The sequence below is a fragment of the Methylomonas sp. LW13 genome (genome assembly GCF_016865255.1).
GTDB lineage: Bacteria > Pseudomonadota > Gammaproteobacteria > Methylococcales > Methylomonadaceae > Methylomonas.
The window spans coordinates 3,228,850-3,286,520 of sequence record NZ_CP033381.1; the positions used below are offsets into that span (position 1 = coordinate 3,228,850).

Annotated in this window: 41 protein-coding genes, 1 tRNA gene and 1 pseudogene (2 of these 43 only partly in view); 19 read left to right on the forward strand and 24 right to left on the reverse strand. The window is 50.4% G+C overall.

The features are described from left to right. The 3 genes in view from JL719_RS14610 to JL719_RS14620 are tightly spaced (at most 4 nt apart) and all read right to left on the reverse strand, a layout consistent with a single transcriptional unit that may run on beyond the window. Positions 1-186, reverse strand: the beginning of a protein-coding gene (locus JL719_RS14610; RefSeq protein WP_033158112.1) for an ExeA family protein. Its footprint begins 786 nt before the window's first position; only the first 186 of its 972 coding nucleotides appear in the window; the start codon lies at positions 184-186; its stop codon lies off the left edge, out of view. After that, positions 176-1,822, reverse strand: coding sequence for an IS481 family transposase (locus JL719_RS14615; RefSeq protein ID WP_201799051.1), 1,647 nt, complete (start codon positions 1,820-1,822; stop codon positions 176-178). The genes JL719_RS14610 and JL719_RS14615 overlap by 11 nt, the downstream gene beginning before the upstream one ends. Positions 1,823-1,826: 4 nt before the next feature. Then, positions 1,827-2,402 carry a recombinase family protein gene (locus JL719_RS14620; protein ID WP_033158114.1) on the reverse strand — a complete coding sequence of 192 codons (576 nt, stop codon included), beginning with the start codon at positions 2,400-2,402 and terminating at the stop codon, positions 1,827-1,829. Positions 2,403-2,912: 510 nt separating this feature from the next. On the opposite strand from JL719_RS14620, the gene JL719_RS14625 reads away from it, so the two are divergent. Together JL719_RS14625 and JL719_RS14630 are read left to right on the forward strand one after the other, a co-directional pair. Continuing rightward, the gene (locus tag JL719_RS14625; RefSeq protein WP_084153374.1) at positions 2,913-7,442 is read left to right on the forward strand and encodes an RHS repeat-associated core domain-containing protein; all 4,530 of its coding nucleotides are present in this window, start codon (positions 2,913-2,915) and stop codon (positions 7,440-7,442) included. After that, on the forward strand, positions 7,439-7,807 hold the full coding sequence (locus JL719_RS14630) for a hypothetical protein (RefSeq protein ID WP_033158116.1): 369 nt from the start codon (positions 7,439-7,441) through the stop codon (positions 7,805-7,807). Before JL719_RS14625 ends, JL719_RS14630 begins: the two co-directional genes overlap by 4 nt. Before the next feature lie 584 nt (positions 7,808-8,391). Here the strand turns inward: JL719_RS14630 and JL719_RS14635 are convergent. Beyond that, positions 8,392-10,191 carry an ABC transporter transmembrane domain-containing protein gene (locus JL719_RS14635; protein WP_051670260.1) on the reverse strand — a complete coding sequence of 600 codons (1,800 nt, stop codon included), beginning with the start codon at positions 10,189-10,191 and terminating at the stop codon, positions 8,392-8,394. A gap of 60 nt (positions 10,192-10,251) precedes the next feature. Here JL719_RS14635 and JL719_RS14640 point away from each other — a divergent pair. Together JL719_RS14640 and JL719_RS14645 are read left to right on the forward strand one after the other, a co-directional pair. Then, positions 10,252-10,398, forward strand: a pseudogene (locus tag JL719_RS14640) (transposase domain-containing protein); the annotation flags it as partial. Between the two features lie 111 nt (positions 10,399-10,509). Beyond that, the gene (locus tag JL719_RS14645; RefSeq protein WP_051670249.1) at positions 10,510-12,126 is read left to right on the forward strand and encodes a methyl-accepting chemotaxis protein; all 1,617 of its coding nucleotides are present in this window, start codon (positions 10,510-10,512) and stop codon (positions 12,124-12,126) included. A gap of 99 nt (positions 12,127-12,225) precedes the next feature. Here the strand turns inward: JL719_RS14645 and JL719_RS14650 are convergent, their stop codons facing one another. Beyond that, on the reverse strand, positions 12,226-13,815 hold the full coding sequence (locus JL719_RS14650) for a GTPase (RefSeq protein ID WP_033158117.1): 1,590 nt from the start codon (positions 13,813-13,815) through the stop codon (positions 12,226-12,228). Beyond that, positions 13,796-15,535, reverse strand: coding sequence for a GTPase (locus JL719_RS14655; RefSeq protein WP_033158118.1), 1,740 nt, complete (start codon positions 15,533-15,535; stop codon positions 13,796-13,798). The genes JL719_RS14650 and JL719_RS14655 overlap by 20 nt, the downstream gene beginning before the upstream one ends. A 115-nt stretch (positions 15,536-15,650) precedes the next feature. On the opposite strand from JL719_RS14655, the gene JL719_RS14660 reads away from it, so the two are divergent. Beyond that, positions 15,651-16,085: a DUF6694 family lipoprotein gene (locus JL719_RS14660; RefSeq protein ID WP_033158119.1), complete on the forward strand. Its 435-nt coding sequence runs from the start codon at positions 15,651-15,653 to the stop codon at positions 16,083-16,085. Position 16,086: 1 nt separating this feature from the next. On the opposite strand, the gene JL719_RS14665 is transcribed toward JL719_RS14660, so the two are convergent. From JL719_RS14665 to JL719_RS14685, 5 genes are all read right to left on the reverse strand, one after another. After that, on the reverse strand, positions 16,087-16,746 hold the full coding sequence (locus tag JL719_RS14665) for a DUF2959 domain-containing protein (RefSeq protein WP_033158120.1): 660 nt from the start codon (positions 16,744-16,746) through the stop codon (positions 16,087-16,089). Beyond that, the gene (locus tag JL719_RS14670) at positions 16,739-17,305 is read right to left on the reverse strand and encodes an amino acid kinase family protein (RefSeq protein ID WP_033158121.1); all 567 of its coding nucleotides are present in this window, start codon (positions 17,303-17,305) and stop codon (positions 16,739-16,741) included. The genes JL719_RS14665 and JL719_RS14670 overlap by 8 nt, the downstream gene beginning before the upstream one ends. Then, on the reverse strand, positions 17,302-18,675 hold the full coding sequence (pabB, locus tag JL719_RS14675) for an aminodeoxychorismate synthase component I (RefSeq protein WP_033158122.1): 1,374 nt from the start codon (positions 18,673-18,675) through the stop codon (positions 17,302-17,304). The genes JL719_RS14670 and pabB overlap by 4 nt, the downstream gene beginning before the upstream one ends. A 79-nt stretch (positions 18,676-18,754) precedes the next feature. Continuing rightward, positions 18,755-19,801, reverse strand: coding sequence for a hydantoinase/oxoprolinase family protein (locus JL719_RS14680; protein ID WP_033158123.1), 1,047 nt, complete (start codon positions 19,799-19,801; stop codon positions 18,755-18,757). A 9-nt stretch (positions 19,802-19,810) separates the two neighbouring features. Next, positions 19,811-20,806, reverse strand: a complete 996-nt coding sequence (locus tag JL719_RS14685; protein WP_033158124.1) for an ATP-grasp domain-containing protein — start codon at positions 20,804-20,806, stop codon at positions 19,811-19,813. A gap of 20 nt (positions 20,807-20,826) precedes the next feature. Here JL719_RS14685 and JL719_RS14690 point away from each other — a divergent pair, with 20 nt between their 5' ends. Beyond that, entirely contained in the window at positions 20,827-21,510 is a 684-nt protein-coding gene (locus JL719_RS14690; protein WP_033158125.1) for a HisA/HisF-related TIM barrel protein, read from the forward strand. Between the two features lie 56 nt (positions 21,511-21,566). Here the strand turns inward: JL719_RS14690 and fae are convergent, their stop codons facing one another. The 5 genes from fae to JL719_RS14715 form a co-directional block, all read right to left on the reverse strand. Then, complete coding sequence (fae, locus tag JL719_RS14695) at positions 21,567-22,082, reverse strand: formaldehyde-activating enzyme (RefSeq protein ID WP_033158126.1); 516 nt, start codon at positions 22,080-22,082, stop codon at positions 21,567-21,569. 85 nt (positions 22,083-22,167) lie between these two features. Further along, complete coding sequence (locus tag JL719_RS14700; RefSeq protein WP_033158127.1) at positions 22,168-23,034, reverse strand: triphosphoribosyl-dephospho-CoA synthase; 867 nt, start codon at positions 23,032-23,034, stop codon at positions 22,168-22,170. Further along, the gene (locus JL719_RS14705; RefSeq protein ID WP_033158128.1) at positions 23,028-23,930 is read right to left on the reverse strand and encodes an ATP-grasp domain-containing protein; all 903 of its coding nucleotides are present in this window, start codon (positions 23,928-23,930) and stop codon (positions 23,028-23,030) included. The genes JL719_RS14700 and JL719_RS14705 overlap by 7 nt, the downstream gene beginning before the upstream one ends. 87 nt (positions 23,931-24,017) lie before the next feature. Then, positions 24,018-25,001, reverse strand: coding sequence for a methenyltetrahydromethanopterin cyclohydrolase (gene mch / locus JL719_RS14710; protein ID WP_033158129.1), 984 nt, complete (start codon positions 24,999-25,001; stop codon positions 24,018-24,020). Between the two features lie 5 nt (positions 25,002-25,006). Further along, complete coding sequence (locus JL719_RS14715; protein WP_084153376.1) at positions 25,007-26,107, reverse strand: ATP-grasp domain-containing protein; 1,101 nt, start codon at positions 26,105-26,107, stop codon at positions 25,007-25,009. A gap of 75 nt (positions 26,108-26,182) precedes the next feature. On the opposite strand from JL719_RS14715, the gene JL719_RS14720 reads away from it, so the two are divergent. After that, positions 26,183-26,272, forward strand: a tRNA-Ser gene (locus JL719_RS14720). Positions 26,273-26,558: 286 nt separating this feature from the next. Here JL719_RS14720 and JL719_RS14725 read toward each other — a convergent pair. The 7 genes from JL719_RS14725 to JL719_RS14750 all read right to left on the reverse strand — a co-directional run bounded on the left by JL719_RS14725 (position 26,559) and on the right by JL719_RS14750 (position 29,540). After that, positions 26,559-26,957 (reverse strand): hypothetical protein, encoded by a 399-nt coding sequence (locus tag JL719_RS14725; RefSeq protein WP_033158131.1) that lies wholly within the window; start codon positions 26,955-26,957, stop codon positions 26,559-26,561. A gap of 80 nt (positions 26,958-27,037) precedes the next feature. Continuing rightward, entirely contained in the window at positions 27,038-27,166 is a 129-nt protein-coding gene (locus JL719_RS24290; protein ID WP_256438875.1) for a hypothetical protein, read from the reverse strand. Beyond that, a complete protein-coding gene (locus JL719_RS14730; RefSeq protein ID WP_033158132.1) occupies positions 27,159-27,401 on the reverse strand; it encodes a helix-turn-helix transcriptional regulator in 243 nt (80 codons plus the stop codon). The genes JL719_RS24290 and JL719_RS14730 overlap by 8 nt, the downstream gene beginning before the upstream one ends. Positions 27,402-27,530: 129 nt before the next feature. After that, complete coding sequence (locus JL719_RS14735; RefSeq protein ID WP_051670251.1) at positions 27,531-28,028, reverse strand: FlhC family transcriptional regulator; 498 nt, start codon at positions 28,026-28,028, stop codon at positions 27,531-27,533. Continuing rightward, entirely contained in the window at positions 28,028-28,618 is a 591-nt protein-coding gene (locus JL719_RS14740) for a flagellar transcriptional regulator FlhD (protein ID WP_033158133.1), read from the reverse strand. The genes JL719_RS14735 and JL719_RS14740 overlap by 1 nt, the downstream gene beginning before the upstream one ends. An 18-nt stretch (positions 28,619-28,636) precedes the next feature. Beyond that, the gene (locus JL719_RS14745; RefSeq protein WP_033158134.1) at positions 28,637-29,263 is read right to left on the reverse strand and encodes a FlhC family transcriptional regulator; all 627 of its coding nucleotides are present in this window, start codon (positions 29,261-29,263) and stop codon (positions 28,637-28,639) included. Beyond that, on the reverse strand, positions 29,256-29,540 hold the full coding sequence (locus JL719_RS14750; RefSeq protein WP_033158135.1) for a flagellar transcriptional regulator FlhD: 285 nt from the start codon (positions 29,538-29,540) through the stop codon (positions 29,256-29,258). The genes JL719_RS14745 and JL719_RS14750 overlap by 8 nt, the downstream gene beginning before the upstream one ends. A gap of 310 nt (positions 29,541-29,850) precedes the next feature. Between JL719_RS14750 and JL719_RS14755 the strand changes: the two genes are divergently transcribed. The 12 genes from JL719_RS14755 (at position 29,851) to JL719_RS14810 (ending at position 54,812) form a co-directional block, all read left to right on the forward strand. Beyond that, positions 29,851-30,480 carry a transglycosylase SLT domain-containing protein gene (locus tag JL719_RS14755; RefSeq protein ID WP_084153378.1) on the forward strand — a complete coding sequence of 210 codons (630 nt, stop codon included), beginning with the start codon at positions 29,851-29,853 and terminating at the stop codon, positions 30,478-30,480. A 1-nt stretch (position 30,481) separates the two neighbouring features. Next, the gene (locus tag JL719_RS14760; RefSeq protein ID WP_033158136.1) at positions 30,482-30,796 is read left to right on the forward strand and encodes a flagellar transcriptional regulator FlhD; all 315 of its coding nucleotides are present in this window, start codon (positions 30,482-30,484) and stop codon (positions 30,794-30,796) included. After that, on the forward strand, positions 30,793-31,359 hold the full coding sequence (locus JL719_RS14765; RefSeq protein ID WP_033158137.1) for a FlhC family transcriptional regulator: 567 nt from the start codon (positions 30,793-30,795) through the stop codon (positions 31,357-31,359). Before JL719_RS14760 ends, JL719_RS14765 begins: the two co-directional genes overlap by 4 nt. Positions 31,360-32,329: 970 nt before the next feature. After that, positions 32,330-34,207 carry a peptidase domain-containing ABC transporter gene (locus JL719_RS14770; protein WP_225892862.1) on the forward strand — a complete coding sequence of 626 codons (1,878 nt, stop codon included), beginning with the start codon at positions 32,330-32,332 and terminating at the stop codon, positions 34,205-34,207. A 469-nt stretch (positions 34,208-34,676) separates the two neighbouring features. Then, a complete protein-coding gene (locus JL719_RS14775) occupies positions 34,677-35,507 on the forward strand; it encodes a hypothetical protein (RefSeq protein ID WP_033158138.1) in 831 nt (276 codons plus the stop codon). A 105-nt stretch (positions 35,508-35,612) separates the two neighbouring features. Then, positions 35,613-36,338 (forward strand): hypothetical protein, encoded by a 726-nt coding sequence (locus JL719_RS14780; protein WP_033158139.1) that lies wholly within the window; start codon positions 35,613-35,615, stop codon positions 36,336-36,338. 540 nt (positions 36,339-36,878) lie between these two features. Further along, positions 36,879-48,494, forward strand: a complete 11,616-nt coding sequence (locus tag JL719_RS14785; protein ID WP_165385969.1) for a calcium-binding protein — start codon at positions 36,879-36,881, stop codon at positions 48,492-48,494. A gap of 188 nt (positions 48,495-48,682) precedes the next feature. After that, a complete protein-coding gene (locus JL719_RS14790; RefSeq protein WP_033156983.1) occupies positions 48,683-49,648 on the forward strand; it encodes an IS110 family RNA-guided transposase in 966 nt (321 codons plus the stop codon). 1 nt (position 49,649) lies between these two features. After that, positions 49,650-50,759, forward strand: coding sequence for a calcium-binding protein (locus tag JL719_RS14795; RefSeq protein ID WP_051670572.1), 1,110 nt, complete (start codon positions 49,650-49,652; stop codon positions 50,757-50,759). A gap of 132 nt (positions 50,760-50,891) precedes the next feature. After that, the gene (locus JL719_RS14800; protein ID WP_051670570.1) at positions 50,892-52,163 is read left to right on the forward strand and encodes a glycosyltransferase; all 1,272 of its coding nucleotides are present in this window, start codon (positions 50,892-50,894) and stop codon (positions 52,161-52,163) included. Between the two features lie 20 nt (positions 52,164-52,183). Beyond that, complete coding sequence (locus JL719_RS14805) at positions 52,184-53,578, forward strand: HlyD family type I secretion periplasmic adaptor subunit (protein WP_033159622.1); 1,395 nt, start codon at positions 52,184-52,186, stop codon at positions 53,576-53,578. A 613-nt stretch (positions 53,579-54,191) separates the two neighbouring features. Next, on the forward strand, positions 54,192-54,812 hold the full coding sequence (locus JL719_RS14810; RefSeq protein WP_084153575.1) for a hypothetical protein: 621 nt from the start codon (positions 54,192-54,194) through the stop codon (positions 54,810-54,812). On the opposite strand, the gene JL719_RS14815 is transcribed toward JL719_RS14810, so the two are convergent. Next, a protein-coding gene (locus JL719_RS14815) for a conjugal transfer protein TraG N-terminal domain-containing protein (protein WP_033159621.1) crosses the window boundary here: on the reverse strand, positions 54,802-57,671 show its 3' portion. Its footprint extends 328 nt past the window's final position; 2,870 of the gene's 3,198 nt are visible here — the last part of the coding sequence; its start codon lies beyond the right edge, outside the window — the gene reads right to left on this strand; it ends in the stop codon at positions 54,802-54,804. The genes JL719_RS14810 and JL719_RS14815 overlap by 11 nt on opposite strands.

Here is a 57,671-nt window from a genome sequence, read left to right on the forward strand (position 1 = left end):
TTGCTGCAATCGGCGTAATGTGACGGTTTTGCCGCTACCGATGACGCCGTAGAGAACGATAATCCGGCCTTCATGGATAGCACCGCGAATATTCTTGAACAACTGGCTGTGATGTTCGGTTTCGTAGTAACCAGCTCGATTCAGGGGCTTGGTCAGTCCGTAATAATCCATCACTTCAACCCGCATGTTGCCCCCCTTGGATTTCTTGGCATCTAAAATATTCTCGAATACGTCCCAGCACAACGCTGCGTTCGAGAGTTTCAGCGAGCACGCTATCGATAAAATCGCGATCATTGGGCGTGAGCTTCGCTAACGGCTTCGCAATGTCATCAGCGATTGCCAGCTTAGCGGCAATCTTACTGGGATAATGATATTCCTGATGTTCGGCGCTGAAGGGATGCCGTGGCAAATCTTCCGGCGATGCTACCGGTTCTGTCAGCTGGAAATCGGTGTCACCGGTCAATGCGGCGATAGGCAGCCCAAGTTGATCGGCCAGTTGCCGGATGCGGTCGGCCTTTTCGTCGATTGCCGTTTTCTTGAACGCCCGATAGCGATTAAGGGGAATTGGGCCTGAAATAGGAGCATATGGCCCGGAGCGTTCGCCGTCGTATTCGACATAGAGTTCGGTGTCGAATAGCCCCCACAGCAGCAATACGGTTTCGCCGGCCAGTTCCGGCGCCACCTCATAGGCAGTGCCATCCACTGAAACTCGTGCATCGGGTCCGACCTTATGCCGCTCTGGTTCCCGAGCAAACCGGCAAAACTGTTCCCAGGAACACATTTCGCGAAAACCCTTTGCCGGCAAGTTGGCGAGCCAGTCTTCCAGCCGTGTGTGAGGTTCACTGCGGTGCGGCTTCCGGTTGTAGTCCAACAAATAGTTTTGCAACCACAAGTTGGCTTCGGCCTCATTCTGCGGCTGATGGAAATGATACAGGGTTTCATGTACCTCTTTCACGGTACGAAACGGCCGTTCAACTTTGCCGGTGGCACGCGCAGTGACGCGGCGGCCATCTTTGCCGGCTGGCATGTGCGTCTGCCAAACAATACCCAAGGCATCCATCACATTCTGGAATACCCGGCTCTTGGATACCGGGCCACAATCCATGTAGATCATGTCCGGAATGCCTTGAAACGGAAAATCCGGCATGTAGGGTTTGGGTGCCATGGCATTGAACAGAAACCGCAACGCAGATTCGGCATCTTCACCGTAGACACAACGATATTCCTCATACCCTACGCCACTGCGGTCATCGACGATGCTGTATAGCATCAGGGTTGGCGCACCTCGGCTGGGTTCTATCCACAATGGCGCTTTAACATGTTTAAGCTCGGAAGGCGACATATCAAATTGCCAGCAAGCGTTGCTTAATTCGGCCTGGAACCGCACCGCCGGCGGTTGTCGGGTCAATCGCGGTTGATCGAGTTTCCAGTAGCTCAGGTAATAATTTACTGTACTGGCACTTAATAAACCTTGGGGAACACGGATCAATCCTTGCGGGGTTTCTAAGCCATATTTTTCCATCAGTTCGATGGCCCGGCGAGTTGAAACATGGCGGCCCTTCTTGTTAGTCGTGCGCAGTTTTAATGCCGCGATGAGTTCGCAGTAGTGTTCCAGTTCTGCTTTCGGTAGCACCCGTGGTTTGCCGCGGTCGCCGCGTTGGGCAGCCTTGGGCTTGTGTAAATCGCGGAGTGCGCGATAAACCGTGTCGGTGGAAACGGCGTAGAGTTCGGCGATGGATTTGACCTGGGCAGCTCGTTCCGGACTTTTTGGGGGTAATCGATCCAGCCGTTGGCGCAATGCCAACAGCGAGTCAGTTGGAATCGGGCTATGCCGCGTCGCGGGCATTGACACCCTGCTCCGCAAGATAGTTATACAGGGTGCTTTTGGAAATCCCCATAATTTGGCAGATTTCCACGATGCTATGCTGGCGTTCCTTATAAAGGCGTAACGCTAGTTCACGTTTTTTCGGATCAAGTAGCTTTGGCCGTCCACCTTGCCGGCCTCGCGCTCGCGCTGCCGACAATCCCGCCTGGGTGCGTTCGCGAATGAGGTTGCGTTCGAACTCAGCCAAAGCGCCGAATAGATGAAACACCAGACGCCCACCGCTGGTGGTGGTATCAATATTCTCTTGCAGGCTCCGGAGTCCGATGCCTTGCTGTTCCAGTTTTTCAACTAAGTGGATCAGGTGTTTCAAGGAGCGCCCCAGTCGATCAAGACGCCACACCACCAGCGTGTCGCCTGAGCGGGCCATTTCCATGACTCCGGTCAAGCCGAGGCGGTCTGTGCTCGCACCGCTTTGCTGATCGGTGTAAATCTTTTCGCAACCCGCCTTTTCAAGTGCGTCCCGTTGCAAGTCCAGATTCTGGTCATCGGTGGATACCCTGGCATAACCAATCAACATTTTTTGTTTGTCCTCTAGTCCAATAAGTCTCAAGGTCAGAGTATATCTGGAATTTGTTTTGTGGAATAGATTTATGGACTCTGGAAGCCTTATAAAACGGCGTCAGGAAGTGGAAAATTGAAAATTCCAGAAAACGGACGTATTCTGGACTGGGAATGTTTCTAAGTCGGTGTCAGCTTCATCTTTTACATTAAGACGACGTAACCCGCTTAGCGCGATAGTCAATTAGCTATTTTGTTTTTCGGTAAATTTTTAGAATGTTTATCGATGTTTTTTTGTTGTTTGTTGGGCTAGCTGAAGCGCTGATCCAATTAGATGTAGATTCGGTCACAAAATAAACACTAGCATGCACCCTCTTTCTTTTAGGCGACTCCTTTACATCTATACTCAGCTGACAAAACAATCTGATCGTAGTTCACTTCGTTTTTTACAGTGGTTCGATAGGCCTGGATCCCTTCTTTTTAGAGTCTGACATGGCTATTTGTCTAATTTTGGTTTTAAAAACCTGTGATGCCACAATCTATTAAACAAATTAAATATGAGAACGCACGCATAGTTGATGCGTATGAATCTACTTTGATGTGGGAAAAGCCCAATAATATGCCTAGAATAAATTACCGAATCTTATTTATATATTGGTTTGCTTTTTCTGCATTTTATTCATTCTTTAATGATGCTCAAGCAGGCTGGATAGTTAATTCAAAACTCGGATGTTTTGAAACAAAACCGCTGGCACTAAATGTATATTTTTCCTATGAAAACCCAGATAGTATTAGTAGTCCAGGGACCATTTGTTATCGAGATTCATGCTCCAACAATGGCCAGAGTACCGGATACAATTGTTCAGGTCACTGCACCTATATCTCCACAGGCGGCTCTGTTTATTTTTCGTGGTCAGGGACATATGCCGCTTGCTCAAACCCCATAGACAAAGCGAAGAATGGCGGTGGTGATAATTGCTTGGTGATGACACCCAACCCTGTTAATTCAGCGACTGGAAACAAATATTGGAAAGAGGTCGACTATAAAAATGCATCTGGTGATTTGTCCTTCACCAGAACATATAACTCTGATGGGATTTCATTGTTATCGGTGAATGGCTATAACTGGATCAATGAATTCGACTCACAGATTCTGCTTTCAACTAACAATGGCGTATCGACAGCTGTTGTTTACCGTCCCGATGGGCGTTATTTTCGGTTTACCAAATCGGATACGCTTTGGATTTCAGATTCAGACGTTATACTGAAATTGGAACAACTTTATTCAGGTACAACTTTTAATGGATGGCAGATCAAAAACTCGAACGACGACTTGGAAATTTATGACGTCAAAGGTAAGTTAATTAAAATTCAAAAGTCCAATGGCCGTTTTAAAACCTTAACGTATAGTAATAGCTCAACATCCGTTACCGTTGCTCCTAAACCTGATTTGTTAATTAAAGTCACCGACAGCTTTGGTAACAGCATAAACTTCACTTATTATGCAACCGGCCAAATGGCAACGCTTAGCGATCCGGCCGGGAATGTCTACCAGTATAGTTATACTAGTTCCGATAACCTTAAAGAAGTGATTTATCCTGGTGTTTTACCTAACAATCCGAGAAAACTCTATATTTACGGCGGAGATACCGGCGAAAGCATCAACACTAGCGGTACTAGCCAGCCGCATGCTCTAACCGGTATTTTTGATGAAAAGGGAGTGCGCTATGCTACCTACAAATACGATGTAAATGGGAAGGTAATTAGAACTGAGCATGCAGGAGGAGTCGATCAATATAATCTGCAATATGCTTTAGATGAACGTAGCTCAAGTATTACAGATCCTTTAGGTACTGTCCGGTCCAGCCATTTCACCGCTAGTTTGGGGGTCTTAAAAAGCACGGGGTCTAACCAGCCAGCCGGGGCGGGTTGTCCTGCTTCGGGTAGTGCATTGAACTACGACATTAATGGCAACATTGCCAGCCGAGCCGACTTTAACGGCAACCTAAGTTGTCATGCCTATGACCTGAACCGCAACCTGGAAACCACTCTCATAGAGGGCGTGGCTTCGGCTGGAAACTGTCCGGCCAATGCATCGGCCTACGTCCCAACGGCAACATCCAACGAACGCAAAGTCAGCCGAGCGTGGCACCCCGACTGGCGGCTAGAAACTCAGCGTGCCGAACCCTATAAACTCACCACCTGGGTTTACAATGGTCAGCCCGATCCTAGTAACGGAAACGCTATCGCCAGTTGCGCGCCCACTTCGGCGACACTTTCAAACGGGAAGCCCCTTGCCGTATTGTGTAAGGCTATCGAGCAAGCCACTACCGATGCCAACGGTGCGCTGGGTTTGGCTGCAACGGCAACGGGCGACTCGCGTGTATGGCGCTACACCTACAACAATCTCGGCCAAGTCCTGACAGTCGATGGCCCGCGCACCGATGCCAACGACATCACTACCTATAGCTATTATTCGGACAGAACGGCCAGCCACAAACCCGGTGACTTAAATACCGTTACCAACGCTCTGAGCCATGTTACAACCTTTAATAATTACGACGCCAACGGCCGACCGTTGACTATGACCGATCCCAACGGCTTGGTGGTCAACCTAAGCTACGACGCTAGAGGCCGACTCACGCAAAGAACCGTGGACGGTAACACTACTCAATACACCTACGATGCCATCGGCAATCTGACCAAAGTTACCCGTCCCACCGGAGTTTACGTCACCTACAGCTATGATGCGGCTCATAGGCTGACCGACATTACCGACGCCCTAGGCGGTAAGATCCACTACACCTTGGATGCAATCGGCAATCGCATCAAAGAAGACATTCTTGATAGCAGCGGTAACATCGTCAAAACCCATAGTCGCGTCTACGATGCCTTGAATCGTCTAGCCCAGGACATCGGCGCCTACAACCAAACCACCCACTATCAATACGACGCCAACGGCAACCTGACCAAAATCATCGATGCTAACGGTCACGCCACTCAGCATCAATACGATAGTCTGGACCGACTGATTCGCACCACCGACGCGCTGGCCGGCTTGACCGATTACCAATACAACGGCCAAGACCGCCTCACCCAAGTCACGGACGCCAACAACCACAGTACGCTCTATAGCTACAACGGCTTGGGTGATCTAACCCAACTGGAAAGCCCCAATACCGGCATCACCCAATACAGCTACGACAGCGCCGGTAATCTGTTGCAAAAAACCGATGCCGGCAACATATCGGCCACCTACAGCTACGATGCCCTCAATCGCCTGCTAGGCATTGATTATCCGGGGACGGAGGCGGATGTCGTCAATCTCTACGATGGCGGTACGACGAACTTAGCCAACCAAAAAGGCCGGCTAAGCAATACCCGTCGTGGCGACATTGACACCACACAACGTTTTGATTTACGTGGCAACCTTGTTGGCCGTAGCGTAAAAGCCACCGGTACCAATACGTTGATTAGCGACATAAGCTATCACTACAGTGCCGATAATCAGCTCACGGAAACCCAGCCTAGCGCTAGCCGCAGCATCCAAAACGTCTATGACGGTGCAGGCCAAGTGCAGCAGGTACAAGTAGTGGATGTGGTGTCCGGCATCACAACGACACGCGTGTTGGCAGATGCAGTTAATCATTTGCCATTCGGGCCGGTTACGAGCTTGAATTATGGCAATGGCTTGATGTTAGATCGCAGTTACGACCTGGATTATCGGTTGACCGCGCAAAGCGTGGGCATCCTACAAAATATCAACTACGGCTACGATAATGCCGGCAACCTGCAAACACTGACTGACAACCTCAATGCCGCCAACAGCCAGACCTACACCTATGACCCACTCGACCGAATATTAACTGTCAGCGGCACCCAGCCATTGAGCTACAGCTACGACGCTGTTGGCAACCGCAGCATCGCATTACGCGGCCAGGCGCAAACCGACTACCACTACGACCTGAGCAGCCAAAAACTGTTGTCGCTCACCGGCACACCCACCATCAGCCTCAGCCATACCCCACAAGGCCATGTCAGCCAAGTTGGCAACCACACCTTGAACTATGCCGCCGATCAACGCCTAACCAGCGTCGCACAAGGCAACACCAGCCTCGGCAGCTACCGCTACGACGCCTTCGGTCACCGCATCGGCAAAACCACGGCGTTGAACAGCACATACTACGGCTACGATCAGCAAGACCAAATGATCAGCGAAAGCCTGGGCGGCAGCACGCAACAGACCGTCTACCTCGACGGCCAACCCTTGGCGCGCATCGACGGCAACAACGCAACCAGTCCGATCGTCTACTTTCACAACCACCACCTGGGCGCACCGCAAACCGTCAGTGACCAAACCCAACAAAGCGTCTGGAATGCCCAGTTAGACCCATTCGGCCAAGTCACCACCGTCAACCCCAACATTACCCAAAACCTCCGCTTCCCAGGCCAATACTATGATCAGGAAACCGGTTGGCATTACAACTACCACCGCTATTATCAGCCCGACCTTGGCCGGTATTTGCAGAGTGATCCGATTGGCTTGACGGGGGGCATTAATACCTATCCTTATGCCCTCAACAACCCGCTGAAGTACATCGATCCGAAAGGATTAACTTCACTTTATTATGATACGGCTTCTCAAATACTTTCTGTTTATCCTGAGCAGCCTAGTCAATCTTCATACTTTTTAACAGCAACGTCAGGACGGCCGGATTGCATTGGCTGCGATGCATCGACGCCAAACAAAGGCGCAATTCCAAGCGGTAATTACACGTTAAACGCTCAAGATATTTCTAACCCTAATGCTATTGGCGATTTAATTAGAAACTTACCCGGTGTTGGAGCCGACTGGGGCGATTGGCGAGGGCCATTAACTCCAAATAGAGGAACTAACACATTTGGTCGTTCCGGTTTCTTCTTGCATGGTGGAAGTATTAAAGGTTCTGCCGGTTGTGTTGATGTTGGTGGCGGTGTGTTCGGAAACTCATCAACAAATCAGTTACTGAATGATATTAAGAAAGACCCTGACGGCATTATTCCACTGATTGTCAAATGAATATAAAACAGAAAATTTTGTGTATGACCTTCGGTTGTTATCCAATGATAGCTTTTGCCGAAGTCTCTGATAAAGTTCAATCTATTCCATCCGCTTTGTTTTTAGGGGTTTTAGTTGGGTGTGGAATGATCTTTTTAGGGCGATTCCGATGGTGGCTAAATGTTTTTTTGCTTCCTATTCCGATTCTGTTAATTGCAGAGAACATTTCGCTTTGGAACGAAATAGCAATGCGTGAAGCGATAATTCACGAGCAAGGTTTGATTTACTTTGGAACACTGGGAATACAAGATTTTTTTATACTAACTGGTGCAATTGTTGGCATTTTTTTGGGCTATAAAAGATCGAAAGAACAACCCACTTCATAACTAACATTAAAGCCGTTAGGCGGAACCTGTCATGGGTTCCGCCGACTGCTACGGCCTTACATGCGCATAGACAGCCCAAGCCCTTTATTCACTGTCAAGGTTTTAACCTTGCCGACTGGGCTATCGGCCGCCGAAAGCCCAAGATCGCTAACGGCTGCATACTGTCCGAGCCGCTGCCGTTTCTCAAGCTCCAGAGCCTCGATCTCACGCTGTAACCCCTCTTTTTTTACCAGTAAGAGAGCGTTATCTGTTGTGAGGTTGGCGAACCTGGTCTATTGACGCTGTACCGTGTCTGAAGCTGACGCTGCCGCTTCTCGTGGTACAGTATGAACTCGCGCCCAATCTGTGCTTTAGCGGGGCAACACAGTTGCAAATAATCCTGGTTTGCGACGGATGATTGCAAGTCTGAGCAGATGATTGCAGGTTCAGTTGCAAATAATCTCGGTTTGAACGACCGTCAGTTGCATTTAATTCCGGTCGAAAATTACGCTGATTGCTGGTTTGCGCTTTTTCGATTGCAAGCCGCTACAGCTATACATCTTCTACCGCAACAGATTCGCCCCAGGCATTAGGCGTATGCAGACTTATTGCACATCGAACTGTAGATTCGCCAGCCTAGCATAGAGTCCGCTTTGTTTGCGCAAATCCTCGGGCGAGCCGGTTTCGACGATGCGGCCTTGATCCAACACCACGATGCGGCTGACCTTATTCACGGTGGCCAAACGGTGCGCAATAATCAGGGTGGTACGACCCTGCATGGCGGCATTTAAACCCCGTTGTACCAATACTTCCGATTCTGCATCCAGCGCGCTGGTCGCCTCGTCCAGCAACAACAGCGGAGCGTTTTTCAGAATGGCCCGAGCAATGGCGATGCGCTGTCTTTGCCCACCGGATAAACGTGTACCGCGCTCGCCGAGAAAAGTTTGGTAGCTGTCCGGCAAGCGGTCGATGAACTCCGCCACCTGTGCCAATTGCCCGGCCGCAATAACTTCCTCGTCGCTGGCGTCGGGCCTGCCGTAACGAATATTCTCCAGCGCGGTGGTCGAGAAAATCACAGCATCCTGCGGCACAATGGCAATTTTGCCGCGCAGTTCCTGTAAGGATAGGTGACGAATATCCTGACCGTTAAGGCGGATGGTACCGTGCGTTACATCGTAAAAACGTAACAGCAATTGAAACAACGTGGTCTTGCCGGCACCGGACGGGCCGATAAAAGCGACGCTCTCCCCTGCCGAGATACTTAAATCGATTCTATCCAGTGCGGCGGCTTGCAAGCGCGACGGGTAACTGAAGCTGACTTGCTGAAATTCAATCGCCGCTGTATCGCCATTTACCAAAGGCTGAGGTGTAGCAGCATCAATGATTGCCGGTTGGGCATATAGCAGTTCCAGCAAGCGCCCGGTTGCGCCGGTCGCCCGCATCACGTCACCCCAGACCTCGGCTATGGTGCTGATCCCGCCGGACACCAGCGTGGCATATAGCACGAAAGAAGCCAGTTGCCCGCCGGTCATAACACCCGCGTTGACCTGGTTGGCACCTATCCACAATACGAAAATAATGGAACCCATCACGGCCGTGATGACAACAACCGTTAACGCGGAACGAAACCGGCTGCGACGGACAGCTGTCATAAAACTGATTTCGGCGCGCTCACTAAAGCGCGCTGCTTCACGGCCTTCCTGGGTATAGGCTTGGACCGTAGGTACCGCATTGAGGATCTCGCCGGCCAGCGCCGAGGCATCGGCGATCTTATCCTGCGACTCCCGCGACAGCTTTTTTACTTTCCGGCCCATTGCCAAAATCGGCAAGGTCAGCAAGATCATTAAGCCCAATATCAATGAGAACAGATGCAGACTGGTCACCGCCAACATAATCATGCCGCCGATAAACTGGAATACGCTGCGTAAGCCCATGGAAATCGAACTGCCCACCACAGTCTGAATCAGCGTGGTATCGCCGGTCAGTCGTGACAAAACTTCCCCGGTTTGCAAGGTTTCGAAAAACTGCGGAGACTGCGCCAAGACCCGTTCGTAAACCGCGCTACGCAAATCCGCGGTCACCCGTTCGCCAACCCAACTGACCGTGTAATAACGTGCCGCTATCGTCACCGCCCACAGGCAGGCTAAGGCAAATAGCGCCAGAAAATGTCCATCAATGCTCAGCGCGCCTAACAACCCACCCTGCTCTGCCCGTCGCTGACCAAAGCCAAAATCAATCAGATCGCGGAACGCCAAAGGTACTAACAGAATCGTCGCCGAGCCGAGACACAATAGGCAAAAGGCTAACAGCATTCTAGCGCGATAGGGACGGATAAACGGCCATAACGCCTTTAATGTCGATATTTTTCGGGTGGGATCGGTTTGCTTAGAACGGGAGAAAGGCATATCAATACCTCGTGGAGAACCTTGGCGCGAAAATGCATCGCTTAAAAAAAAAACCGCTAAGTCTTTCGGCTGATCGAAACCTGCAAAGCCAACCAAATCGAACCTTACACCTATCTGGCGGCGTTTTTCCGTCAGTTGCCCCTGGCCAAAACCGTCGAAGACTTTGAGGCATTGCTGCCCTGGCACTGCGCCAATCCAACGGCCTAACCAAATCGCACGGCTTTGTAGAAAAATTCAATGGCGTGGTTTATAGGGCGCTTAGATTTCTTCTACAATTTCTACTCAACTTTCACGTTATTAATACAGAGGGGAATGTGTATGCTAAATCGTTTTTCGATAGCCGCCAAACTTCAACTGATGTCTTGGTTTGCGTCGCTACTGCTGGCCGGCCTGGCGTTACTTGGCTATCACGCCTTAGATTATGTCGGAGATGCAGCACACCGTATGGGACAAGGAAAAGATATTGTCGCAGACATTCTACCGCCCCCTTTATTTCTGGTTGAAGCTCAGTTAATGGCCGAACAGCTTTACCATGACAAAGATAAAGAACCGAAATATGTGCGATTAAAAGAACTGAAAATCGAGTATGACACCCGCAATCGCTATTGGGAGTCCACACAGGGTATTCCCGCCCAACTAAAACAAGCCATATTGGGCGCGCAACGCGAACAAGCTGATCAGTGGTGGAAAGAATTGGAGGAACGCTATATTCCAGCAATCAAGGAAGGTGATCTAAAAACAATGGACCTGGCGATGGAACGCCTGGATCAACAGTACGAACGACATCACGAAGCATTGGAAGAAACCGTCAAAATTTCCAACCGATATTCCAATGAAACCTTGGCAAACCTTAACCAAACCGTCGACAGCACAACCTGGTATCTGGTCGGACTGGCATTACTGGGCGCAATAGCTTTCGTGATAATGGCCTACGTGATTATTCACCAAATCCGTTACAGCCTTGATCAAGCGGAAAAAGTCACTGGGGCTATCGCCGCCGGCGACCTGACGGTGGTAATCCCCGATGCAGGCGACGATGAAATCGGACAACTTCTCAGAAAGTTAGCGGAGATGCGCAAGAACTTACACAATCTAATCTCCGATATGCACAACGGCGTATTCCAACTTAATCGATATTCGGCGGACCTGTTAGAGGCCGCCGCGCAAGAATCGATTATCGCCAATAACGGTTACGAGGCAGCTTGCAGCATGGCGGCCACTATCGAACAGCTCTCGGTATCGCTCGAACAAGTCAACGGTAATGCGCTGGACGCCAAGCAGGTTGCGTTCGAATCAGGACAGCGCGCCGAGTCATCCACAAAAGTCATTAGCTCCACCGCCAAAGAGATGCAAAAAATTTCAGCCATTGTTGTAAATGCGGCCGACTACATTCGCAATCTGGAAGCAATCAGCTCGGAAATAACCAGTATTGTTGATGTGATTCACGGTGTCGCCGAACAAACCAATCTGCTTGCTCTGAACGCCGCGATTGAAGCCGCTCGAGCCGGCGAGTACGGCCGAGGTTTCGCAGTGGTTGCAGACGAAGTAAGAACCCTTGCCGAGCGCACCAGCACATCCAGCGGTGAAATTAAATTAATGGTGGAAAAAATTCGTCAAGCCTCCAAAGCCGCCGTGCAGGCTATGGAAAGTGGTGTAACCGGCGTTGAATCCGGCGTGGCGCTTTCCAGCCAGGCGGGCCAATCGGTCAACGAAATTCTCGATGCCCAATACCGCGTCACATTGTCGGTAGACGGGATTAGTGGCGCACTGGGCCAGCAATCGGCTGCTACACGCGATATGGCTGATCGGGTGGAACAGATCTCGCAAAATGCCAATTCGCTGGCTAAAACTGTAGAGAAAACCAAGCAAAGCGCGGAACAATTGGCACAACAGGCGGCAAGCCTAGATAAGTTGGCAGCACGATTCAAATTGTAAGAAGACTGTGCTTTTCAGACGCAAACTTAAAATTTATCCAAGCTTGGGGCACTTGAATGCACGTTAATCTTAGCCTGCAAAACCTCAAACTGAAGAATCTCACTTAAGCAACAATACCCGTCCCAGGAGGCTTCCATTTTCCAGAGCCATCGTTGGCCCGGCACCGCAACGCTCGATCAACCCTGCAAGTTGCTGCCCCAGCACTTCATGCCGTTGTTGTTCGCCCAACATCGCCTGCTTGATCTCCGCCCTCACTTCCGCCAAAGCTTGCTGTAAACCTTTCTGTAAGCCTTTCAAAGCCGCTTTCTGCAAAGACGGCTGGATTTTTTTGTGCAGGAAAAACGGAATAAGCCAACTTAGCCCAATCAGCAACACGCTATGCACCGCAAAGTCAGTACCCAAATAAGCAGTGGCATTGGCGTCGGCGGCACTGTGGTAGTAGCCGGAGAATACTTGATAGCCCACTGCGCCCATCGCCGCCAGAGGCAAGACCGTTTCGCAGATCGCGGTGAATCTCAGCATAAAACGCTGAGCGCCGTTGCCGGGCTGCAATAAAGCCTGTCGGCCAGCCAGTTCAGTTTGAGCGGTGAGGTTTTTCTCGGTATTGTCGCGGATGCCTTGCAGAGCATTTTTTAAAGGTTTACTGGGAATATTGGCTTGCGCGGCTTGCAACACCAATTCGTCCAGCAAATCGTTCAGGCGATTCTGCGCCCAGTCGTCCCACAATTTGATGTCTGCTGCTTGGCCCAGGTTCTCCGCCCAGAATTGCGCGAGTTGTTTGATCGGCCAGGCCAGACCTTGTTGCAAGCTGGCTTCGGTATGCTGCCATAGTGCATCAAAGTTCTGCTGTAATTGCGCGTAGTTTTCCGCGGAAAAATCCTCGGCCAGTTGTTGCAAGGTCTGCTTTAGGTGCTGGCGGCGTAATTGTTCGCCGCGCTGCTCCAATTGGGCGACGCTATGCTGTCCAGAGAGTTGCCGCAACTGCTCCAGCAATGCGGCGAACTCGTCGCCGTCCGGTTCGCTGCAACTGGTGCGAAAGATTAAGGGATCGGTAAAACCGGCCTTACCCAGCTGCTGTTTAAAATCGTCGTATTGCACCGGCTGGCCACGATCCCACTGATTCATCACAAACAGCCAGGCGTGTTTCGCACCTTCCGCCAGCAGCAGTTGCCAGGCTTTGTTATCGCGGTAGCGCTCGGGGCTGACTACATAGAGTAAAGCGTCGATATGCGGCAGCCATTCCAGTACCAAACGTTTGTTGCCGAGTTCAACGCTGTCGAAATCCGGCATATCAATCCAGACGATATGGCTGTTTGCCGCATCGTTGTGCTGGCTGATCTTGATGCTGTCCAAGGGCAGGCCGACCGGCAATTTATTAATCGCCAGGCTTTGATGGTGATACAAGGTCACCTCCCGCGAGGTGGGCCGCTCGATGCCGGCCCGGGCAATGGCTTGCCCCGCCAGACGATTCAACAAACTGCTTTTACCGACGCCGGTGCCGCCCATAAAGGCAACAATCAAAGGTCTGCAATCCGGATCGGATTGACTCGCGGCAAATAGGCTTTCCGTACTGCGTGCGTCTATAGTGGTCAATAATTGCGCCCGCTCCGCGCTCAATCGGCCTTCGGCTTGCGCGGCTGCGGCCCATTGCTGGGCTTGGGTCAGCAATTCAGAGTAATCGTAAGCCATGTTTCTTCTCTTTCAGCGCCTGCTCCGCGGCGTGGCATTGTTGTTCGGAGATATTAAAACGGGTGGGCGACAGCACGCCTTGCGGCAACAAATACAGCCGCTGTTTCAGGCAGGTCTCAAACAATGCCGTCTTCACGGTATTGAGCTGATGCTGCTTTAATTCGGCTTCGACCTTATGCATATAACTACCGATGGCGCTTTCCGCCAACAAGGAAGTCATGGTCAGCATCAAGGGCGTGAGCACCAAATCGTGGACGCCGATGCCACCGGCCTGAATAGCCAGCAATAAGGCGCCGGCATCGGTGGTAACCCGGGTGGCGCGCAGGCTGTTCAAAATCATCGGCTGTTCTTGCAGCTTTACGTATAAACGTTGCGCCGAGGCTTCCACATCTTGTTGAAAATCGCTGTGATAGTCCATCACTGCTTGTCTGTAAATCTGTAATAAATCGCCGCGTTTTTGTCTCAGCGCCATCGCGGTTTCTTTCCACCAGCGACTATCGGCCGGCTCGGTTTCGGTCTTTTCCAGCAAGCGGTCGGCGATCTGGATCAAGAGATGTTCGCCTAACTGATTCAACACCCCGAGTTCCTGATTGGGATTGATAGGCGTGCCGCCGCCCCACGCGAATAATTTACGAAACGGCCAGGTCATGGCCCGCCGGGTCTTGCCTAGCGCTTTGGCGATGCCGGGGATTTCCAGCAAGGTGAGCAAATTTAATAAAGCGTTTTGGAAGGTTTCGTAATGATGCGGATGGTTGAGATAATCGCGCTGGTACTCCTTAACCGCTTGCGCCAACGCTTGATCGACCAGGGTTTGCCAATGATGCTGGGCATGGTGTTCGGCAAACACCGGTTCTAGCCAGTCCAGCCAATAGCGGCTGATTAATTGCTGCTGGCGAGCAACATGTTTGTGACGGGTGACTTTTTTCGCCAGTTCGTTAAAGGCATGCGAGGCCGATTGCGGCCAGTTCGGCACCGCTGGGGCTTTTTGGAATAACAAGGGCACCAGAGTAGGTAAAGGATCGTGACGGGTCTGCAGCCACTTTTGCCGCAACGAATCCAAAATCACCTGCTCGCTGCCCTCATTGAGTTTATTGACGCAAATCAGGGTTGGCTGCTGGAAAACCTCGATGGCTTTCATCATTTCCCACACCGATTGATCGGCGTATTTTTCTTTACTCACCACCAGAACCACGATATCGGCCAAGGCAATCGTGCGGATCACGCCTTCCCGATAGTCGGCGGCGTCTATCGAATCGAAATCAGGCGTATCCCAGCAGACGCAAGCCGGTAACAAGGCCGAGGCGCCGGGGCTTGGACTCAAGGAATAGCAATCGTATCTTCCCGGCCGCAGCTCTGTTTGCTCCAAACGTTGAAAGCGGCCGAAATAATGTTGCATGCCATCGCAGTCGTCGGGCGTCAGGCCGTGGCAAAAGCCTTGGGCCTGTACCGTGTAACCGGCCAGCGGACTCACACCGGCGGCGTTGGCATCTAACAGCAGATTAACGACGGAACTTTTACCGGCCTGCGTTGGCCCGATGACGGCGATTTGCAGCGGAAAACCGGGATTGTTGTCGAGCAGCTCGCCTTTGCGAATAAAGGCTTCGCCGTGTAACAATTGTTCTATACGCTGCTGATAATCCAGGTACTGGGGATTTTTTTTATCCAGCTGCTGTAGCACAGTTTGGTAACGCTGTTTGAGAAGTTGGATAAATTCCAGCATGTGGTAAGCTTGTGTTTTTAATTACCGAGTAATTTGGTTTGTTTGGTAACCCGCGTTGCAACCATTATAAATACAAAATTCGGGTTTGTTTATTTAGCCACTGGGGGGCTACATCATGAAAAAAGCGTCTACTGTTTTGGTTTTTTTAATCTGCGCATTTTTAGCCGGTTGCAATAAAAGCAACCAAATCAACGGCAGCAGTTTAAAAACGGTCAATCGATCAATCAGTCAAATCAAGGAAAAATTGCCGCTGGACCAACGCATTGAGTTTGAAGTGTCTTTCTGGACCTTACGCGATGAAATCCGCAATAACAAGGAGTTTTTGGACGCTATCGATGGCAAGACACCGGAACAATTGGTAGAAGCCGGTAAAGAACTGTTTGCCAAACGCAAAGCGGCCGGCAGCAAAGACTATGAGAAATACGACAACTGGGACCAAATGATTTCCCAATACTCACAAGAACGTATCGACCAAAACCGCAAGAAAACCCCTGACCAACGTGACAAAAACCCACCGGCAAGAGTCGATTACAAAATGCACGCCATGTAAGTTACTTGCGCACTGGGGCCGGCAGTTGTTTCTGTTCCACTAGAACCGCGACAAACTGACTGGCCTCGCTGATGGTTTTTTCCATCACCTCGATCAACCGCGAAATATCCACACCAATTTCCATGAACTCGTGCCGCAATGCCGCGATAGCATGGGCATTCAAGTTATGCTTTAAAAACAGCACCTGATCCTGAAACGCCGCCAACACCGGATGCATCCGGGTTTCTGCGTTCTGTAAGGCTTTTAACAAACGGGCATATTGCTGCCGGGATTTTTTAAGTTGTTGCTGGCTGCGCGCCTTCAAGGCCCGGTTGCTGTATAAGGCCAGCTCGGCTTCCCATTCGTTGAACAAGGCTTCGCTAATGTCTTCCACCGCCTGAATTCTTTGACTGACTTGCTCAGCCTTACCCTTGCATAGGTCATAGCGGCGTTTGAGTTGCTGATAGCGCTGTTCCAGTGAACTATCCTTCACGTTGACGATGCTTTTGAATTTATCCAGAGCATCAACGAACTGATCGCGGCTGTCCTTTAAACTCTCGCAAGCCTTCCCGACGTGCATAACGACAATGTCACGTTTTTGATGGCCCAGTAAGGATTCCCGGCTTTGATAATAAGCCTTGCGCAAACGCTTGTTCAGTATGGCTTTAATAAAATTAATCATGGTGGGACAGGAAGCGGTCTTTATTCATTACGGTAATTTTGTAACTAGCCTGGGCGGTGAAATGTTGAAAAGCGGCATCCAGGATGCCTTGCTGCTGTAAGTCTGGCAAACTCAGGCGCTCAGGAATCGGCGCCGATTTCACGACAATTAGCTCATCAGCTTCTATAACGCCAGCCAACCAGGCCGCCAAACTATCCGAAGTAACGTCCCAACTGGCGGCGATATTGGCGTTATCCAATTGCTCAACTTGCGGCGACCAGATCACTATAGAATTGGCTTGCTCTGCGCAAGCTAATCTTGCCGCGTCAGCGATTACAGCAAATTCGGGCATCAGGCTATTCATCAACCAGGCCATTTGCTGCATCGCCAGAATTGCCATCCGGTGCGCCGCAACATCATCAAAACCCCACTGACTTTGCGCGATGCGCACTTGCTCGGCAAACGGCCCGCCGCCGGGCACAATAACAATCGGGCCGGCGCGATTGGCGATTGCCGCCAGGCAAGCGGGCAAGGCGGCTGTTTCCAGCAAGCTGCCGCCCAGCTTGATTACGCACGTCATACGCCAAACTGTTGGAGTAACTGCAATAAGGCGGCGGCCTTATCGAAACATTCCTGATATTCCTCGTCCAGCACCGAGTCATTGACGATGCCGCCGCCCGCCCAAAAACGTATCGAGCCGTGATTGTGTACCAGCGTACGAATCGCGATATTGGTGTCCATATTGCCGTCGAAACCGATATACCCTATCGCTCCGCAATAAATGCCACGCCGATGCGGTTCCAGTTCCTCGATGATTTCCATCGCCCGGATTTTCGGCGCGCCGGTAATCGAGCCGCCTGGAAAGCAACTGCGCAATAAATCGATGGCATGCTGGCCTTCCGCTAGCCCCCCCGTCACGGTACTGACTAAGTGATGTACGGTGGTATAGCTTTCTACAGAGAATAAGCTCGGCACCCACACCGAACCTTTTTTGCAACTCTTGCCCAAATCATTGCGGAGTAGATCGACGATCATCACATTCTCGGCCCGGTCCTTGGTGCTGGAAACCAAGTCTTCGATCTGTGCCTGATCGGCTTCCCAATCATTCCGGCGCGGTCGGGTACCTTTGATGGGTTTGGTTTCCACGGCGCCGTCGGTGACTTTTAAAAACCGCTCCGGCGACGAACTTAAGACCTGCACATCTGGAAAATTCAGATAAGCGCTGAATGGCGCGGCGTTGATCTGCCGCAACACCTGATAGGCTTGCCATGGCTGGCCTTGGCAAGGGCTTTCGAAGCGCTGGGTCAAATTGATTTGATAGCAATCACCCTCTTTCAAATAATGTTTGATGCGTTGAAAAGCCGCGGCGTAAGCTTGTTTGTCCATATTGGCGCACGGCGCTTGCAGCACTTTAAATTCTGTAGTTTCCGTCGGTGTAGAAATCGCACTGAATTCCGCGATTAGTCTTTGCTGCTCGCTTTCCGGTAAATCCACACTGACCAACCAGCTTTGCCGATGCTGATGATCGACAATCACCGCCCAGCGGTAAATGCCCACCGCCATCTCAGGCAGATTTTCCGCATCGTCGGCCATCGCCGGTAAACGCTCGATGCGCCTGGCCAAATCATACGCAAAATACCCGATTGCCCCGCCGTTGAACGGCAGTCCGTCAACACTAGCTAAGGACGCACCTAACTGTTGTTTCAACAACTCAAAAGGATCCTCGGTACTTTCGCTAATCACGCCATCACGTTCGATAAACGTCATATCGCCGCGTGTTTGCAGAGTTACAACTGGGCCGTAAGCGATAATATCGAACCTATCCTGATGGCTATGCGGCTGGGCGCTATCCAGAAATACCGCCCAAGGTTGCTGCGCCAACGGGGCAAATAATGCTGCACTGTCTTGAAAATAAGGCAGCGGTTGTTTGATGGGTTTGGCTAAAGGCATTAAGGAGTGCTGTTAAGCGGCCGGAATGTGCCGCAAGGACATGATTTGGAATGTACCGATTTTACCGCAGCCGCCGGCTTTAACCAAACCCGCCGGCAAGATAAGCGACGGCGGCGGCCGGCGCACAATCGCCAGCATCAATATCATTGCTTTTAGCGGTTGATGGTAGCAAATCGGTAAAGTCCAGATACTCGACGTCCAGATCCGCAGCAATATCCCGCGCCAGGAAGCGACCGACACCGGCACCGACTAATGTAATCGCCGAGCGGGTTGCCGCCCTTTGCAATTGTCTGAGACAAGCTTGGCTGATTTTCTGTGTTTGCTTGGTTTTGAGTTGCTGGGCAAAAGCTAACCAGAGTCCATAATCGCCCTCACTGTATTCGTATCCGGTCAGGCGCGATAAGCGGCGGGCGCTAGCCGAAACTGATTTTTCCGCGCCGTCCGCCGTGTCAGTTTGATCATGGACTTCATTCAAGTCACCAGTCAAGCGATACACATCGGCCATTGTCGCGAAATACTCGGCCATCAAACCCATTGATTGGCCGTTGAATTCGGCTTCCTGGGCAATCGCCATCACCGCCGTGCGGACAATACCGGTATACACCAACTCGCCGGATACCAAGCGCTGATAGTCGGTGAAGCCTTGTACCTTTAGCTGGTGATTTTCGACCAACAAAATATCGGTCGTGGTACTGCCTATATCCACAAACAAGGCATTTGGCTGGCGTTTTGCCACCGATAGCAAGCTAGCCAACCAGTTAGCAGAAGCGATGTCCATGCAATCCGCTGGGTGAATTTGTGCTGCCGACAAAAAGCCGCGTAGGCCGGCAAATACCGATACCTGCTCGGCGTTGAATTGTTCACAAACAGCCCGGACGATGGCGTTGACACCTTGCTCGCGACTGGTAAAGCAATCCACCAGTTCACCGGTCATCGTCACGGCATGCCGGCAATTTTGCAAATCGAATTGGCCGGCCAAATCGGCCAAAGTGCCATGCAGATACTCTATCCCCTTCCATAATGGACAAGCCTGCTGAGCAAGGGCCTGGATATGTCCGGACTCATCCAGCAACGCCAACTTAACGTGCGCCCCCCCAATGTCCCAACCTGCAATCTGTTTGTTCATTTTGCCTTTTTAATTGATATGGATTTGAACTGTTTCATTTCTATACGGCTGTAACACCGGTTCGGCATGGCGCAGGCGCAAAACCTGTTCGGCCACGTTGATCCCGGTCGCTTGGCGGATGCCGACGTAAGAACTGGTCAGACGCGGATTAATTTCCAACACCAGCGGACCTAGTTTGGCGTTCTCGATAACATCGATACCTACGTAGCCCCACAAGCCAGGCAGCGCATCGGCTATTTCGCTTACCAAATTTCGATAAAAGCTCAGCTTATCGGTTTGTAAATTCACTAAACAGCCTTGCAAACTAAATCGGCCTTGCTGCAAAGCAATTTGCTGGTGGTTATAGCAGATAAGCCAGGCTTGGCCATGCTTAAACAAACAAGACAAACTCGCAGCCTGTCCGTGAATATAAGGCTGTAACACATAGCGGTGCGGATCGGTTAATTCGGCAATAGCGACCGGCAAATGCTCGGCATCGATTTGCAAACTATCAAGGCACCCGACGCCGTCCGCAATCTTGACGACCAGCTTATCCGCTAAACCGATACCCTCCGCCGTTTCGCTAAGGAGATGAGTTGCCACCGCCGGAATCATCCGTTTTTTCAACGCTTGATAAGTCGCATACTTATCGGCGCATACGCTCAAGGCCGCCGGACTGGATAATAAGACTTCGACATTCGCGGCAATAGCCAGCTCAGCCAAGCTGTGCAACATACTGTCACTTTCCGGTGCGACGGGCCAAAACAAATCAGCTTGTGTCAGTAAATCCCGCAACAGTGCAAAGATGTCGCAAGCGGCGCTTACCGTCACAATTTCGCCTGGCAACAGCATATCCGGTCTGGCGCAGCGCTCATCCAAGGGCACACATAGCTGAAGATCGTCCAGACACTTCAGTTCGGCGATTAAAGCCTGTAACATCAAGCTGCCTTCCGTCGCCAGCGAAGCAGGCAATGCCTGCCCGACCAAACCGCCGCCGGTAATAAATTCAAATACCAGAACTCTCAATTCTAAAACTCGCTTGGCTTATGCAGATTATTCCAGTCATTGATTTGAAAGACGGCCTGGTGGTCTACGCCGCAGGCGGCGACCGCAGCCGTTATCAACCCGTACATTACACCTCGTCTATATGCGAGAGCAGCGAAATAAGCAACGTCGTGACGAGTTTATTAAAGCTGTATCCATTTCCAAAGTTTTATATCGCAGACTTAGACGCAATCGGCGGCCAAGGTAACCACGATGAGGCCATCGACAACTTGTTTCGCCAATATCCAAACAAGGAATTTTGGCTGGATAAGGGCAGTAGCTATCAAGCACTCACCATGACGAATCGTGCAAGTAATTGTAAGCCGGTCATCGGTACTGAGTCGCAACGACTACCCATATCGTTAAAAAATACCGATCTGATCCTATCGTTGGATTTTAAACATAACCAGGTTTTGGGTCATCCGGGATGGCTGGATAGCCCCGAACTGTGGCCGGAAACTAATGTGGTGATGACCTTGGATTTGGTCGGCAGCAATCAGGGTCCGGATTTTGCAAAACTCAGCCGGCTTTGCCAGGATCATCCCGATAAACATTTTGTTGCAGCTGGCGGCGTTCGGAATGTAAAAGATCTTATGCGCCTGAAAACTATCGGCATTACCGCTGTGCTATTGGCTAGCGCCCTGCATAACGGCAGTATCGACGCCGCTATGCTAGAAAAATTTTAGGCAAAAAAATACCCCGGCAAGCCGGGGTATCTTCGACAGCCTTTGAAACTAAAAACTTAAACGTTGTTAGTAGCAAATGGGTGTTTTGCACCAGATTTAGCAGCAACAACTTCTTTAGCAGTTGGAGTGCCGGCAACCGCGCGAGCGATAGCTTCTTTGGTGGCTTTGTAGTTGAATTCTTCGATTTTTGCATCGTCTTCAGCCAACCAGTGGATGAAAACACCAACAGAAATGAACAAATCATCAGCTTCGTCAGCAGGGATAGTGCCGTCTTCAACGGAATCAGCAACAGCCATAGCAACAGCGCGTTGAGCTGGTCCAAACATTTGAACAGCTTGTTTTGCACCTTTGATGGTTACTTTGTTGAACAGGATGGTTGCAGGTTTAACCAACAGGTTAGGAGCAACAACAGCCAACAGAGTAGAGAAACCGTCTTTGTTGTTTGTCAAAGCATTTGCGAAAGCAGTTTCAGCTGCTGAGCCGCGTGGGCCGATGATCAAATCGATGTGAGCAATTTCGTTGCCTTCACCAACCAAAGATTCGCCAACGCGCAAGTTATTGATTTTTGCCATTTTAAATTTATCCCCTAAAGATAAGATTGAACCAAAAAAATAGACACTTTCGTGTCTCAAGATTGTAGTTTCTGCTTAGTTCCCTCTATAACCCACCGGTTCCTTCACCGATAAGTTGTTCCAGAAGCACCACCAGTACTGTCGCTACAGTTATGTCAGCTGTTGTACCCGGATTGATCCTTTGTGCCTTAAAAGCTTTGTCCAGATCATACAAAACTGGCAAAAGCTCTTCAGGCTCACAAGCTGTTTGCATTGCTCTATCGAGTTTATGCATCTCAGCCTTGATCCACTCTGAATACCGCTCTCCATACTTCCGCTCAATATGACTATCGGGATATTGAGCCAGCATTGCGGTAAAAACCGCTAACGCCGCCCAAGCACAATCGCCAGACAAAACGAAAGCACGATTATATCTTAAAACGCCGAAATCAAAAACGTCTTTAAAAATTGTTGCGTATTGCAATGCAATTCGGTCCTTGTCAGCAGCAAAAACCATGGCCTCGGTCAGCGTCACATCCGCCGGTTTTTGGACGTCGTGCTGCGCGGATTCACCTAAACCGGCCGGCGCAGCTAAGGTGACCGCTTTGAAAACCCAATCTGCATCCTCACGGGTCGTATTTTCCAGCAATAGCCGTAAACCATCCCGCAAGTTTTCGCCCTTTTTTAAACCGGCAACCACTTGCAACAATGGCGCGCAAAGCAAAATAATACCGAGATTGGTATTGCAAGCCACCGCCTCGCGGGTTGCCTTGACTGCGTAATAAATCTTTTCACCCAAACTATATTGCGGATTGGTAATCGGCTCGCTGCTAACCCGAGCGCTGACACGAAAATCCTCAACCGTCATATCGTCAGCGGCACTATAGACGCTGACATTTCCGGGCTTGAACGCTTGCAATTCAATTTCACAAGATTGCAGATAAACGTCTATCAACTGCTGCCTACTCAACATAAGTTTTCCGCTACGCAATAACGATCAAGCAAATCCGCCACCAGGCGCTCGGCAATGTTGATATCGCAGACACTTTGCAAGCCTTTCCAGGCCGGCACGCTGTTCACTTCGATAATCCGGTAACCACCGTCGGCATCCTGAATCACATCCACCCCGGCATAATCCATGCTTAACGCCGCAACGGCGGCAATCGCCAATTCTGCTAAAGCCGGTTCCAGTTCGATACATTCACAAGACGCGCCTCTGGCCACATTATTCAACCAAGAGATTCCCCGCCGACGCATCGCAGCCACGGCCCTGCCGTTGATCACGAACACGCGCACATCGGAATAGCCATCACCGGCGCATTCGACAAAGCGCTGCAAATAATAAATACCGTGACTACTGGTTAGCCAGAGCAAATCGGTAGATTTTTCGATACGCCGAATGCCCTCGCCTTGCGAACCGAACAATGGCTTGCTGATTAGATAATAGCCGGCGCGCAACTGTTGTTCGGCAATCGCCAATGCTGCATCGCGATCCCGCAATACCCAAGTCATTGCGGTCGGCAAACCGCCATGTTGCAACAAAAAACTGGTCATGCCTTTATCGACGCTACGCTCGATAGCGCCGGCATCGTTATAAACCGGTATGCCCAGTATTTTTAAGCCGTGCAAAACATCCAGATAAAACACCACCTCTTCCAGCGAACCGCCGGGCACGCCGCGCACGAAAACCGCCGCCGGTAATTCTTGCTCAAAACCGGGAATAACAATCGGCAAATCCGAGACCGTTAACTGCAATTTGCAGGCTGTCAGCGAGACATATTCGGCAGCATAGCCACGTTCGGCAAAAGCCAAGCACAGCTGCTTGCCATGCCAACCGGGATCGTCGGTAATAATTGCAATTCGGCGCAATGGATGGGTTACGAATGAAGTTGACGAAACAAGCTAACAGGCTTTGCAACGCAAAACCCGTTAGCTGTCGAAGAGACTTAGAGCGAGTTAGGCCCCAAACGAAAGATCGAGTAAGGCATTATCCAGTTTGCCAGCGCGGAAACTTTTGCCGGATTCGACGGCAGTGACAATCACGCTGGCCGGGCTGAACAACATCGCATCGACTTTGAAAAAGTCGTATTCGTAGGCTTTGAAAATATCGGCAAATGGTTTGCCGTAATCTTTGGACGTTGAGCTTGGCAATTCCTTGGCCAATTTTTCCGCCGCTTCGTCGCTGCCTTTGACGAACAAATGCACTTGGCCTGCGAACAAAATTGCGTCGTTGGTTCTACCCATCGCCTTGACGAAATTCGGATGCGGCGGGCAAATCGGCGCGCTACCGGAACCATCGACAATGTTTTCCAGCGGAAAGTGCAAAGCGTGTGCTTTATGCATTGCTACTTCCAATACCCGACCGACTACTTGCACACCGCCGGCCAAACTGCTGGTTGGCGTGACGATGATAGTCAAATTGGCCGGCGATACGCCGCAAGCCGCCGCGACTTTCTCGACGATTTCGATTGGCGGCAAGGCGTCGTTTTCTATGACCAGCGCGGTTTGCTCGGCACTATCACGATATTCCAGTTCTTTATAAAGCTCTTCCACCGGCTCTACTGCACCGTCTTTCAACTTAGTTGCCAGTGCCCGCGCGGGTCCGGAACCTAGGGCATAATATTTGCCGTGCGACAAACTCCAACCTGCATATTGGCTACCCAGGCAAGACAGCACCGGATTGCTGGCGTGTACATTAATGGTCAGCGGCCAATGGCTGGTGTATGGACTTTGCGAGATCGTCGCGGTACCCAAGCCGCCCATGCAGATTTCGGTGATAATTCGGCCAGCTTCCAGACCGCCCGGCACCTTAATACCCGCATCGATAATGGTGCAGCCGTTTTCCAGCTTTTCGATACCCAACCGTAATTTATCCGCGTTATCCAACAGTTGTTGAACCAAGGGCTGGGAAAATTTATTGACGCTTGCCTGGTATTGCATGATGTTTAAAGACCTGTTTCCAAAAGATTTGCAACGATGCGTTGTTGGCGATGCAGATTATCCAGCACCTGCCCCGAATTTTTTCCGGTGGCAATAATACTGCATATCGGCTCGCCTGTGGCAACAATTGAGCCGGGATTCGGCCTATCCACAGTCCATGACGGCCATATCAGCCGCTCGGGGATCATTACTGTTTTTTGCGCATAAACAATCTGATAAGCTCTCGGCTCCGCCGATAATTCGACACGATTATCCCGGCTGTTTTGACAAGCCTGTAGATGTTTCAAGAGCAGTGATTTACCGTAAAGCTGGGCACTAGCGGAAATCCGCGCATTGATTTCCAACACGTAACATCTGCCGTCACACAGCATAAAATCCATGCTGTTTAAACCGCGCAATTCATAGGCATTGACAAGCTTATCCAACCAGTCGGCAATTTCAGTCTGAATCGACCTAGAAACCTTGGCATGACTTACAATCCCCGCAAACAGAAACGATTGCCCGCCCTCCGATTTTATCGTCCATTGCTCGTTAAAACCGATTAACTCAACCCCATCGTGACTCGCTGCAAACAACACAGACATCGAGCGGCCTTCGATATAACGCTGCCAATAGCCGTCAACAAACTCGTCATTATGACAGCGCCTAATCCCCAAGCCGCCCTCACCACGCCAAGCCTTTAACAACCAGTCAAAACCATACTCAGGCTTTGTAAACACCACCGGCGGATGCAGAATTGACAAGTAATCGAGTTGGGCAAAAAAATCACGCTTATCTTGGACCCGTTGAAAAATAGCCGCCGAATTCCCGATAATCCGCCAACCCTTTTCCAGACAGATTAAGGTTTCCGGGTAAGTTTCCAAACCACTGCCATATACCAATTCGCTTAAGCCATGAACCTCACGAACCACAGCCACAGTAGCTTGAATATCATCCCAAGCCAATGACGGCACCTGATATGTATGCTTTGCCATTTGCCGAGTATCGCTATCGGCGAAGCAATCGATAGCCACCACCTCGCATCTGGAATCGACACACATTTGCACCAACATCCTTGCCGATTTGGCAATCACTAACAAACACTTAGGTATTAAAGCAGATTGCATTCGGTTGCAGCATGAAAGTGGACCCGCAAAAAACGCTGGATTTTAAAATATTTTCTGTAATAATACGCGGCTGTTGGAGAGCTGGCTGAGCGGTCGAAAGCGGCGGTCTTGAAAACCGTTGAAGGTTTATCCCTTCCTGGGGTTCGAATCCCTAGCTCTCCGCCATTATTTATGATTAAGGCCTTGATAAATAACGTTTTATCAAGGCCTTAATTTTTTCTACCCTACTCCCTACCCTACTTTTGATTCTAATAACCATCACTGATTCCATTTCAGCCGGCGTTATTTTATACAGGATCATTATCAGCCATTTGTCGACTCCACGCATGATTTGAGTCAAACTTCGAAAAGCGAAGAGCATCCCTGCCGTAACAAAATCACAGCTACGACCTCAGAAATAAATCAATCACAACACGGCCTCATATCAATCTTTTAACTCCTTTAATTGGCCTCAATACGCATTTTTGTGTAGGGAGTCTTCAATGGCGATTAAACAATGCCTCGCTTGCTTGCGGCCAGTCTTTTCAACCACGTCCACAAGTTCCACTCCAAACCTATTGCTCAGCGCCTTCGTGCCAACAGCATCGTAAACGACAATGGCACCGCAACAAACTGAAAACAGACCCTGATTATCAAGAGAACCAACAACGGGCTCAACAATCCTGGATAGAGCGCAATCCCGATTATTGGCGTCAATACCGTGAATCTCATCCAAAGTATGTTGACTAAAATCCACATCGCTTGGCCAGACGGCAACCCGCTCTGCACCGTAACGGAGCAGCACCTTGACCAGTGCCATCACGTCATCATGACCGGCAGCCTGATCAGGTTGCCAGTCGACGATTAACATCAGGCCCAGCAAACAGGCCAACGATACCGGATCGGTGCCGAGTTAGAAGGACATATCATGCCCATACGGTGGGATTGCCTTCACTGCCGGGCGCGCTGCCAGGCATCACGACCAAAGCAGATCACAATCGGCCAAGGCAGCGAAGCGGATTGCAGTCTGGCGATCAGTTCTCTGCCAAACGGCGGCAACGGCAATCGTTGATCAGGCATCAGCGTTGCCGGTACATTGAGCGCCTATACGCGCAATGAGCTGAGCAATATCCTCGACCCGCCAAGCGGTCATATTGGGGCCCATTTTGATCGGCTTAGGAAAGATGCCTTTTTTGATGCCATCCCACCAAGATGATTTACTCATGGGCAGCAATCCATAAACGGGCGGATTGGCCTTTGGATCACCAATAATTTGTTTCAAACGCAAAAAACCAGTTTCGGGCAATTTACTCATGTTTATTAACCTCATAATCATTGGAAAAATGGGGCGATAGTCCTTATTACAAGTCAGCCAGCCGACCAATTCTTTATTTTAAAAAGGTGATTGGTCGACTCTGAACATCGAATTTTATAAATACAGAATCTAAGGATCGGTTTTCAAACTGGTCTTACAGACACAACACCGCTCTAATGATTTTTCACTGCCCACGATTATCAGCACGGGCGAACGGCACTGATGGCATGAAATCAACCTCAACCGCTTATTTCTCAGATCTCGCGCCACCAACCACGCCGTGGTGAAATCCAGGCTGCTATTGGGCAAGGAGATTTTGAAAAAGTCGAATGCCTGAATGACGTTATCGATGCCACCTTGCATATTTTCGGTTTCAATCGATCGAAATAGCTTGGCGAAGAGCGTGGCTTCTTTATAACGCTTCACGTTGTGTGTCAGTCCACGAATCGACTCCTTGATCGGACCGGGACTGCCAGGACGGCCAAGCAACTCTTTGTAAGTCGCTTTTATCAAGTCTTTAGGAACAGCGGTTTCCCTGATAATGACCGCAATTCTGGCTTGGCGCTGAATCAATTGAACAGCCAATTCATACTGTTTTAGTCTTTTGATCATCCTTTTGGCCTCCATTACTCGCCACCACTTAATGTCAGCAAAACATCAATACCGCTAGGCTGTTTGGCATTGAGCTGCGCAAACAAATGATTCGACACTCTGGGCGCAAACCATAACCAGCCAGACTGGGCAATATACTCAATATCTTCCAGCGACAAACGTCCGATGGCCTGTCGCAAATCCTGATCAGTAATCCCCAATATGTATCTAGCGCATAACGGCTTATCGCGGCAAAGCTCGCGGGCTTTGATCAGCCATAGACTGCTCAATGACACGATTTCCTGATCAGTGGCCTGAGCCTGTAAGCGATCCAAGCCATCGAAATAGTCATCCAACTCGCTGAGGGCAGACTGCATGACGCCACTGACTTCGGCGGACAGGTTTTTTAGCTGCAACCATTGATTCAAAAAGTCGGCGCCGAATTCGTTGGTCAAGGGGCACAATAGCGCCTGGCAAAATGCCTGTGACACTTGCCTAACATTCACAAAGTCGAGGGTTAAGGGTTGATGATTGAAAAAGCACTCTCGCGCCAGACGGGCTAAATTTTTTCCTTCCGCCGCATCCAGTCTTGTTCGAGCATTGATAGATTGAACGAATAAGTACATAAAGACTCTCCTTGGTCGTTAGTAGCGGCCGAGACATATCGCCGAATTTTTCCACGCATGTTGTGAAAAAGTCCGCGAAACACGAGATTGCCGGCTGATGATGCCTGCTTGGGTTTGGCACACTGGACAATGGATAGGCCCTTGAATACCCAGGTGAAGGCTCAGGTGCCGGGCATGGCAACTTGAACACATCACAAACCGCAAGGTGGAAGCGCGCAATTGTTGCGTCAGTTGCCATGCCCGGTTGATATCCAGCACCCTATGGTGTTCGAATTCTGACTCTCGATGGCTGGGCTTTGGGTTATGGGCAACGATGCGGCCGTACAATTCGTAGGCCGCACAAAATTGCTGTCCATACGCGATGCCATTGCCATGCTCAGACACATAATCCTGAATCAGCCCCAAGAAAATCGATGCATGTAGATTGTTGATGGTCGCTCGTTCAATCCATTGCGGATCCCAGGGTAGCATGCCTTTGATGGGCGCTTGTTGTTGCGCCAGCCAGTACATGCGGGTCGCCGTTTTCCGTTTGATACCACAGAGAGCGCAGACTATCGGCGTCCGAGCGCCCAGCTTGAACAGCTTTTTAGCCAGCATTAATTCTGCACCAAACTGCGACAAGTCGACGAAGCCACCGTTATTCATGTTGGCCACCCTGATCCGATGAATCATGGACGAGCAAGGCCGCATATGCGGCTACTGAAACAGGATGATGGCCTAGCGGCAACAAACTGATGACGGCGCGGTTGATCGCTGCCTGTTCTTTGATGACCTCCAACGATAGCTCTGCCACTCGGCTGACCACCTCCGGATCAACACCAAACCGCCACGCGGCTTCCATGACGTTGCTGCGCGCACATTCTCTGAATAGCAGCAAATACTGAAAATTCAGATGGGCCAGATCTTCTTCTAACGTAGCCATGCAATGCTCCCTGGTTGATAACGACATGGGGCCATGCTACGAGGTTAGCGTTGTAAGCGTCACGCGCGCAAAGTGGCTGTTTTTGGGTCACTTTCCGCGCAAAGCCTTGCGGGACGTGGCTTGGCGGGGCTGCGCCCACTGATCGAGCCGCAAAAAGCGATTGACAATTCGTAACCGATTGTATTTTCGATGAATTGTTTTCTTGGACGGTTTTGGATGGGGTAATTAGGCCAAAAGCGGGCCTTTTTTGCACGCTTGCGAGATTGAATTTTTCAGTAGACTCGGCTCAACCTTACGAGTCAACGCTACCATGCACAATGTCGATCTGAAATCCGGTTGCCGATGGCTATGCGCCGCTAACCGGCAACGTCTCTGTTCGCTGCCGATTTTGCTGAGCCTCCTATGCGCCAGTACCGCTTGTTTAGCCAATGGCGGCAGCAAGCAGGCACATGCGGTTGGCCCCGCGCAGAAACTACAAACCACCCTTTGGTGGCGGATTGCCAAACAACACCGACTGGACCCTTACATTCTGTATGCAGTGGCATTAAAAGAATCCGCAAACGATGCCGATCCCGCATCGGTTAAACCTTGGCCCTGGGCGCTGAATAAATCAGGAAAAGCCTTGATGCCTGCATCGCGGCGAGAGGCCCAGGCCTTGCTCAAACAATCGCTCGACGAAGGCAATCGACTGATCGATGTGGGGTTGATGCAAATCAATTGGCGTTGGCATGGTCACCGAGTGAGCACACCGGCGCAATTGCTGGAGCCGATGACCAATGTGCAAATCGGCGCCGAACTGTTGGCCACAGCGATTCGATCGGCTCCACACGATTTGGCCTTAGGCATTGGCCGTTACTATAGTTGGAACAATGTGGAAGCCGCTGTCGCCTACGGACAAAGCGTCATGGCCATAGCCGATCAAGTCAGGCAGGTGATTTGATATGGATGAAAGTCTCTATCAACTGCAATTGGATTATTTGATGTTGGCACGGGAAATGGTATTGGCCGGCCAGGAACAAAAAGCCCTGTTTAGCTTGGGTTTGACGCCAGAAGCCGTAGGCATTCTGAAAAAATTACCCGCCCAGAAGATCCGAGAAATCGCCCGGCGAGAATGCGTGGCGTTTACCCCGCGTTTCAATGCCAGTTATTGGAGTCGATATTTGCTGAACGAACCACCAGTGGATAACAAACTGGCGTGTGAATACCAGGCGCGTGACTTGCTCATGTTAATCAGTGGCTCAGGTAATACTGCATGAGCACTTGGTATACCTACGAAGACCGGCTCAAAGATCATTATCTTGCCTATCAATTGCTGAAACGCAATCTGAGAACGTCGTTCGTCAAGGAGCAGATCAAAACCATTAGCCAACACGAACTCAAGAATATCCACTATGCCATTCATCTGCATCGACCACCGTCCGGGCAACGACCGATCGTTTCAACCATTCCGTCATCCCGCGAATCGTTCCTATATCTGACTGTGTTCCTGTCGATTTACCAGGCTGCCAGCCAAGGCAACACCCAGTCGCAATTTGATGTGCCGGCCATCCTATTTGCCTGGGACTATTTCCAGAAAACCTTCAAAGCGCATATCGCCGTAGAAAGACCCTATGGCAAAATCCGACCGGCCAATTTCAATGAGGCCTGGATATTGGCGCAAGGTATGCGCAAGGGTGAGGTTGCCTTGAAATATTGCCCCCGTTGTCGGCATAACTATTTGATTATCTACCAAAGCAAATTTCTGCCCATTTGCCAGTTATGCGACCTAGAAGAAGCAAAAAACCATGGTTCCGCTCACATGGTACCAACGTTGAAGTAAATCGAGCTTTGGAATTGCATTTCAGCAAACCAGTCTGTATGGTCTGGTGATCTCAAGGACTCTCATCGATAGGGTCGTCTCCATACCAGACATTTAAAAGTTGTAATTAAACCAGAGGATTTCAGTCGCTAACGACCCATTCTTGCCGGTCGTGTTTCTCCAAAGCGGTCAGTCAGCCAAATCCAGATTCTGCTAACTAGAAGGCTAGAAAGCAGCCATTGGCGACCTCACCCAACAAGCCAATGCGGATCTTGGCGTTTTAGTTTCTGTGCTAGAAATTAAACGCATATCGGAAGATTAAGGTGCCGTTAAAAAATAAAGAACGACCCGAAAATTTAAGGCATAAATTTCTAGTATATCGGGGACTAAAAATCTTCACTTCGCTTGCGCCGTTTCCAAGATTTTCAGCGTATGACATTGACAATAATATGCAATATCAGTTTTGAGTGGTATTTTTACCTTTCCGCTTGTAGCTCGATTCTCCCTTGATATCCTCTCAACGAGTTACGCCAAGCCAAGCTCAATGGCATACCAATTGCCTATAATAGACCGTCAAAGTCATCTCGTAGCGATACTGCTAGCTTTGTTATAGATATACTTCTCTATTTAATTACCACACCAATCGGAAAGCACAATGCGAATCGGCACGCTGACACAAACGGATTTGTTATGGCTCGTGGGCAGCTTAGCCCAATTGTTTAGAATGCCATTTGATCCTGATTTGCTACTTCAGCAACTCATTCCACCCTATACCACTACGACCTTACAGCAAGCGCTAATCACAATTGGCTTTCAGCTTGATGAGAAAACGTTGGGGCGTTCTTGCAAATTTACGGAGCTAAATTTACCAGGCATTGCGTGTTATAAACTGAAGCCCGCTAATCCGGAAGAAAGCACTGAAATATATAGTGCAGATTCGGTATCGACAGAAGAGGCTTATACCAGCCAATCAGCTGATTTAGGAGAAAGTGTGCCCGTACTCATCATCAAAGCCGATGATGAACGCGTATTGTTTTTTAAAGCCGGCAGCGAAGTTGCCGAGACTTTATCGGTAGCCGATTTCACGGAACAGTTCGATCCAGTAGTGTTATGCATTACCCTTCCAGCAAGCCAAGTTAAATCAGAAGATGGGCATGAAAATGAAGCGGCGAAATCAGGAAAATTTGGCTTTCGTTGGTTCATTCCGGAATTGCTGCGCTACAAACGCGTTTGGCGTGACGTACTTTTGGCGTCGCTCGCTATTCAATTGATTGGCTTAGCCACACCATTATTTACTCAAGTGATTATCGACAAAGTCGTGGTTCACCAAACGTTAAGCACTTTAACTGTCGTGGGCATAGGCCTTGGTGTATTTACGGTGTTCAACGCTATCATGACTTGGTTGCGCCAATATTTAGTGATTCATACCGGTAATCGAATTGACGCAGTATTGGGGAGCCAGGTATTTGGTCATTTGCTACGCTTGCCATTGGCCTATTTTCAGCACCGCTCCACTGGAACGTTAGTGGCTCGCTTGCATGGCGTCGAAACGATTCGAGAATTCCTGTCAGGTGCATTGATTACATTGATACTCGACTTACCGTTTTTGGTAATATTTTTGGCGGTGATGTTTTATTACAGCTGGCAACTTACCTTAATCTCCCTAGGGTTCCTGCTAGTCATTACCGGTCTTAGCTTGATCGTTACCCCTCAATTTCGTAGCCGATTGAATCATCAATTTCTGATCGGCGCTCGTAATCAAGCCTTTCTGACTGAATACGTCTCTGGCATGGAAACCGTCAAATCCCTGCAAATGGAATCGTTACTGGAACATCGTTACGGTGATTACTTAGCTGACTATCTCGGTGCCGGCTTTCAAACCAAACGACTGGCTAATACCTATAACGTGATTGCTAATACCCTAGAGCAAACTCAGAGCCTGGCTATCCTGATTGTCGGCGCTTTGCTGGTAATGAATAACGACGGCTTTACAATTGGCATGCTAGTCGCCTTCCAGATGTTTGCGGGACGCCTTAGTCAACCCGTTCTGCGCTTAGTCGGGTTGTATCAGGAATTTCAACAAGCGCACATTGCCGTTAAACGCTTGGGTGACTTAATGGATATGCCAGCAGAGCCGCACACCCTGACACCCTCTCGTACCGGGAACGGTGACGGCAACATCGAAATCCAATCGTTGAGTTTTCGCTATGACGAGCAACTGCCATGGCTGTATCGCGACTTTGACTTAACAATTCCGGCGGGTAAGGCAGTGGCTATCATGGGGCCATCCGGCAGCGGTAAGAGTACTCTGGCAAAGCTGCTGCAAGGTTTTTATCTGCCTGGCGAGGGTCGCATCAAACTTGATGGCGCAGATATTCGTCATCTGGCAGCCAATGAACTGCGCCGAAACTTCGGCGTAGTGCCGCAAGAGACCATTCTGTTTTCAGGGACCATTTACGACAATTTACTGATAGCCAATCCACAAGCGAATTTTGAACAGATCGTCCAGGCCTGTCGGATGGCGGAAATCCATGGCGTAATCGAAGCCTTGCCAAAAGGCTACCAAACCGAGATTGGCGAGCGCGGCATCGGCCTATCCGGCGGTCAGAGGCAACGTCTCGCGATAGCCCGAGCCTTGCTCAAACGCCCGAAGATTCTGATCTTCGACGAGGCCACCAGCAACCTTGACCCCCACACCGCAGAACATTTTGCCAAGACCATTAACCAGCTTAAAGGCCGGGTTACCATGTTGTTTATCGCACATCAATTGCCGAAAAACTTACATCTCGACGCAGTTGTCCGCATCGGTGAAAAAATAGCGGTGGTCGCCGACGAAAAACAAGAGGCAGTGGATGGTATCAGGAAATAGGCGGTTACTAAGAATCTCATCGATGCATTTATACTCAGGATAGCGTTATCGCTACTGTCAAAATAACTGACAGGTAATTTGTCGTTGCGAATGGGTATAGCTTGAAAAACACGAATATTTATAAAAGCATAAACAATTGATTAAATACTATTTTTAATAAAATGTACGCAATTGCTTACATAGAATTCAGTAAAAGTAGATGTCGAATTATTTTACACTCAACTTAATTATAAAATAATTATATTTCAACATGCTTGGTGGGTCATTGAATCTAAACACCTCCAATCGGACTATGTTTGATTGAGGTATGCCTTTGTTTTCGTCCGAAATTCATTTAGATGTTGGATGCTGGTAATCGTATGATGGCTCATTCTATTTAATTTCGCCGTTAAGCACGAAATAACTTGGCGCAATATTTTCCTCCAGAAAATAAGAGTCAAGAACTAGTTAAATTCCAATAACCAATTTAATGAACAAACTAAAGCGAATGGATTCGATAAAAGTGATTACGCGAGGGATCGGCTTTAGACAGACATTTTTCAGCAGACATTCGATATACCTCAGCAGACCTCAGACTGCACAAGCGCAACGCGTCAAAATACACCCGGAGAAAGCATTCGGTGAGCTAATCATTACCTGGAACTGCAAGCCTGATGTGTTGGAAGCCTTTAACTGTCGCTATTTTTTCAATCTGCCCGGCCAGCACTTACTGGTCAAGTTCGCGCAAGAACAGCTGGTTATCCTGAGTCAGACTTTCAAATCGCTTAGAGAATCGGTTTATCAAAATATGCTGCAAACCCGCTTCAAACAACTGCTGGATCAAGTGACGCTGAAACTGGACAGTAACGGCATCCGCCTGGACTTCAGCACACTGGAAGCCACGCTAAGCCAAAACATCCAAACCAATTCGGTGGAAGGTGTCACCGACTTGATCGAATTCACCCGCTCCACACAACAGCAATTCCAGGGGACGGATTTTAAGGCTTGGAACATCCTGGGAGACGCTCTGCGCAGTCAAACCGTCATACCGGAGTTACAGCAGGTTTTCGATACTTTCAATGTTCGCGTCTCCCGCCGCCTGGAAAGCGGCGGCCAAGATGTGCTGCCCGAGAACGAGCAAGCCGAGACCTTGTATGGGGATGGCGAGAATGCTAACAATCTCAAAGACGCTGGCGATTACCGCCCTGGCATCCGGTTTGCTGCGCCAATCGATAACCCGGGCCATCCTTCCAGTCAAGTTAGCCGCTTGAAACATCAGCGCGCCTTAAAAAATCAGGCAAATGCTACAACCGGTGTGTGAAATGCCGCATTTTATTGACGACGAAAAAGAGTGCAAATAGCCCGCGCTGAGCGCAATAACCAGCGGGTATGTTGAGCGCGCCAAATTGAATTTATGGAGATTTATATGAGTTTGAAAATACGGTGCAATACCCGTTGGTTATTGCGCCTTACGACCTTTAAAAAACGTAATACTGTTTTTTTATTTCTAGCATGTTTTTTGTTTGTAAAGCCTGCTCAGGCAGACTCTTTGCGCACAGATATTTACCGACAATCTTTAGCTAAAATTGCATCAATGGAAGTTTCTAACTCTAAAGATAAACATGTCAGACTAGTAGTTATGGATACATTATTGTCTGCTCTGGACATGACCCGCGAAAAGGTGCCAAGACACGATCCAATGCTACAGTTTACACGCAATATTCCTGGCGTTACAGCCGAACTTGAGTTGTCGTTAATGTATTTCAATTTTCATGAGCGCATTGGTGGAACGCGTATCGAAAAAGGACGGGAAGGTAAATTAGAAAAATCAGAACCTCTAAATGATCTAAAACCTTTACAGCTAGATAACGGGGTTGAATATTTAGGCATCATGAACCAAACAAGCCTTGCTACTGAACTAAACAATCAGGAGAAAGATAAAGCTATAGAACTTGTCAGCATTGTGAAGTTTTCCGAAATTGGGCGTTATCTTGATAAGAATTTAGTATACGCCGAAGTTGTCAGTCCGGAAAGTGGTAGTGCTGGTGGCTATGGTTTATTATTCAAAATTGATAGTAAGTACGGAAAAGCGGACCTAATAATGATGAAACCTCTATGGGCAGGTAGTTCGGCATTTTCATTTTGGCCTTAATAGTTTTGACTCAATTATGAACCGCTACAACTAATAACAGGAAGCTAAGATATGATAACGCCAGTTACATTCTCTGATAACTATAGAAATAATACGTTAATACCAAGCTATAACGCGGTTGTTTTTCAAACAGAAAACTCAGGAGTTAGTGCAAACCTCACGAAATTTTCCAATGCAGGCGGGCAAAGCAGTGCTTCATTTGGCTTATATCAATATGATGTTGGCAGTGGTAACTCCCTTGTTACAAACTTTCTGAGTGCAATTGGCTTTACTCAGGCTCAAATTAACTTTCTTTCACAGCAAGGAACTGCGGCAAGCCAGTATTCTCCTTATACTATACAGCTTCAAGCCGCACTTCAAATCCCAGTTAATACTTCCTTATTACAGCAATTGAATAATAATTGGGCAAGCAACTTGGTTGCCAATCTTCAAACTGCCCTGAATACAATTTATTTTAAAAACCCTAATATTGCGATTCAAATATACGAAACACCAGAGTTGCAGCTTAGACTTTTGGATTATGCTAATCAATTTGGCGGCATGAGTACAAACGGCCCGATGGTTAAGTGGCTTTCAGGAGAATCGGTTTCACAAGCACCTCAAATTCAGCCGGGCCAACAACTTACCGGAGATGATATTTATACGTTTATTCAAGGTACCGAAGAAGGGCAAACATATCCTGATAGAGTAGAGTCACGTGAAGCACGCCTTGATAGTGCGCTTCAAAGCTTATCGATTGCCCTTGCGCCTACTGACAAAGTTGTTACCTCTAATCCCGATAACAGTACTACTACTCACATCAGCAATACGGATGGATCCAGCTATGAATACACTCTTGATGCCAACGGTAAAGTCACCTCCACGATCATTACCAATTCGGATAATAGCAAGGTTTACTATAGCTTTGGAACCGATGCACGTGACCCCAGCTCCAATGTTGAGCACTATGTTCAATGGTCTCTTACCGCAAATGGAAAACTCGCTGAAATTAATTCGGATATTGGCGACGGCAGCCAATATTTTTCGTCCTACGACGCCAATCAAAGCCGCTACGTCGAATGGAAGCTCTCCAAAACTGGCGATCTACTGGAGCTCAGTGGAAGCAATAATCTTGAAAACAACGCAAGCGAACATTTCGCCTATGATCCCAACACCGGCGACCATGTCGAATGGACAGTTTCCGCTAGCGGAGAATTGTTGGCCTTGAGTGGCTCAAAAAACATGGTCGATTGGGTGGAACAGGTTTCGCCCGATTTTTTTGATCTTATCGATAATTTTTTCATCCGTTCGGCGGGTGCCGGCGAACTTGACTCGGTCTCGAATTTTGCCAACGCGACGAACGGCAATACCCGTGCTGATTTCAAGCTGGATGCCGCCGGTAATTTAACCTCGGCTAGCGTCGCCAACGCCGATGGCACAAAAACCTATTATTCCTTCGACCCACAAGGTCAGACCTTCGCGGAATGGCGGCTTTCTAACGGCGGCGAGCTATTGTCGCTCAGCACCAATAACAGCGACGGCAGCCAAGCCTATACCGCCTACGATCCGTCTTCCGGCGAATCTGCCCAGTGGACTGTTTCTCCAGCCGGCGACCTGCTGTCGTTGAGCACTGCCAACCCCGATGGTTCGAGCAATTATTACGCCTACGATCCGGTCACCGGCGAGCATGCCGAATGGTCGATTTCCGCCGATGGCGAACTGCTGAGCCTGAACGGCTCCAAGCAGATGGTAGATGAACTGATCGATGCCTCAATGCCGGGTAAAAGTCTATTGGAATCGATTCTGGATTTCTTCTTTACCCCCGCCCACGGCGCCGACATCAACCCGCTCACCGCCGGCCAATTCAACGCCGCCCAAAACTTCGTCCCCCGCCGCGACCCCTTGGTGTTGGACCTGGACGGCGACGGCATTGAAACTACCGGCATCGGCAATGTCTATTTCGACCACGATGCCGACGGCGTCAAAACCGCCTCCGGCTGGGTCAAGGCCGACGACGGCCTGCTCGTATTGGACCGCAACGGCAACGGCACGATAGACACGGGCCGCGAACTGTTTGGCGACGGCACCTTGCTGGCGAACGGTAAAACCGCTGCCGACGGCTTTGTGGCGCTGTCTCAGGAAGACAGCAATGCCGATGGCCGGATCGATGCCTCAGACGCCCGCTTCGCCGACCTGCGGGTCTGGCGCGACCTCAATCAGGACGGCACCTCACAAATCGGCGAGCTATTCACCTTGGCTGATCTGGGTATTCAATCCATCGCGCTCGCCCACAGTACCGCCAACCAATCCCTGGGTAACGGCAACCGCCTGCTCGGTCAGGCTGATGTTACCCGTAGCGACGGCACGACCGGCAAAATCGCCGAGATCAACCTGGCCGCCGACACCTTCCGCAGCCAATTCAGCGAGCCCGTGCCGCTGGCTGAGGGTGTTAGTGCTTTGCCCAACCTGCAAGGCGCCGGCAAAGTCCGCGAACTGCACCAAGCCGCCAGCCTATCCACAGCGGTTAATGCGCTATTGACGCAATATAGCCAAGCCGCTACGCGTACCGAGCAGTTGGCGCTGTTGGACAACTTACTCAGTAGCTGGGCCGATACCGCCGGCATGGCCAACAGTATGGATGATCGCGATCCCGCGCACTTCCGGGTTCGCTACGACAGCTTCGGCAACGTCAGTCGCAGCAGTCATCTGCTACCGGCAGCCGCCGTGACCGCCAACGGTGGTACGCTATCGCCCGACGGCGCCAACGATGCCTTCGTCGATGCCGACTACAAAGCCCTGATCGCCAGTTGGAACCGCAAGATTCACGTCTTGGAAGCCTTTAACGGCCGTTACTTCTTCAACCTACCCGGCCAAAACCAGCCCGGCAGCTCGGCCATTCTAGGTTTATCCAATGATTACAGCTACCGTCCAGCCGTTGGAGAGCCCAGCCAGCGCCTCTTAGTCAATTTCGCCCAAGCACAGCTTAACGCGCTTGATCAAGGTTACGCAGCCCTCAGAGAAACCGTCTACCAAAACCTGCTGCTGCAAACCCGCTTCAAACCGCTGCTGGACCAAGTCGGCTTGATTGTGGATGGCCAAGGTCTCCGCCTGGATTTCACGGCCCTGGAAGCCACTCTAAGCCAAAACATTCAAACCAACCCGGTCGACGGCATTACCGACCTGATCGAATTCACTCGCTCAACGCAACAACAATTCCAGGGTACCGATTTTAAGGCCTGGAATATCCTGGAAGAGGCGCTGCGCGCCAACCCCGTCACACCGGAATTGCAACAGGTTTTCAATACCTTCGGTGTCCGGATCACCGCCGCCGGCACCACCCGCTTGGATGGCAGCGCTGCTGCCGATATTCTGCTGGGCGGCGACCAGGCCGATACCCTGATCGGTAACGACGGCAACGACGTCTTACTGGGCGGTGCCGGCAACGACACCCTCTACGATGGCAACGGCGATAACATCCTGATGGGCGGCGCCGGCGACGACCTACTCCAGGGCGGCTACGCCAAAGACCGGCTCGACGGCGGCAGCGGCGATGACACACTAAAGGGGGGGCGCGGCGACGATGTCTACTTGTTCCGGCGCGGTAGTGGTCAGGATGTGTTAAGCGATGGCGACGGCAGCAACGTATTGCTACTGGAGGGACTGACCGCCGCCGACATTCAGGTCGAGATGTTAGGTCGTGTGGAAGTGAGGTTGCGCATCATTGACACCGGCGAAACTTTAACCATTCAAGCGAATAGCGGATTTAACGGCTGGTGGAACGCCTACAATAACCCCCGTGAATTGATGCGCCGCTCAATTCCTGCCATTCATTTCGCCGACGGCACGGTATGGAATGCGGATGAACTGCTGCGTCATACCGTGGCGCAACCGACCGAAGGCGACGATGTCATTCAGGGCAGTTATGCCGCCGATACCATCACAGGCCTGGGCGGTAACGACGAACTCCATGGCGGTCTTGGCAACGATAACCTAAGCGGCAATGCCGGCGATGATTTGCTACTGGGAGGATCGGAAGACGATACGCTAGATGGTGGCGCCGGCGACGATACTCTGGTGGGGGGCGATTACAACGTCAACTACTACACCAATACTCGCTACTACGGATCCGAATACGATAACGGCGCCGATACCTACCACTTCGGGCGTGGCAGTGGTCACGATACCATCATCGACTATGATACCGCTAGCTTCAATGTCGATAGATTGGTCTTTGCGGCCGACATCGCGCCGAGCGACGTGCAAGTCAGCATCAACGGTTTTGATCTGGATTTAGGTATTGCCGGCAGCGCCGACCGGGTCACGATCCAGGGATATTATTACTATAACGAAAACACCGTCAGTCGGATCGAGCGCATCGAATTCGCCGACGGCACGGTGTGGACCGAAGCCGAGCTGCGGGCCATGATCGTGGCCGGCAGCGAGGCGGACGACACCATTCCGGCTTTTTACACGAATGATATTATCACTGGTCTGGCAGGCAATGACCGCATAGACGGCGGTCAAGGCGATGATCATATAAATGGCGGTAGCGGTAACGATCAAATTGTTGGTGGCTCAGGAAACGATCTGATCGAGGGAGGTTTGGGGAACGACCAAATCGAAGGGGGCTTGGGTGACGATGTTATTGACGGCGGACTGGGAGATGACACGATAATCAATAAATATTTATACCGATTTGGTGCAGTGAGCGGCAACGATACCTACGTATTCGGTTTAGGATACGGACACGACATCGTTCTGGACACTGATATAAAGCATACCGAAACCGATACCATCCGCTTTCAACCCAACGTAACACCGAACGATGTCAGTATTTTGCGCGTCGCCAATAATCTGGTATTGCGCCTGGATAACGGCGCGGACAGTCTGACTATTCAGGATTGGTTTGCCTTCGATCGCGACGATAACAAAATCGAGCGGGTCGAATTTGCCGATGGCACGGTGTGGGATATTTCTTACCTGGAAACTCATTTGCGTCTGATAGGTACCGAGTCCGATGACTATCTTAGAGGGGGACGTCAGGGCGAAAGTTACGAGGGTTTGGGCGGTAACGACATGTTGTTCGGCGATGGCGGGGATGACCTCATGCACGGTGGCGAGGACAACGATAGGGTCTTCGGCGGTTACGGTAACGATAGTGTGTATGGCGATGCCGGCAATGACATTTTGTACGGCGAAATGGGCAGCGACATACTGGATGGCGGCAGCGGCGACGATATGCTTTACGGCGGTAGCCAATGGTCCACTAGCGAAGCAGGTAACGATATTTATCTGTTTGGTCGGGGATACGGGCACGACACCATCATCGATAGCGATGCCTCGATGGGTAATAGCGATACCATCCGCTTTACCCCCGATCTTCTCCCCACGGATGTGTTAGTCAGGCATCGCGGTAACGATCTCAATTTTGTTATTCAGGAAACCGGCGAAACCTTAACCGTCAAAAATTGGTTCAACCCACAACTGGGTCGGGAAGCCGCTAACCTGATAGAGCGTATCGAATTTGCCGACGGCACGGTATGGACGGCTGCCGATGCAGTTGCCTACAGTTTAGTGGGCAGCTCCGGCGACGACGACATCGTCGGTTACGCCACTGGCGATGCCATCACAGGTTTGGCAGGCAATGATCGGTTGTTTGGCGAAGCCGGCGACGACGAACTGACTGGCGGCTCCGGGGATGATACTTTATCGGGGGGCCTAGGTAATGACCTCCTGGATGGTGGCGCCGGTCAAGACGGCATGATGGGCGGTGTCGGTAACGACGGCTATCGATTCGGTTACGGTTATGGTAGCGACTCGGTCTCGGATGCCGGAAGCTCTGACGATAATAACGATTTCATCACGCTAGACGAGAGCGTGATTCCCTCCGACGTGCGACTCAGCCGCCAAGGCAATGATCTGATATTAACTTTGGAGGATTCTACTGATGTCTTGACGGTGAAAAACAGTTTTTATTCCGAACTGAATCAAATCGAGGAAATCCGCTTCGCCGACGGCACGGTCTGGAACCTTGATGTCATCAGGCAAAAGGTATTGCAAGGGACGTCCGCCGCTGACGAACTGTTAGGGTTCTATACCAATGATGTTATCACCGGCGATGCTGGCGACGATATGTTGGAGGGTGCTTGGGGGGACGATACGCTGAATGGCGGTCGCGGTAGCGACCTTCTCTACGGTGGCGGTGGTAACGATACTTACCTTTTTAGTCTGGGCGACGGTCATGATGTTATCGATGAAGACGACGGGACGGATACTATACGGCTGGGCGCCGGCATTGCCACAACCGATGTTGCACTGTCCTTCGACGGCAACGATTTATTGATAGGCATCGTCGGTGGCACCGATAGCATGCGAGTCATCAACTTTAACTATGGCGGCTGGAATCAGGTCGAATTCTTGCAATTTGCCGACGGCACGCGCTGGAACGTCGATACGATAACCTTGTTAGCCAGTATTGCAGGCAACAGTAATACGCTGCTCGGTACGCCGAATGTGGACATTCTAACGGGCACAGCCGGAGCGAATATCATCATTGGCCTGGAAGGCGACGACACGCTGTTTGGCGCTGCCGGGGACGATACCCTCTATGCCGGAGACGGTAACGACACACTGAACGGCGGAACCGGCAACGACGAGTTATACGGTCAAGGCGGTAATGACGCTCTACAAGACGAAGGTGGCGCAAACTGGCTGTATGGTGGCGAAGGTGATGACGTATTGCAAGGTGGCGCAGATGAAGACGCCTTGTATGGCAATAACGGTAATGACCAGCTATATGGTGGAACAGGGCGTGACCGGCTATATGGCGACGATACCTATGGTACGGCTGGCGACGATGTCCTGGCCGGTGGTGCTGGCGATGACGAACTTGTTAGCGGTCGCGGTTCCGATACTTATGTTCTGAATCGAGGTGATGGGTTCGATCACATTATGGCTGAACCGTTCAGATTTAGCGACGACGCTGTGGTATTCGGACCCGGCGTCAGTGCGGCTGATTTGTTGGTGCAAATCCGCGATGCGGGCTCGTCAGGCTACGGCGGTGGCTATGGTGGGTACGGCGGTGGCTATGGTGGCTCTTACGGAGGAAGCTACGGCGGTGGATATGGTGGCGGTTACGGCGGCAATTATGGAGACGGACTGTTATTGGCGGTTGGCGTGGGCGGTGACGACGGTCTGTTGCTGGAATTGCAAAGTTATTACAGTGGCATCGATTACGGTGGCGGTTATGGTGGTAGCTATTACAGCTTCTATACGACCCTGCAAGATTTTGAAGTACGCCGTTTTGTATTTGCCGATGGCACTGAACTGACATTGGGCGAGGTTTTAGCACGGGCGGATGCCGGGGTGATAGGCAATCAGTACGGCAACAACGCGAACGAATTTCTGTTAGGCAGTGTGGCCGACGACGAGATTTATGGCTATGACGGTATCGACAAGATTGATGCCCGTGCCAATGAAGACATTATTGTTGGCGGTTACGGCGATGATGTCATTGCAGCCGGTTACGGCGACGATTCGGTTTACGGGGACAGCGGTGACGATATCATAGCAGGTGGACGCGGCAATGATTATTCGTATGGGGGAGACGGTAACAATACGTTTGCCTTTAATCGTGGTGACGGCGACGATTATCTGGATACCTATGCCAATAATGGAGCAATCAATACCCTCTCGTTCGGTGTTGGCGTTAATCCCAATGATATTTCCGCGACGGTGGATGCTCAAGGCAATTTGGTATTGCTGCTAGATGGCGGCGCGGGCGGCAGTATTACTTTCCCTTGGTTCCGGGTATGGGATGGTTATTCCGTATCTGAAGATCCGGCAGTTGCCCGATTACAGTTTATCGATGCCGACGGACATGCACGTATTTTCAATTTGGCTGGACTGGTTGCGACACAGGCATCGGGACTGATGTCGTCAGATCGCACCTGGCCAGTCGCCATTTTTCAGAGTAACGCCTCGGAATTCGAATTGACGGGTACGACTGCCCCAATGGGCGGGGGTTATGCGGTAGCGTATGCACAAATTGACGATCTTTTTGGCACGCCTTACTACGCCAACGGCAATATTGGCACCAATGGCGATGACCTCATTCTCGGTAACGAAAACGACGATATCTTCGATGCAGGGGCTGGTAACGATGTGATCGCTACGGGTTCCGGCAACGACATTATTGAGGGTGGTACCGGCGCTGACAGGATAGAAGCGGGCAGCGGCGACGACCGTTTGATGGGTGGGTCAGGTGACGACACGATTTTGGCCGGCTCAGGTGATGACGACATCAATGCCGGTCCTGGTACCGATATTGCCGAAGGTGGGGAAGGTGACGATACCTACCACTTCAACGTGGGTGACGGTGATCTGACTATCATAGACTTAGCTGACGGCGACGGTAACCGGTTGATATTCGGTGAGGGTATAGATCCCGAGTTATTGACACTGTCCTATGACGATAACCAAAATTTGGTCATCAATACCGGCACCTTGGGAGACATTGTCAGATTAAGCGGATTTAGCCATGACTATCCCGATGAAGACAATGCGGTGGCCATTTATGAATTTGCCGATGGTACCGAGCTTACCCATGTGGAATTACTGACACGTGGTTTCGATTTGACGGGAACGGATGCGGATGATTACTTGGAAGGCACCTTCCTGCAAGATCGTATTGTGGGTTCGGGTGGCAATGATTTTATAGTTGGTAGCCGGGGTAACGACACATTGCAAGGCGGCAACGGTAACGATGTTTACGTGTTCAATCTTGGCGACGGTGTCGACACCATCGTCGATTTGGCCGGCCTCGATTCAGGTAATGAAATACGCTTTGGTAGCAGTATAACTCAGAGCGATTTACGGCTGAGTCTGGACGGTGATGTATTAACAATCCACGTCGGCCCGTACGGAGATCAAATTCGCTTAACCGGTTTCCAACCTGCCGATCCGGAAGCCTTAACACCGGTTGAGCGTTTTCAGTTTACCGATGGGTCGAGTTTGGATTTTGGCGAGTTACTGGGGCTCGGTATAGAAATCGTCGGCACGCCCAATAACGATGAACTGACCGGTAGTAATCAAGCGGATATCTTCCGCCCTCTAGCCGGTGACGACACGATGGACGGCGGTGCCGGCGACGACGTATATCTAATCGGTACCGATGAAGGGACGGATAGCATTACCGATTCAGCCGAAGCCGGTGCGGGCAATACCTTGGTATTTACCGATGCGGACTTTGACGGCGACGCAGTCACATTGAGCCACGATGCGGAAACCGGCAGTTTGATCCTTGACTATCCGGATGCAGACAATCAGATTCGCCTATCCGGTTTCAATCGCAATGATCCATTCGGTGCCCATGCCATTGAGCATTACCAGTTAGGCGCTACCGCCCCACTGCTCAGTTACGCGGAGTTACTTGCACGCGGCTTCGATATCGACGGCACAATGGATAATGATGTGTTACTCGGTACCGCCATCACTGATCGAATATTCGGGTATGACGGTAATGATCGCATTGAATCCGGTCCAGGTAACGATACGGCCAACGGCGGCGCGGGCGACGACAGCTATCTGTTTAATATAGGTGACGGGGTGCTAACCATCGTTGATAGCGCCGAAATGGGGGCTGGCAACCAATTGGAGTTTGGTGAGGGTATCACCCAGGAAGATTTGATCAACCATTTGCATTTCGAAGCTCCCGCTAACGGCGAGCCGGGTTGGTTCATCATCCGTGTGGGAGACAACGGCGATGAGGTTCGTCTGCAAGGTTTCGATCCCAATGATGTCGAAAACAGCCCACGCGCTGTGGACAGTTTTCGATTTGCGGATGGTAGCGTAGTGGATTTTGGACAGCTGGTCAGAAGTACATTTGTCATACAGGGTGATCAAAACGGGAATACCTTAAGCGGTACTAACCTTGGAGATCGCCTGTACGGTTATGAAAGTGCGGATAGCCTCTATGGCGGTGATGGTGACGATGTGTTGACCGGTGGTAGCGGCGACGACAACCTACTGGGTGGTGCGGGCCGGGATACCTTTGTCTTTAACCTCGGTGACGGTATCGATACGATCCACGATGCCTTGCTGAATGGTTATGCCAATACCTTGAGTTTTGGAGAGGGTATTGGCCCTGACGATCTGACGTTGGTGCGCGACGGCACTACGCTGACAGTGTCTTACGGTAACCAAGGCGACGCGGTGCGTATTCTCAATTACGATCCTAGCGGCGTATTTGGTAGCCAAGTCATAGACCGCTTCGAATTTGCTGATGGCGGGGCGTTACCAATTGAAGCAGCGCTCAATACCGGACCGGGCGTCGGAGTGGCGTTGGCCGAACATATGGCTTGGGAAGATCAGCCGATACACTATCAAGTGCCAAGCGATTTGTTTGCCGATGCGAATAGCGCACTGATTTTGTCGGCCACCTTGGCCGCCGGCAGCGCGTTACCGGCATGGCTGCATTTCGATCAAGCTACCGCGACATTCTCCGGCACGCCGGCGAACGAGCAAGTCGGCAGCTATGCAATTCGCTTAACCGGTACCGACGCTTTCGGTGCGACGGCGGAAACGCAATGGAATCTGGCTATCATAAACGCTAATGATGCACCCATAGTAGCAGTCAATCCCGGCGATATCATTGCCACTCAGGATCAAATGTTGACATTTACCCTGCCTGACACGACTTTCGTTGATGTCGATCAGGGTGACCATTTGACGTACTCCGCTACGTTACGTGATGGTTCAGCGCTGCCTGGTTGGTTAGCTTTTGATGCGGCATCACTGAGCTTTAGCGGTACACCGGCTAATGCCGATGTCGGTAGTTTGGGTATTCGGCTCACGGCGACGGATACATCCGGCAGTTCAGTGACAGCCGATTTTTCCGTGCACGTAACGAACGTAAACGATGCTCCGATATTGTTAACGCCTTTCGCCGATCAAATTGCAACCCAAAATCAGCCATTCATATTCTCACTGCCACCTGCGTCCTTCATAGATATCGATGCCGGCGATACGTTAAGTTACAGTGCGACGTTGATTGACGGCCAGTCTTTACCGGCTTGGCTGAGTTTCGATACAGTGACGCAAAGTTTCAGTGGTGCTCCAGGTAACAGCGAAGTTGGCTCCTACACCATCAAACTGTTGGTGAGCGATTCGCTAGGAGGCACTGCGGAAGACAGCTTTGTGCTAACCGTGCAAAACGTTAATGATGCGCCTTTCCTCGCAACCCCGCTGACTAATCAGACAGCAACCCAGGATCAAGCTTTTCAATACACACTGCCGCCCGACAGTTTCGTCGATATAGACGCAGCAGATGTCTTGAGTTATTCGGCGACCTTATCCAATGGTGCCGTATTGCCAAGTTGGTTGCAGTTCGACGCAGCGTCTTTGAGTTTTTCCGGTACCCCCGCAAATAGCGATGTCGGCAATCTTAGTATCCGTTTGACAGCAATCGATTCAGTCGGCGCTAGCGCGACAGCTGACTTTGATCTCGCTATTGCTGATATCAACGACGCACCGATCCTAGTGGTCCCGGTTCTCGATCAAACGGCGCAAGAAGGTGTTGCATTCGCTTATCAGATTCCGGCGAATGGCTTTAAGGATATCGATGTGGGCGACTCGCTGAGTTACGGTCTAAGTTTGGCCGATGGTGGCGCGTTGCCGAGCTGGCTAAGTTTCGATAGTACGTCGCGTACTTTAAGCGGCATGCCCGGTGCGCTGGATGTGGGTATCGTGTCGCTCCGCATATTAGTTAGCGATGCAGGGGGTTTATCGGTAGCCGATGACTTTGTGTTGAATATTGCGCCAAATGTGGCGCAAGGACAGATTATCGACGGTACCGACGGCGACGATATACTGATTGGAACAGCCGGTGACGATACGCTCAACGGTAAAGCGGGTCGGGATTGGCTGCAGGCAGCTTTGGGAGACGATACTCTGCTGTATTCTGTTGACAGCCGCTGGACCGATGATGACCACGATGATCATGAGGATGACGAAAACGACCATCATCATGCTCACGACGACGGCGAGCACTCATGCGAAGATGAATCCGGACGGAGGATTAATGTCGGTAGTCCCGGATATCAAGGCTCTGCTGAAACAGTCAGCCTGGCGGAGCGAAATCGGAGCTTGTATTATCCAAGCGTGCTTTTCAAAGGATAGTAATTCGTGAAAACACACCTGAGGGGCACCTCAGGTTTGGGTCGCTGGATGCCGTATCGGAGCTTGGATTTCGAAATCCCCGGCGTAGATCTTTGCAGCAGCGACCCACTCTCGATCAACGATCGGACAGTCTCTTCGGCCCGGTTTCCGGCAGCCTGCATTCACAAGGTAGATCATTTGAGGTTTTCATGTCCCATTTTTATCTCGGTATCGATGTTGCTAAAGCCAAGTTGGATTGCGCATTGCGTCTGCACAGCGGCAAGTTTCGCGCCAAAGTCATTCCCAATTCTCTCGACGGCTTCGCGACGTTGTTGACGTGGTTGGCCGCTCAAAAGGCCCAATCGCCTCATGTCTGCATGGAAGCGACCGGCATTTATTGGGAAGACGTTGCTCAGCATCTGGCAACCGCTGGTTTCACCGTGAGCGTCGTCAATCCAGCACAAATTAAGGCCTATGGCGCTTCACGGCTCACCCGCAGCAAAACCGATACGGTCGATGCTAAACTCATCGCCGATTTCTGCGCCGAGCGCCAACCGCCTGCTTGGCAGCCCCGTAGCGAGGCGGAAGTCACACTGCGCGCACTAGTATTACGGCTGGACGCCTTACAAACCATGCGCACCCAGGAAAACAACCGCTTGCTAGTGGCGCGCGAGGCCGTGCGTGAGGACATTCAACAGCATCTGAATTGGCTGGATACTGCGATCCAACAATTGATCGACGCCATCAACGATCACATTGATCGCCATCCCGATCTCAAGCAACAGCGCGAACTGCTCGATAGCATTCCCGGCATTGGCGAGCGCACCAGCGCCATCATCCTCGCGTTCTACGCCGATACCTCGCGCTTTGCCAATAGTCGGCAGGCCGCCGCTTTTGCCGGACTCGATCCCCGGCAATACGAATCGGGCAGCAGCCTCAAGGGCAAGCCCAGGCTCTCCAAAATAGGCCATGCCTTCCTGCGCAAAGCGCTCTATATGCCGGCCATGGTGACGCTTTATAAAACAGCCTGGGGTAAACAATTCCGTGGACGATTAGCCGGTGCTGGTAAACCCAATAAGCTGATTATCGGTGCCATGATGCGTAAATTGATTCATGTGGCATTCGGTGTCTTGAAATCCGCAAAACCCTTCGACTCGGCTATTCATCTGGCTTGACTTGGATAACAGTATCTACGATATTTATAATGGCGGCGCTGGATACGACATTTTGAAGGCCACTTCGGGTAGCGATGCTTTATTACTGGATGACGATATCAGTCCTTACCCCGCCGGTCAGTCGGGCCCTCGATTAGTCGGGATCGAAGAGATCCAAATGGGTGGAGGTGATGACGTGGTTGATTTAACCAGCCGTCGCTATGGTTACGGTGACATCAAAATTGACGGTGGCAGCGGCAAGGACGTAATTTGGGCGTCTGCCGGTAATGACCTATTACTGGGCGGTAGCGGCAATGATCGTATCGATGGTGGCGCCGGATATGATGTATTGCAAGGCGGAACCGGTAACGACCAACTATCCGGCGGATTCGGTAACGATCTTATGCAGGGCGGCAACGGCAACGATAACTTGCGAGACATCCAAGGTCACAATTTATTGGATGGCGGTGCCGGCGACGACGAACTGTCCGTCTATGGCGATGCTGCCGTAGTAATTGGTGGCATCGGTAATGATGAATTGGCCTTGTCCGGAGGCAGCAACGTGATTCTATTCAATCGGGGTGACCGTGCGGATACGCTCAACTCCTCCGGCGCGCAGGACGATACCCTATCGCTTGGCGGCGGTATTCGCTATAGCGATTTAAAATTCCGTAAGAACGGTGACGATCTGGTGTTGGACATGGGTAATGGTGATCGAATCAAATTCGATGATTGGTATGATTGTGCCGAACATAAAACTGTTCTGAATTTGCAGGTAGTGGCCGAGGCCATGACTGGATTCGATCAAAACTCAGCCAATCCGCTCATGGATAACAAGATCGAAACGTTTGATTTTTCGGGTCTAGTCGATTCCTTCGATACGGCTAGAGCGTCTCGACCGGGCCTTTCCAGCTGGGCGCTGAGTAATGCCTTGAGTCAATTTCACTTGGGAGGCTTTGATACCGAAGCCTTCGGCGGCGACTTGGCCTATCAGTACGGCAAAAATGGTAGTTTGAGCGGCATTAGTACTAGCGCGGCGCAAGAGACCATTGCCGCGCCCGGATTGGGCACACAAACCCAAACTCTGCATTCTCTATCCAGTTTGCAAGAAGGCATGACGAAGTTAGTGTAGATCAGGTCACGGGGTGGCGTAATGCAGTTTTCCGACTGCTTGACGGCCCCCCCCCCCTGTAATTAGGGTCTTCGTGTCTTTCAAAGTAAATGCTTCCTCTGTTGGTTGCCAGGGGATTATGGATAACATTGCATGAGTCGCATTCTTTTTGCTTGGGAGTTAGGTGCTAATTATGGTCACCTATCCCGCCAGTTACCTATCGCCCTGGGCTTGAGAGCGAAAGGCCATCAAGTGTTTTTTGTCGTTCGAGATACTACTGTGGCGGCGAATCTACTTGGGCCGCATGGTATTGCGTTTACCCAAGCCCCGTTTGATACCAGTGATAAACGCTTGGTTAGGCCCCCGGGCAATTATGCCGAAATGCTTTTGGCATCCGGCTACAGTGAGCATGCAACGTTGTGGGGGATGGTCCGGAGCTGGTTGAGTCTGATGCGAATGTTCAACGCGGATATCATAGTGACTGATCATGCGCCTACTGCGCTATTCGCGGCTCGATTGATCGGGTTGCCCTCTACAATCATTGGTAGCGGTTTTGAAATCCCTCCGAATTGCTCACCATTACCGTCAATCAGACCGTGGGAAGCAATAGATGTCGATAGGTTATGTCGGTCTGAAGAACGTGTCTTGGAACGACTCAATGCCATTGCTATAGCGTTAGGTGAGCGGACACTAAGCCGAATCTCGGTACTATTCGAAGGTGCCGGCAAGATATTGGCAACTTTTGGAGAACTGGATCATTACGGGTTACGCGACGGCGAAAACTATACCGGGCCCATTTATTGTCGTGATGCCGGCCAAGCAATCAGTTGGTCCACGATGGACAGCACACATATATTCGCCTATTTACGACCTAGCGTACCTGGCTTTGAGGCCTTGCTGACAGCCTTGTCCAAGCAGTCGGCCGACATAGTCGTAGTGGCACCAGGTATTCGACGTGCTCAGGCTGAAGCACTAGCCAGACCGGGTTTTCAGGTGTTTGCAGAGCCAGGGCGCTTAGATTCCGGCCTGCTAAAATCCACTGACATTGCAATTACTTACGGTGGAATCGGTACAGTCAGTGCCTGTTTGCTAGCAGGCATTCCCTTGTTACTCGTGCCGCAAAATATCGAGCAGTATTTGATGGGGCAGTGTATTGAGAACTTAACGGCGGGTCTTGTAGCTAAGCAATGTAGAACTCAGGGGCACTTCTCTGAACTGTTAGAGCGTTTGCTTTGCAACCCTATTTATCGACAGAATGCCGTTGATTTCGCAAATCGCTATGCCGACTTCAAGCCCCATCAAGTCATCGACAAAGCGGTGTATTTAGTAGAGACGATGCTGTCATACGGCGGTATCAGTAAGGTCAAGGCTAGTTCACCAGGGTCTGATCAATCGCTAACGCCACCTATAAAATCGATTCATTAGTCCTTATTTAGCTATGTTTTATGAGCCACATCAATCTCAATAATGCGCCCAGCAAACCCGCTACGAATAGCGGACAACTATTGGATTTCCAGCCTGGTTTATTAAGGATACAACGGCAGCCGCCGCATCCTATGGCCTGTGTAGTGCTTTATTCACTACTTATTCTATTGGTGTTGCTGTTGGCATGGGCGGCGTTTGGTGAGCTCGACATAGTCGCGGTGGCCGAAGGTAAACTGGTACCTACTAGTTATCTCAAAATTGTCCAGCCGGCTGAGCAAGGGATCGTCAAGCAAATTCTAGTGCAGGAGGGCGAAAGCGTAGAAGCTGGCCAAGTATTAATGCGCATGGATGCCGTGTATTCAGATGCTGACCGTAAAGCGCTGACTAACGATTACCATAGTAATCGCCTCGCACTGCGACGTATTGACGCCCAATTATCCGACCGTCCGTTGCAAAAGGATGATCTTGATCCACCGGAACTGTACAGTCAAATTGCATCACAATACGCAGCAAATATCCATGCCTACCGAAACGCACTGTCGCAAGAACGCAGCGTATTGGAAAAAGCCCAACATGATTTGGCGGCAGCGGAACAAGTCAAAGCAAAATTAGTTCAAACCTTGCCGCATTACCGTGAGCAGGAAAATGCATTTGAACAACTCGCGCAGCGTGGATATGGCGGTCGCATCCAAGCCAATGAAAAAGTCCGTGAACGAATTGAAAAGGAACAGGATTTATTGACTCAGGCATCGGTGATTCAGGCAGCGAAAGCGACGATTACTCAAAGCCGGACTCATATTGAGCAGATTTCCGCCGATTATCTACGTCAACTACAAGCCGATAGAGTTGATGTCGCGACAAAACTAGAAAAACTGCGCCAGGAGTTAGCAAAAATCGAACACCGAAACGAACTTCTCGAACTGAAGGCCCCACAAGCTGCTGTAATCAAAGACCTAGCGACCCATACCATCGGTACAGTTGCCTCGCCGGGTACCATCCTTATGACTCTGGTACCTATGAATGAGAACCTGCGTGCGGAAGTATGGGTTACCAATGAGGATATTGGCTTCATTCGACCTGGACAACCGGTTAAATTGAAGCTCTCGGCGTTTCCCTTTCAGAAATATGGCTTGGTGGAAGCAAATATTAGTCATGTAAGTGCCGATGCCGTAGATAAACAATCCTCGGATGGTATGTCGCAGCCGGCTGAAAAAAACAATAAAACCGCAGTTCCATTAGCCTATAGAGCTTTAGCTGATTTGAGAACTCCTTACCTGGAAAACGAGGGGCAACAGCATTTACTGACGGCAGGTATGCAAGTGTCCGCAGAAATCAAACTAGGTACTCGTACGGTATTAGAATATTTACTTTCGCCAGTACGTAAAGCCTTTCACGAGGCGGCGCGAGAACGCTAATATTCTGGCTGCTCGTAGTCTGCTTTTTGATTTTAATTTGGACGTTTTATTACGGTTACCTGTTTTTTGTGTGGGGAAACAGAAGCGAATTCATGCCGGTTTGTACCTCATCAAGATGGTAGGAACGCTATCAAAAGAAAAATGGGGATAGATGAATTTTCGATTCTACTGATAAATTTAGAGGGAAGTGTCGAGTATCCTTCGCAAAGATCTTTTCCATTCATAAATAACATGCAGTCCACATTAATTTTTCTGTTCCCAACATCAAGCTTTCATAGGCGAGCCAGCGATAACGTCAATTTGCTCGCCGAATACCGGACAGTCAAGTCAGTCACTGGTCGCTTTAACTAACGAAATTGGAAAGTTACCCCGACCGACCGGTTTTGGCCGATCTCGTCTGCCATGTCCTAAAAATTCAAGAAATTTGAGAGTCTGCTATCGAGGTTAAATCCGTTTAAAAATATCCGATTGCGTCGTGATGAGCGAAGTTGAAAATGTGCTAAAGAACTTCAAAGGCAATGGTTAGCAATCCAAATGGGTTAAAGCTAACTAACTTGGCAACTCAGTCTGTTAGCGGTACGATAATACGGTAGCAAAAGGCTGGAGGTCATTAATGTCATCGTTTTCATCACAATCACCTCGCTTACGACTGGCGACCAAGAATCACCAAAACAGGCCCTCGAAGTCGGTATTTGCCGGGCATCATGCCACAGTCAATTGCCTCGAATGTCATCGTATCATGGTGCCCAGAGTAGTGACGTATTATGGCCAACCTCTGAGATCGATCTGCCCATTTTGTGGTGCCACCTTTGCGAAGTTTCCAAGTGGATTGCAGCGTCTTTTGCAACGTTTTCATACACGGAACTTATCGTTCACTGTTTTTTATCGCCTTTTGATTATTGTTATAGGTTTTGCCGTCATAGGGTCTTTGAGTTCTTGGGAATTTCTACCTAGCAGTTTGGGACGTTTAGCAATATTCGGTACCATTATCTTTGCGCCATTAGCCTTGGCAGAACTGATTTTTCAATGCATTGAACGATTAGCAGTCAAGTTCTCTCACGAAAGTAACTATTATTGGGCCGTTATAGTCCTATTGGCCATCATCATTGCTAATCAAGTTCATGATGTTACTGGTTACATTGTGATGTTTTTCCTTGTGATGTTAATTCGCGGACTAATTTCTGGTTTAGCTCAGTTCCGGAACACATCAAGTAAAACACACTTCAATAATTAATCAATCCGCGGGCACGATTATAGTTAGCAAGCTGATTGATCAGGTCACCTCTATTTTGTCCCGCAGCACTTTTCAGTACTTCGGCGATATTATTACCATCGGTCAAACCCTCCTCATCTAGGAGTTTCCGCTTTGCATTACCTAAATCCCCAGCATTTTCACCATAGACGGCAATACCAGAGAAGGCATCAATCATGGCTGCTCTGTAATAGGCTTGCTGGCTCGAAGTTAGCTTATCGGCTACTTCATTCACTCTTTGGTCGGCCCAGTTTTTTGTCGCTTCTTTAAATCCCGAATAGGATTGTGAAGCACCGTATTTTATGGCTTCCCAATAATTAGAACTCTTAGAATAGGCTTCATCAGCATGAGACATGAACTCTTTGATAAATTGTTGACTACCTGCACCCACTGCCTCAATATTTTTGGCCGAATTATAAAGACTCCCACCGAGATAATTGTATGAAGCCTCCGCCGCCGAAGGCGTGTCATTGGCCGCAGCCGCAATTGATTGTCTAAAGTGCTCGGCTTTGACATTCGCCAATTGCTCAAAGCCCTCTCTTGAGTTTTGTTCACGCTCTGCCAGGTTACGATCGTGTTGGGTTTCGACACGGGCTTCGCCACCGGCAATTTTTCCCGTCGCTGAACGAATCTGTATTTGTGCACGCTGATTCAGCGATTCGGTTTCAGCGCGCGGATCGTTGAGATGAGCCTGTTCGACTGATGCTTGAACCTTGCCTGCTTCCGGTGCATTGGCTTTCAGGGCTTCATTCCGGCTGGCATCCCAGCTTTGATCGGCTTTCGGCGCATTAAAAGTATCGCCGAGCAGTTGATATCCCGAGAGTTGCGCTTGGTGTGATTGTTGATCATCCAGGGTGCGGTAACTGGGTGACGAAAACCCAGTCAATAACGACATCCCGGCTGCGGCATAGGCTTGGTCGGCATCGCTGATCCAACCTGATGCTTTCCATTGCGATGCCAACCGTTGCGTATCACCTCGTAAGCCATACTGGTCTAGCGTGCGATCCAGGCGTTCCATCAAGCCAGGATCATGGGCGATTTTATAACCCGTTTCCGCCGCACCGAAACTGGCTTGAGTTCCGAAGCGTTGTTGGGCCGATAGGGTTTGTTGATAGGATTCGCTGGCCGATACCGCATCGGTTGCACTGTGTTGCAACGTAGACAGCGATTGATTTTGCAGTCCCATTGAGGCAACGTTTCGGGTGCCGGTTTGCGCATCCAGTGCCAGGCTTTTGGCTAAGCCAGCTTGGTAGCCTTGGCTGTCGTTGACCGTTTGGCTGATGTCCGCGGCAATGGCATCGGACTTATCCTGACTGACTTTAAAGTCATTCTGCAAACGACCTGAGATTGCGCCACTTAATTGGTCGTTACCGAGTTTGGCCCCTGCATTGGCGCTGCCGGCCACCAACGCCGAGAACTGATCCGCGGAAATACCGGTGTCTGCATGCTTCTTGGCAAAGGCCTCTCCGAACTGACGGTTATAGGCATCGGTATAACTGGAACTACTGGCAATCTGATTACCCAGCGAACGGCTATCAAATGCATCACTGGCGATACTCGCCGACTTCGACGCGGTTGATGACACGCTATTCATGAAACTGCTGGTCGCCTGTTCGGAAGCGCTGTAAGCCGACGAAACCGCCGCACTCATGTCCTTGCCGGCAGTAAAGGTAGGCAGCACTTTGTCGACACCGGTTTGGGTAACTGCTGAAAGTGGACTGTATTGATGTTGCGCCTGGGCATTCAATACCGGTGCCGGGCTGATCACATCCGGCGTGGCGATTTTCTCGTTCACGTAATCGCCACCATCCATGCGTCCCAGGAAATGGGTGGCGGTGACCGCCCCGCGATAGATCAGCATCAACGTGATCGCCGGCGTCGACGCCGCCAGCATGCCGCCGATTGACAGCCATTGCTGCAACTCCATATCCAGCTGGTAAATGCCCATCATTGACGGCAAGTTGTAGGTGGCGGTGGTCAGCGCCGCCATTTTGCCAGCGGCCGACATCTGGATGAACAGATTGATGACCGCCAGTATCGGCATCCACAACTGGATCCACAGCAACATTGAGAAGTAGGCGATATTCATCCGAATGCCAACATTGCCCAGCATCACCACAAAGGCCATTATCGGCGCAATGGCGTAACTCAAACCTTCGATGAAGGCCATCATCGGTCGTACGATCTTCGCAAACAAAGTTTGTTCGGCTGCCCATTGGGTATTACGTTGCTGAATGGCTTGTTCGACCATCGCCGCCTTGTTCCAATGCAAGCCGTCCTCATGCCGACCGATCACGCCTTTCTCGAACATCGGCATGATAGCTGACATCAGCATGTAATCGGCGGCATCGACTACTCCTGGCCCGGCCAGCGCATCGAAGGCCTCCTGAATTTTCGGTACCGTGTCGGCTGCCGACGGCACACCCAAGGTCGGTTGTAACAATCCTTCCAGCGCCGTCGCAAAATTGCCATTAGCGACCACACTCAAATCGGCCCAGGCATCGGTACAGGTTTTGGTTTGCGGTTGGCCGCCGACATAGATTTGGGTCATGTAAATATCGGAATCAAACCTGATCGCATTCAATGGATCGGCATCGCGCAAGATGGCATCTACCGATTTTTGATTCAAATCGACACCGGTCAAGGTGCATTCGCGCACGTAATTGGCGAACGAGGTTTCCATGTCGCTGCCGGCGTTCGGCACATTGGCGACGCCTAAATTCACCCGCGACAGCAGATTCTTCCGCACCGCCGTCAAAGTCTGCAAACTGTCCGCAAAACCATTGCCGGTCATCGACGGTGTGCCAAAGCCTTGTTCGAACAAACGCGTGGTGCGATAAC

Bases quoted from the DNA above. Each gene is read 5' to 3' on its own strand.
- JL719_RS14620 (WP_033158114.1), bottom strand. From the start codon at position 2,402: ATGTTGATTGGTTATGCCAGGGTATCCACCGATGACCAGAATCTGGAC.
- JL719_RS14625 (WP_084153374.1), top strand. From the start codon at position 2,913: ATGCCACAATCTATTAAACAAATTAAATATGAGAACGCACGCATAGTT.
- JL719_RS14630 (WP_033158116.1), top strand. From the start codon at position 7,439: ATGAATATAAAACAGAAAATTTTGTGTATGACCTTCGGTTGTTATCCA.
- JL719_RS14635 (WP_051670260.1), bottom strand. From the start codon at position 10,191: ATGCCTTTCTCCCGTTCTAAGCAAACCGATCCCACCCGAAAAATATCG.
- JL719_RS14645 (WP_051670249.1), top strand. From the start codon at position 10,510: ATGCTAAATCGTTTTTCGATAGCCGCCAAACTTCAACTGATGTCTTGG.
- JL719_RS14650 (WP_033158117.1), bottom strand. From the start codon at position 13,815: ATGGCTTACGATTACTCTGAATTGCTGACCCAAGCCCAGCAATGGGCC.
- JL719_RS14655 (WP_033158118.1), bottom strand. From the start codon at position 15,535: ATGCTGGAATTTATCCAACTTCTCAAACAGCGTTACCAAACTGTGCTA.
- JL719_RS14660 (WP_033158119.1), top strand. From the start codon at position 15,651: ATGAAAAAAGCGTCTACTGTTTTGGTTTTTTTAATCTGCGCATTTTTA.
- JL719_RS14665 (WP_033158120.1), bottom strand. From the start codon at position 16,746: ATGATTAATTTTATTAAAGCCATACTGAACAAGCGTTTGCGCAAGGCT.
- JL719_RS14670 (WP_033158121.1), bottom strand. From the start codon at position 17,305: ATGACGTGCGTAATCAAGCTGGGCGGCAGCTTGCTGGAAACAGCCGCC.
- pabB (WP_033158122.1), bottom strand. From the start codon at position 18,675: ATGCCTTTAGCCAAACCCATCAAACAACCGCTGCCTTATTTTCAAGAC.
- JL719_RS14680 (WP_033158123.1), bottom strand. From the start codon at position 19,801: ATGAACAAACAGATTGCAGGTTGGGACATTGGGGGGGCGCACGTTAAG.
- JL719_RS14690 (WP_033158125.1), top strand. From the start codon at position 20,827: ATGCAGATTATTCCAGTCATTGATTTGAAAGACGGCCTGGTGGTCTAC.
- fae (WP_033158126.1), bottom strand. From the start codon at position 22,082: ATGGCAAAAATCAATAACTTGCGCGTTGGCGAATCTTTGGTTGGTGAA.
- JL719_RS14700 (WP_033158127.1), bottom strand. From the start codon at position 23,034: ATGTTGAGTAGGCAGCAGTTGATAGACGTTTATCTGCAATCTTGTGAA.
- mch (WP_033158129.1), bottom strand. From the start codon at position 25,001: ATGCAATACCAGGCAAGCGTCAATAAATTTTCCCAGCCCTTGGTTCAA.
- JL719_RS14715 (WP_084153376.1), bottom strand. From the start codon at position 26,107: ATGCAATCTGCTTTAATACCTAAGTGTTTGTTAGTGATTGCCAAATCG.
- JL719_RS14725 (WP_033158131.1), bottom strand. From the start codon at position 26,957: ATGTTAATCGTCGACTGGCAACCTGATCAGGCTGCCGGTCATGATGAC.
- JL719_RS24290 (WP_256438875.1), bottom strand. From the start codon at position 27,166: ATGCCTGATCAACGATTGCCGTTGCCGCCGTTTGGCAGAGAACTGATC.
- JL719_RS14730 (WP_033158132.1), bottom strand. From the start codon at position 27,401: ATGAGTAAATTGCCCGAAACTGGTTTTTTGCGTTTGAAACAAATTATT.
- JL719_RS14735 (WP_051670251.1), bottom strand. From the start codon at position 28,028: ATGGAGGCCAAAAGGATGATCAAAAGACTAAAACAGTATGAATTGGCT.
- JL719_RS14740 (WP_033158133.1), bottom strand. From the start codon at position 28,618: ATGTACTTATTCGTTCAATCTATCAATGCTCGAACAAGACTGGATGCG.
- JL719_RS14745 (WP_033158134.1), bottom strand. From the start codon at position 29,263: ATGAATAACGGTGGCTTCGTCGACTTGTCGCAGTTTGGTGCAGAATTA.
- JL719_RS14750 (WP_033158135.1), bottom strand. From the start codon at position 29,540: ATGGCTACGTTAGAAGAAGATCTGGCCCATCTGAATTTTCAGTATTTG.
- JL719_RS14755 (WP_084153378.1), top strand. From the start codon at position 29,851: ATGCACAATGTCGATCTGAAATCCGGTTGCCGATGGCTATGCGCCGCT.
- JL719_RS14760 (WP_033158136.1), top strand. From the start codon at position 30,482: ATGGATGAAAGTCTCTATCAACTGCAATTGGATTATTTGATGTTGGCA.
- JL719_RS14765 (WP_033158137.1), top strand. From the start codon at position 30,793: ATGAGCACTTGGTATACCTACGAAGACCGGCTCAAAGATCATTATCTT.
- JL719_RS14775 (WP_033158138.1), top strand. From the start codon at position 34,677: ATGAACAAACTAAAGCGAATGGATTCGATAAAAGTGATTACGCGAGGG.
- JL719_RS14780 (WP_033158139.1), top strand. From the start codon at position 35,613: ATGAGTTTGAAAATACGGTGCAATACCCGTTGGTTATTGCGCCTTACG.
- JL719_RS14785 (WP_165385969.1), top strand. From the start codon at position 36,879: ATGAGTACAAACGGCCCGATGGTTAAGTGGCTTTCAGGAGAATCGGTT.
- JL719_RS14790 (WP_033156983.1), top strand. From the start codon at position 48,683: ATGTCCCATTTTTATCTCGGTATCGATGTTGCTAAAGCCAAGTTGGAT.
- JL719_RS14800 (WP_051670570.1), top strand. From the start codon at position 50,892: ATGAGTCGCATTCTTTTTGCTTGGGAGTTAGGTGCTAATTATGGTCAC.
- JL719_RS14805 (WP_033159622.1), top strand. From the start codon at position 52,184: ATGAGCCACATCAATCTCAATAATGCGCCCAGCAAACCCGCTACGAAT.
- JL719_RS14810 (WP_084153575.1), top strand. From the start codon at position 54,192: ATGTCATCGTTTTCATCACAATCACCTCGCTTACGACTGGCGACCAAG.